This is a genomic window from Leptothrix ochracea, from assembly GCF_041083635.1.
In the GTDB taxonomy this organism is placed as follows: domain Bacteria; phylum Pseudomonadota; class Gammaproteobacteria; order Burkholderiales; family Burkholderiaceae_C; genus Sphaerotilus; species Sphaerotilus ochraceus.
Genome location: NZ_JBFPHB010000007.1, coordinates 1 through 57,671, shown reverse-complemented (window position 1 = coordinate 57,671; position 57,671 = coordinate 1). Strand labels below are relative to the sequence as shown.

Annotated in this window: 47 protein-coding genes and 1 pseudogene (1 of these 48 running past the window's edge); 32 read left to right on the top strand and 16 right to left on the bottom strand. The window is 61.9% G+C overall.

Annotation, left to right across the window (positions count from 1 at the left end):
• Positions 1-903, bottom strand: the 5' portion of a protein-coding gene (locus AB3X39_RS03290; protein WP_369415930.1) for a TIGR03862 family flavoprotein. 384 nt of this gene lie to the left of the window's left edge; only the first 903 of its 1,287 coding nucleotides appear in the window; its start codon is at positions 901-903; its stop codon lies off the left edge, out of view.
• 63 nt (positions 904-966) lie between these two features.
• Here AB3X39_RS03290 and AB3X39_RS03285 point away from each other — a divergent pair, with 63 nt between their 5' ends.
• Positions 967-3,321, top strand: coding sequence for an AsmA family protein (locus AB3X39_RS03285; protein WP_369415929.1), 2,355 nt, complete (start codon positions 967-969; stop codon positions 3,319-3,321).
• Positions 3,322-3,431: 110 nt separating this feature from the next.
• On the opposite strand, the gene ppa is transcribed toward AB3X39_RS03285, so the two are convergent.
• The gene (ppa, locus tag AB3X39_RS03280; RefSeq protein ID WP_369415928.1) at positions 3,432-3,974 is read right to left on the bottom strand and encodes an inorganic diphosphatase; all 543 of its coding nucleotides are present in this window, start codon (positions 3,972-3,974) and stop codon (positions 3,432-3,434) included.
• Positions 3,975-4,107: 133 nt separating this feature from the next.
• On the opposite strand from ppa, the gene AB3X39_RS03275 reads away from it, so the two are divergent.
• From AB3X39_RS03275 to AB3X39_RS03265, 3 genes are all read left to right on the top strand, one after another.
• Positions 4,108-6,162, top strand: a complete 2,055-nt coding sequence (locus AB3X39_RS03275) for a sodium-translocating pyrophosphatase (RefSeq protein WP_369415927.1) — start codon at positions 4,108-4,110, stop codon at positions 6,160-6,162.
• Between the two features lie 138 nt (positions 6,163-6,300).
• Entirely contained in the window at positions 6,301-7,542 is a 1,242-nt protein-coding gene (locus AB3X39_RS03270; RefSeq protein WP_369415926.1) for a polyhydroxyalkanoate depolymerase, read from the top strand.
• A 33-nt stretch (positions 7,543-7,575) separates the two neighbouring features.
• Positions 7,576-8,268, top strand: coding sequence for an RnfABCDGE type electron transport complex subunit B (locus AB3X39_RS03265; RefSeq protein WP_369415925.1), 693 nt, complete (start codon positions 7,576-7,578; stop codon positions 8,266-8,268).
• On the opposite strand, the gene AB3X39_RS03260 is transcribed toward AB3X39_RS03265, so the two are convergent.
• Both AB3X39_RS03260 and AB3X39_RS03255 read right to left on the bottom strand, forming a co-directional pair.
• Positions 8,269-13,743 carry a two-partner secretion domain-containing protein gene (locus tag AB3X39_RS03260; protein WP_369415924.1) on the bottom strand — a complete coding sequence of 1,825 codons (5,475 nt, stop codon included), beginning with the start codon at positions 13,741-13,743 and terminating at the stop codon, positions 8,269-8,271.
• Positions 13,744-13,787: 44 nt separating this feature from the next.
• The gene (locus tag AB3X39_RS03255) at positions 13,788-15,452 is read right to left on the bottom strand and encodes a ShlB/FhaC/HecB family hemolysin secretion/activation protein (protein WP_369415923.1); all 1,665 of its coding nucleotides are present in this window, start codon (positions 15,450-15,452) and stop codon (positions 13,788-13,790) included.
• A gap of 208 nt (positions 15,453-15,660) precedes the next feature.
• Here AB3X39_RS03255 and AB3X39_RS03250 point away from each other — a divergent pair, with 208 nt between their 5' ends.
• The 6 genes from AB3X39_RS03250 to AB3X39_RS03225 all read left to right on the top strand — a co-directional run bounded on the left by AB3X39_RS03250 (position 15,661) and on the right by AB3X39_RS03225 (position 20,604).
• On the top strand, positions 15,661-17,412 hold the full coding sequence (locus tag AB3X39_RS03250; RefSeq protein WP_369415922.1) for a type I restriction-modification system subunit M: 1,752 nt from the start codon (positions 15,661-15,663) through the stop codon (positions 17,410-17,412).
• Between the two features lie 130 nt (positions 17,413-17,542).
• Positions 17,543-18,523, top strand: coding sequence for an Abi family protein (locus AB3X39_RS03245; protein ID WP_369415921.1), 981 nt, complete (start codon positions 17,543-17,545; stop codon positions 18,521-18,523).
• 113 nt (positions 18,524-18,636) lie between these two features.
• Positions 18,637-18,738, top strand: a complete 102-nt coding sequence (locus tag AB3X39_RS03240; RefSeq protein WP_369415920.1) for a DUF4160 domain-containing protein — start codon at positions 18,637-18,639, stop codon at positions 18,736-18,738.
• Between the two features lie 8 nt (positions 18,739-18,746).
• Entirely contained in the window at positions 18,747-19,001 is a 255-nt protein-coding gene (locus AB3X39_RS03235; RefSeq protein WP_369415919.1) for a DUF2442 domain-containing protein, read from the top strand.
• Positions 19,001-20,305 carry a restriction endonuclease subunit S gene (locus tag AB3X39_RS03230; RefSeq protein WP_369415918.1) on the top strand — a complete coding sequence of 435 codons (1,305 nt, stop codon included), beginning with the start codon at positions 19,001-19,003 and terminating at the stop codon, positions 20,303-20,305. The genes AB3X39_RS03235 and AB3X39_RS03230 overlap by 1 nt, the downstream gene beginning before the upstream one ends.
• Positions 20,302-20,604: an addiction module antidote protein gene (locus tag AB3X39_RS03225; RefSeq protein ID WP_369415917.1), complete on the top strand. Its 303-nt coding sequence runs from the start codon at positions 20,302-20,304 to the stop codon at positions 20,602-20,604. Before AB3X39_RS03230 ends, AB3X39_RS03225 begins: the two co-directional genes overlap by 4 nt.
• Here the strand turns inward: AB3X39_RS03225 and AB3X39_RS03220 are convergent.
• Positions 20,546-20,800 carry an ATP-binding protein gene (locus AB3X39_RS03220; RefSeq protein ID WP_369415916.1) on the bottom strand — a complete coding sequence of 85 codons (255 nt, stop codon included), beginning with the start codon at positions 20,798-20,800 and terminating at the stop codon, positions 20,546-20,548. The genes AB3X39_RS03225 and AB3X39_RS03220 overlap by 59 nt on opposite strands.
• 78 nt (positions 20,801-20,878) lie before the next feature.
• On the opposite strand from AB3X39_RS03220, the pseudogene AB3X39_RS03215 reads away from it, so the two are divergent.
• Positions 20,879-24,010: pseudogene (locus tag AB3X39_RS03215) on the top strand (type I restriction endonuclease subunit R).
• On the opposite strand, the gene AB3X39_RS03210 reads toward AB3X39_RS03215, so the two are convergent.
• A complete protein-coding gene (locus AB3X39_RS03210) occupies positions 24,007-26,469 on the bottom strand; it encodes a response regulator (RefSeq protein ID WP_369416164.1) in 2,463 nt (820 codons plus the stop codon). The pseudogene AB3X39_RS03215 and the gene AB3X39_RS03210 overlap by 4 nt on opposite strands.
• Positions 26,470-26,474: 5 nt before the next feature.
• Positions 26,475-27,428 (bottom strand): phosphate/phosphite/phosphonate ABC transporter substrate-binding protein, encoded by a 954-nt coding sequence (locus AB3X39_RS03205; RefSeq protein ID WP_369415915.1) that lies wholly within the window; start codon positions 27,426-27,428, stop codon positions 26,475-26,477.
• A 92-nt stretch (positions 27,429-27,520) separates the two neighbouring features.
• Between AB3X39_RS03205 and AB3X39_RS03200 the strand changes: the two genes are divergently transcribed.
• The 5 genes from AB3X39_RS03200 to AB3X39_RS03180 are packed head-to-tail and all read left to right on the top strand — an operon-like array spanning position 27,521 to position 33,073.
• Positions 27,521-29,245 (top strand): ABC transporter transmembrane domain-containing protein, encoded by a 1,725-nt coding sequence (locus AB3X39_RS03200; protein WP_369415914.1) that lies wholly within the window; start codon positions 27,521-27,523, stop codon positions 29,243-29,245.
• Positions 29,246-29,253: 8 nt separating this feature from the next.
• Entirely contained in the window at positions 29,254-31,068 is a 1,815-nt protein-coding gene (locus AB3X39_RS03195; protein WP_369415913.1) for an ABC transporter transmembrane domain-containing protein, read from the top strand.
• Between the two features lie 18 nt (positions 31,069-31,086).
• Positions 31,087-31,890, top strand: a complete 804-nt coding sequence (locus AB3X39_RS03190) for a thymidylate synthase (protein WP_369415912.1) — start codon at positions 31,087-31,089, stop codon at positions 31,888-31,890.
• 23 nt (positions 31,891-31,913) lie between these two features.
• A complete protein-coding gene (locus tag AB3X39_RS03185; protein ID WP_369415911.1) occupies positions 31,914-32,468 on the top strand; it encodes a dihydrofolate reductase in 555 nt (184 codons plus the stop codon).
• Positions 32,469-32,482: 14 nt separating this feature from the next.
• A complete protein-coding gene (locus AB3X39_RS03180) occupies positions 32,483-33,073 on the top strand; it encodes a DUF4337 domain-containing protein (RefSeq protein ID WP_369415910.1) in 591 nt (196 codons plus the stop codon).
• Positions 33,074-33,090: 17 nt separating this feature from the next.
• Here the strand turns inward: AB3X39_RS03180 and AB3X39_RS03175 are convergent, their stop codons facing one another.
• The gene (locus tag AB3X39_RS03175; RefSeq protein ID WP_369415909.1) at positions 33,091-33,672 is read right to left on the bottom strand and encodes an NnrU family protein; all 582 of its coding nucleotides are present in this window, start codon (positions 33,670-33,672) and stop codon (positions 33,091-33,093) included.
• 66 nt (positions 33,673-33,738) lie between these two features.
• Here AB3X39_RS03175 and xth point away from each other — a divergent pair, with 66 nt between their 5' ends.
• From xth to AB3X39_RS03145, 6 genes are all read left to right on the top strand, one after another.
• On the top strand, positions 33,739-34,518 hold the full coding sequence (xth, locus tag AB3X39_RS03170) for an exodeoxyribonuclease III (RefSeq protein WP_369415908.1): 780 nt from the start codon (positions 33,739-33,741) through the stop codon (positions 34,516-34,518).
• An 83-nt stretch (positions 34,519-34,601) separates the two neighbouring features.
• A complete protein-coding gene (locus AB3X39_RS03165; RefSeq protein ID WP_369415907.1) occupies positions 34,602-34,949 on the top strand; it encodes a carboxymuconolactone decarboxylase family protein in 348 nt (115 codons plus the stop codon).
• Positions 34,950-35,012: 63 nt separating this feature from the next.
• Positions 35,013-36,623, top strand: coding sequence for a conjugal transfer protein TraF (gene traF / locus AB3X39_RS03160; RefSeq protein WP_369415906.1), 1,611 nt, complete (start codon positions 35,013-35,015; stop codon positions 36,621-36,623).
• Between the two features lie 28 nt (positions 36,624-36,651).
• Entirely contained in the window at positions 36,652-36,969 is a 318-nt protein-coding gene (locus tag AB3X39_RS03155) for a Bor family protein (RefSeq protein ID WP_369415905.1), read from the top strand.
• The gene (locus AB3X39_RS03150) at positions 36,966-37,298 is read left to right on the top strand and encodes a Bor/Iss family lipoprotein (RefSeq protein WP_369415904.1); all 333 of its coding nucleotides are present in this window, start codon (positions 36,966-36,968) and stop codon (positions 37,296-37,298) included. Before AB3X39_RS03155 ends, AB3X39_RS03150 begins: the two co-directional genes overlap by 4 nt.
• A 7-nt stretch (positions 37,299-37,305) precedes the next feature.
• Entirely contained in the window at positions 37,306-37,875 is a 570-nt protein-coding gene (locus AB3X39_RS03145) for a septal ring lytic transglycosylase RlpA family protein (RefSeq protein ID WP_369415903.1), read from the top strand.
• Here AB3X39_RS03145 and murB read toward each other — a convergent pair.
• Complete coding sequence (gene murB, locus AB3X39_RS03140) at positions 37,862-38,881, bottom strand: UDP-N-acetylmuramate dehydrogenase (RefSeq protein WP_369415902.1); 1,020 nt, start codon at positions 38,879-38,881, stop codon at positions 37,862-37,864. The genes AB3X39_RS03145 and murB overlap by 14 nt on opposite strands.
• Before the next feature lie 69 nt (positions 38,882-38,950).
• Between murB and AB3X39_RS03135 the strand changes: the two genes are divergently transcribed.
• The 5 genes from AB3X39_RS03135 (at position 38,951) to AB3X39_RS03115 (ending at position 41,567) form a co-directional block, all read left to right on the top strand.
• Complete coding sequence (locus AB3X39_RS03135; protein ID WP_369415901.1) at positions 38,951-39,439, top strand: YajQ family cyclic di-GMP-binding protein; 489 nt, start codon at positions 38,951-38,953, stop codon at positions 39,437-39,439.
• Positions 39,440-39,473: 34 nt separating this feature from the next.
• Entirely contained in the window at positions 39,474-39,731 is a 258-nt protein-coding gene (locus AB3X39_RS03130; RefSeq protein WP_369415900.1) for a DUF2281 domain-containing protein, read from the top strand.
• A 2-nt stretch (positions 39,732-39,733) separates the two neighbouring features.
• Positions 39,734-40,132: a type II toxin-antitoxin system VapC family toxin gene (locus tag AB3X39_RS03125; protein ID WP_369415899.1), complete on the top strand. Its 399-nt coding sequence runs from the start codon at positions 39,734-39,736 to the stop codon at positions 40,130-40,132.
• A 10-nt stretch (positions 40,133-40,142) separates the two neighbouring features.
• Positions 40,143-40,787 carry a retropepsin-like aspartic protease family protein gene (locus tag AB3X39_RS03120; protein ID WP_369415898.1) on the top strand — a complete coding sequence of 215 codons (645 nt, stop codon included), beginning with the start codon at positions 40,143-40,145 and terminating at the stop codon, positions 40,785-40,787.
• A 78-nt stretch (positions 40,788-40,865) separates the two neighbouring features.
• On the top strand, positions 40,866-41,567 hold the full coding sequence (locus tag AB3X39_RS03115; RefSeq protein ID WP_369415897.1) for a pseudouridine synthase: 702 nt from the start codon (positions 40,866-40,868) through the stop codon (positions 41,565-41,567).
• Between the two features lie 2 nt (positions 41,568-41,569).
• Here AB3X39_RS03115 and AB3X39_RS03110 read toward each other — a convergent pair whose 3' ends face one another.
• Positions 41,570-43,267, bottom strand: a complete 1,698-nt coding sequence (locus AB3X39_RS03110) for a GGDEF domain-containing protein (protein WP_369415896.1) — start codon at positions 43,265-43,267, stop codon at positions 41,570-41,572.
• A 143-nt stretch (positions 43,268-43,410) separates the two neighbouring features.
• Here AB3X39_RS03110 and AB3X39_RS03105 point away from each other — a divergent pair, with 143 nt between their 5' ends.
• Positions 43,411-44,166 (top strand): YoaK family protein, encoded by a 756-nt coding sequence (locus tag AB3X39_RS03105; RefSeq protein ID WP_369415895.1) that lies wholly within the window; start codon positions 43,411-43,413, stop codon positions 44,164-44,166.
• A 10-nt stretch (positions 44,167-44,176) separates the two neighbouring features.
• Positions 44,177-45,025, top strand: a complete 849-nt coding sequence (locus AB3X39_RS03100) for a fused MFS/spermidine synthase (RefSeq protein WP_369415894.1) — start codon at positions 44,177-44,179, stop codon at positions 45,023-45,025.
• Here the strand turns inward: AB3X39_RS03100 and chrA are convergent.
• Together chrA and AB3X39_RS03090 are read right to left on the bottom strand one after the other, a co-directional pair.
• On the bottom strand, positions 44,985-46,355 hold the full coding sequence (gene chrA / locus AB3X39_RS03095; RefSeq protein ID WP_369415893.1) for a chromate efflux transporter: 1,371 nt from the start codon (positions 46,353-46,355) through the stop codon (positions 44,985-44,987). The two genes, AB3X39_RS03100 and chrA, sit on opposite strands and share 41 nt — an antisense overlap.
• The gene (locus tag AB3X39_RS03090; RefSeq protein ID WP_369415892.1) at positions 46,352-47,224 is read right to left on the bottom strand and encodes a chromate resistance protein ChrB domain-containing protein; all 873 of its coding nucleotides are present in this window, start codon (positions 47,222-47,224) and stop codon (positions 46,352-46,354) included. Before AB3X39_RS03090 ends, chrA begins: the two co-directional genes overlap by 4 nt.
• Before the next feature lie 112 nt (positions 47,225-47,336).
• Between AB3X39_RS03090 and AB3X39_RS03085 the strand changes: the two genes are divergently transcribed.
• The 3 genes from AB3X39_RS03085 to lspA are packed head-to-tail and all read left to right on the top strand — an operon-like array spanning position 47,337 to position 51,819.
• Positions 47,337-48,353 (top strand): bifunctional riboflavin kinase/FAD synthetase, encoded by a 1,017-nt coding sequence (locus AB3X39_RS03085; RefSeq protein ID WP_369415891.1) that lies wholly within the window; start codon positions 47,337-47,339, stop codon positions 48,351-48,353.
• Complete coding sequence (ileS, locus tag AB3X39_RS03080) at positions 48,346-51,294, top strand: isoleucine--tRNA ligase (RefSeq protein ID WP_369415890.1); 2,949 nt, start codon at positions 48,346-48,348, stop codon at positions 51,292-51,294. The genes AB3X39_RS03085 and ileS overlap by 8 nt, the downstream gene beginning before the upstream one ends.
• Before the next feature lie 24 nt (positions 51,295-51,318).
• Positions 51,319-51,819: a signal peptidase II gene (lspA, locus tag AB3X39_RS03075; protein WP_369415889.1), complete on the top strand. Its 501-nt coding sequence runs from the start codon at positions 51,319-51,321 to the stop codon at positions 51,817-51,819.
• Positions 51,820-51,822: 3 nt separating this feature from the next.
• Here the strand turns inward: lspA and AB3X39_RS03070 are convergent, their stop codons facing one another.
• The 4 genes from AB3X39_RS03070 to AB3X39_RS03055 form a co-directional block, all read right to left on the bottom strand.
• Positions 51,823-54,945 (bottom strand): efflux RND transporter permease subunit, encoded by a 3,123-nt coding sequence (locus AB3X39_RS03070; protein ID WP_369415888.1) that lies wholly within the window; start codon positions 54,943-54,945, stop codon positions 51,823-51,825.
• Positions 54,942-56,120: an efflux RND transporter periplasmic adaptor subunit gene (locus AB3X39_RS03065; RefSeq protein ID WP_369415887.1), complete on the bottom strand. Its 1,179-nt coding sequence runs from the start codon at positions 56,118-56,120 to the stop codon at positions 54,942-54,944. The genes AB3X39_RS03070 and AB3X39_RS03065 overlap by 4 nt, the downstream gene beginning before the upstream one ends.
• 312 nt (positions 56,121-56,432) lie before the next feature.
• Positions 56,433-56,909 carry a DUF6174 domain-containing protein gene (locus AB3X39_RS03060; protein ID WP_369415886.1) on the bottom strand — a complete coding sequence of 159 codons (477 nt, stop codon included), beginning with the start codon at positions 56,907-56,909 and terminating at the stop codon, positions 56,433-56,435.
• A gap of 51 nt (positions 56,910-56,960) precedes the next feature.
• Complete coding sequence (locus AB3X39_RS03055; protein ID WP_009453188.1) at positions 56,961-57,323, bottom strand: roadblock/LC7 domain-containing protein; 363 nt, start codon at positions 57,321-57,323, stop codon at positions 56,961-56,963.
• Positions 57,324-57,671: the final 348 nt, after the last annotated feature.

The following is a 57,671-nucleotide window of genomic DNA, read 5'->3' as shown; positions in this document are numbered from 1 at the left end:
CAGCGCCAGCGCCAGCTCAGCCTCATCGCGGGCGGGCAACAGATCCAAGGTGATCGCGGCGGAACCTGTGGCCTCGATCTCATCACGCAACAAGCCCGATGCGGCGTACATCAAGTTGCCCTCCAAACCATGGGCCGTGAGCACCGCTTCGCCCAGCCGATCAAAACGTTGGCCCAAACGATCCGTGACTTTCAAGCGGACGTTCTTCAGCGGTGCCCCCGCATGACGCTCGCGCAGGTAAGCGCTCCAAGCGACCTCAAAGCCGCAGTTGTGCGGTTTGAGCGGTGACACAGCCACACCGTGTTGCGCCAGCCACGGCTGCCAAGCACCGTCAGAACCCAAACGGGCCCAACTGCCGCCGCCCAAGGCCAAAATCACACTCGCCGCTTGGACACGCTGCTCGCCCGTTGGGGTGTCAAAAGCCAAGGTCCAGCCTGTGCCCTGATCACCTTGCTCCACTGGCTCCACTTGCTTTACTTGCTTTACTTGCTCCAGCAAGCCGTTCCAGCGATGACGCATATGGAAGCGCACGCCACTGACCCGCAAGCGATGCAACCAAGCCCGCAGCAGCGGGGCCGCTTTCATCTCGGCCGGGAAGACCTTGCCGGAGCTACCGACAAAGGTGTCGATGCCCAAGCCTTGGGCCCAATCCCGCAGCGCCTGCGGCCCGAAAGCATCAAGCCACGAACCCACTTCAGCGGCATGTGCACCGTAACGGCCCACAAAATTCGCCAGCGGCTCGGTGTGGGTCAAATTCAAGCCGCCCTTGCCTGCCAGCAAGAACTTGCGCCCCACCGAGGGCATGGCGTCATACAGATCCACCGGCACGCCCGCTTGCACCAGCACCTCGGCCGCCATCAACCCCGCCGGGCCGCCGCCAATCACCACACATCGGGCTTGCACGGCTTGCTCTACATTCTTAACAGTTTGCACATCTTCTCCACATCAGTCTTGGGACAATAGCGCATGAGCCTGACCAAAAAACTTTTACTCGCTGCGGCGGGTCTGCTGGTAGTGGTGCTGATCGGGGTGACCTGGTTGGTGCTGAGTTTCGATCCGAACCGCTACAAAGGTGTGGCCATCGACTGGGTGCGCGAACACAAGCAGCGCACCTTGAGTCTGGAAGGCCCCATTCGGCTGAGCGTCTTCCCCCGCTTGGCCGTGCGCCTTGACCAAGTCGCCCTGAGCGAATTCCAAAAGGCCGAGCCCTTCGTCAAGCTGGAATCCGCCAGTCTCTCGATCCAGCTCATGCCCTTGCTGCACCAGCAACTGGTGGTCCATGAGATTCACGCCAGCGGCTTGAATCTGCACTACAAGCGTGATGCCGAAGGCCACAGCAACATCGACGACCTGCTGCAACCTTCCGCCAAACCGGCAGAGCCCAAGGCGGCGGCACAACCGCTCAACTTCGATGTCAGCGGCATCACGCTGGAAAATCTCCAAGCGCGCATCGATGACGACCAAGGCCATCTGCACGGCGACATCACGCTGGAAAACCTCACGACCGGCCGGCTCAGCCCCGACGTGTTGACCCCCATCCGCATCGCCGCTTTGGCCAAACTGAGTGAGCCCGCTGCTTCAGCGCATGTGCAAGCCACACTGAAGCTGCAACTCGACCCCGGCAGCCCCGCCACCGAACAAGCCGCGCTGCGCCCCTTCAAGCTCGATGTGCAGGACTTGGACCTGAAGCTGGACGCCGCCACCGGCGCCATCGCCCTGCAAGACACCCATCTGGGTCTGGGCCGACTGCAACTTGAACCGGCCCACCAAAAAATCAGCCTCGACAAGCTCTTGGTACAACTGCGTGGTCAGTTGACCGACGCCCAAGGCAGCCACCCGATGAGTGTGGAGCTGAACTGGCCGCAGCTGGCCGTGAACGGCAAGTCGCTGCAGGGCTCGCCACTTTCGGGCAACTTCTCGCTCCAAGGCCCTGCCGCCGTGCAAGGCCGAATCGAGTCGGGCGCCCCCACCGGCAGCTTTGACGCCCTCGACATCCCCGGCTTCAAGCTGGTGCTGGGCGGCGGCACGGGGCCGACGCGCCTGCAAGGCACCATCCAAACCCACATCAAGGTTCAGCCGCCCACGTCGCAGGTGCAACTGGCGGCGCTGAGCATCGACGCTCAAGTGCAAGACCCGAACCTGAAACCGCTCACGGTCCAAGCCAAGGGCGACGTGGCGGCGTCACCGCAAACCACCCGCTGGGCCTTGGCCGGGCAACTCAACGGTCAAGCGTTCGACCTTGACGGCCAGATCAGCATGAGCAAGGGTGCCCCGCCGCGCCTGGTGGCCAAGGCGCAGTTTGGCGAGCTTGACCTTGATGCCTTGCTGCCACCGCGCGCCCCGGCACCGCCACCGGCAGCATCCGCTGCCGACATCCCGGTGAACCTGGCGGGTCTACGCGCCATCAACGCCGATGTCAGCCTCAAGGCCGCGAGCCTGAAATACAAGCCTTTCGTCATCCGCGATCTGCTGGCCCAAGCCAAGCTCGAAGGCGGGCATCTGGTGTTGGCACCGCTGTCGCTCAAAGCGTGGGATGGCGGTTTGGACGCCCAAGTGGTGGCTGACGCCGCTCAGCAGCTCGTCGCCGTCAAAACCAAAGCCACCGGCATCAACATCCAAGGCGCGCTCAAAGACGTGGCTAACTTGGATCTGGTCGAAGGCAAGGGCCATGTTCAAGCCGACGTCAGCACCCACGGCGCGACCGTCAACGCCATGAAGGCGGCCTTGAACGGCACGGCTGCGGTGCAGTTGCGTGACGGCGCGCTGCACGGCATCAACTTGGCGCGTTCGCTGCGCGAGTTCAAAGCCAAGCTGACGCTGCAAAAAGATGCCATCCAAGAAGCGCAAAAGACCGAAAAGACCGACTTCTCCGAGCTCTCGGCCTCCTTCCAAATCCTCGACGGGGTGGCCAACAACCGCGACTTGGACATGAAGAGTCCGTTCTTGCGCTTGGCGGGCAGTGGCTTTGTGAATCTGCCCCAAAGTTCACTCGACTACACCGCACGCACCACCGTCACCTCGGTGGCCAAGGGTCAAGACGGGATGGACCCTGCACTGCAAGGTTTGACCGTGCCGGTGCGCCTGAGCGGCCCCTTCAGCGCCATGGCTTGGAAGATCCAGTGGAGCGACATCTCGATGGGCAGCGCCAACGCCGGTGCCGCCCTCAAGCAAGCCTTGGACAACAGCGGTGCCGCCGCCAAGCTCAAGGCCCCACTGGCCGCAGCAGCAGCGTCGCTACCGAGCGAGACCCAAGTCAAGCAGCAGCTTGAACAGCAAGCCCGCGATCAGGTGCAAAACAAGCTCAAGGGCTTGTTCAAGTGATCTGATCAAGACATCCGGTCCCGTCATGGGGCCAAGAAAAAGCCCGCCCGAGTCACCCCGGGCGGGCTTTTTTGATGCGCTCAATCGTTGGGCTTTAGGCTTTTAAGCTTTTAGGCCGGCTGATTGGCCTTGTTGTAGCTGGCGATACCGCTCAGGATCTCTTGCTTGGCCGCTTCCGGGCCTTCCCAGCCCTTGACCTTGACCCACTTGCCCTTTTCGAGATCCTTGTAGTGCTCGAAGAAGTGCTGAATGCGGTTCAGATGCAGCTCGTGCAGGTCTTCCGGCTTTTGCCAATCTTTGTAGATCGGCAAGATCTTGTCGGTCGGCACGGCCAACAGCTTGGCGTCGCCACCGGCTTCGTCGTCCATCATCAGCACGCCAATGGGGCGGCAAGGCACCACGACGCCGGGCACCAGCGGGAACGGCGTGATGACCAACACGTCCACCGGATCTCCGTCGTCCGACAGGGTTTGGGGGATATAGCCGTAGTTGCACGGATAGTGCATGGCGGTGCTCATGAAACGGTCCACGAACAGCGCGCCGCTTTCCTTGTCCACTTCGTACTTGATCGGATCAGCGTTCATCGGGATTTCAATGATCACGTTGAACTGTTCAGGGGCTTTGCTACCGGGGGTGACGTTGTGCAGGCTCATATCCATCGGATTGAAAAAGGGTGGATGGTGATTCTACGGACTGCGCTTGCGGACACCTTGCGCAACGCACCTTGCTGCCTCGGATTGTTGCGCCTAGGATGAGGCCGAACACCCTTTTGCCGAGGAGATCTTGATGAACGCCACCACCGCGCTTGTTTTAGCGTTGCTCTGCGGGGCAGCCGCCGTCGTGCATGGCCTCCTCACCCGGGGCTGGATCTTGCGCCAAGACCCGGGCAACGAGCGCATGCAAGCCATTGCCAGCGCCATTCAACAAGGGGCTTCGGCTTATCTGGCGCGGCAGTACCGCAGCATCGCTTGGGTCGGACTGGGCTTGGCCGTGCTGCTCGGCGTCTTTATCGGCCCCCTCACCGCCCTGACCTTCGTGATCGGCGCCCTGCTCTCGGGGGCTTGCGGCTTCATCGGCATGAACGTGTCGGTGCGCGCCAACGTTCGCACCGCTCAGGCCGCCACACGCGGCATGGGTCCAGCACTGGATGTGGCCTTTCGGGGCGGCAGCCTCACCGGCATGTTGGTGGTGGGGCTGGGGCTGCTGGGCGTGGGCGGCGTGTTTGGGGTGCTGAGCCACGGTGGTACCTTGGACGGCCCTGCGCTGAACGCGGCCCTGCAACCCCTGATGGGTCTGGCCTTTGGAGCCAGCTTGATCTCGATCTTTGCCCGTTTGGGCGGCGGTATTTTCACCAAAGGGGCCGATGTCGGCGCCGATTTGGTCGGCAAGGTCGAAGCCGGCATCCCCGAAGACGACCCGCGCAACCCCGCCGTGATCGCCGACAACGTGGGCGACAACGTCGGGGACTGCGCCGGCATGGCCGCCGACTTGTTTGAAACCTACGCCGTGACCTTGATCGCCACCATGGTGCTCGGTGCCCTGCTGATCACCAGCGCCCCCATGGCTGCGGTGCTCTACCCACTGCTGCTGGGGGGCGTGTCGATCCTGACCTCGATCGTCGGCAGCAGCTTTGTCAAAGCCAGCCCGGGGATGAAAAACGTCATGCCCGCGCTCTACAAGGGCTTGATCGTGGCCGGCGGGCTTTCGTTGATCGCCTTCTGGTTCGTCACTCAAACTGTGATGCCTGACGATGCCTTGGGCCCTCACACCCATACCCAACTGCGGCTGTTCGGTGCCTGCGCGGTCGGTTTGCTCTTGACCGCTGCGATGGTCTGGATCACCGAGTACTACACCGGCACCGACTACGCGCCCGTGCAGCACGTGGCCCAAGCCTCTACCACCGGCCACGGCACCAACATCATTGCGGGTCTGGGCGTTTCGATGAAATCCACCGCTTGGCCGGTGCTGTTTGTCTGTGCCGCCATCCTGAGCGCCTTTCAACTGGCCGGTTTGTACGGCGTCGCCATCGCAGCCACCGCGATGCTGAGCATGGCGGGCATCGTCGTGGCTTTGGATGCTTACGGACCGATCACCGACAACGCCGGGGGCATCGCTGAAATGGCCGGCATGCCCGAGAGCGTGCGCGACATCACCGATCCGCTCGACGCTGTGGGCAACACCACCAAAGCCGTGACCAAGGGCTATGCCATTGGCTCGGCCGGCTTGGCGGCCTTGGTGCTCTTTGCCGATTACACCCATGCCCTAGAAACACGTGGACTGCACGTCCACTTTGAGCTGGCCGACCCCCAAGTGATCGTGGGCCTGTTCATGGGTGGCTTGATCCCCTACCTCTTTGGCGCCATGGCCATGGAAGCGGTCGGCCGCGCTGCGGGTGCGGTGGTCGAAGAGGTGCGCCGGCAATTTCGGGAGATCCCCGGGCTCATGGCCGGCACAGCCAAGCCCGATTACAGCCGCGCCGTCGATCTACTCACCGCTTCGGCCATCAAGGAGATGATCCTGCCCAGCTTGTTGCCCGTGGCCGCACCGATTTTGGTGGGCTTGCTGCTGGGGCCCGTGGCTTTAGGGGGCCTTTTGATGGGCACCATCGTCACGGGGCTCTTTGTGGCGATCTCGATGTGCACCGGCGGCGGTGCTTGGGACAACGCCAAAAAGTACATCGAAGAGGGCCACTTTGGTGGCAAAGGCAGCGAAGCCCACAAGGCTGCCGTGACCGGCGACACCGTGGGCGACCCGTACAAAGACACCGCCGGCCCGGCGATCAACCCGCTCATCAAGATCATCAACATCGTGGCGCTGTTGATCGTGCCCCTTTTGGCCTGAAAATTCTGCGCAAAGCACCCCTTGAGTTGCCCTCTATAGGGAATTGCCCTAGAATTGCTGCGCTGCAACAAATTTACGCTGAAGCACGCTGGCGATTCTTCCGCCGATCCGTTGCCACCTACGCCCAAGGACACCACGATGCTCTACCAGCTCTACGAAAGCCAACGCGCCCTGCTCAGCCCCTTTGCTGAGTTCGCCAGCGCCACGTCCAAGCTCTACAGCCACCCGCTGTCGCCGTTCAACCATGCCCCGGGCTCGCAACGACTCTCGGCAGGGTTTGATCTGCTGCATCGCCTGACCAAAGAGTACGAAAAGCCCCAATTCGGCATCACCTCGATCCAAGTCGGTGAAACCGACGTGGCGGTGCAAGAACAGGTCATCAAGACCCAACCCTTCTGCCGCTTGCTGCGTTTCAAGCGCTACACCGACAACAGCCAAGTGCTCGACACCATGCGCGCCCAACCGGCCGTGCTGGTGGTGGCGCCGCTGTCAGGTCACCACTCGACGTTGCTGCGCGACACCGTGCGCACGCTGCTCAAAGACCACAAGGTCTACATCACCGACTGGGTCGATGCCCGCATGGTGTCGATGGCGCACGGTGATTTCCACTTGGACGACTACATCGCTTACGTCCAAGATTTCATCCGTTTGATTGGCCCGGACGTCAACGTGATCTCGGTGTGCCAGCCCACCGTGCCCGTGCTGGCCGCCATCTCCTTGATGGCCAGCGCCGGTGAAGCCACGCCGCGCACCATGGTCATGATGGGCGGCCCGATCGACGCTCGCAAGAGCCCGACGGCCGTCAATAACTTGGCCATGAACCGTCCCTTGGACTGGTTCGAGCAAAACGTGATCTACCGCGTGCCGCAAAATTTTGAAGGCGCCGGCCGCCGGGTCTATCCGGGCTTCATGCAGCACACCGGCTTCGTGGCCATGAACCCGGACCGCCACGCCAGTTCGCATTGGGATTACTTCCTGGACTTGGTGCGCGGCGATGACGACAGCGCCGACGCCCATCGCCAGTTCTATGACGAGTACAACGCCGTGCTCGATATGGACGCTCACTACTACCTTGAAACCATCCAAACCGTCTTCCAAGACTTCTCCTTGGTCAACGGTACGTGGAACGTCAAGGGCCAACTGGTGCGGCCGCAAGACATCACCACCACCGCCTTGCTGACGGTTGAAGGTGAGCTTGACGACATCTCAGGCGCCGGCCAAACCCGTGCCGCGCATGATCTGTGCACCGGCATTCCGGCCAACCGCCGCGAACACTACGACGTGATCGGCGCCGGTCACTACGGCATCTTCTCGGGCCGTCGCTGGCGCGAAATGGCCTACCCGGAAATCCGCAAGTTCATCGTCACGCACCAGAAGTAAGCCCAGAAGCGGCGGCGCCCTAAAATCGGCCGGATGAATGTCGTTGTCATCCAGTCGCTTCCATCGGCCCCGTCGGTTCAGCAGATTCACGCGCTGCTCCCCCAAACCCAATGCACCCGCTGCGGGTACCCGGATTGCCTGAGCTACGCTCAAGCCATCCACCGGGGTGAAGCGGCCATCAACCGCTGCCCCCCGGGAGGGGCGCAAGGTATGCAGCGCTTGGCCCAGCTCACGGGCCAAGCTGAACAGCCCCTTGATCCCGACTGTGGCGGCGAAGGTCCACGCCACGTCGCGGCAGTGAACGAAGCGTGGTGCATCGGCTGCACGCTGTGCATCAAGGCTTGCCCGGTGGATTGCATCCTCGGCTCGAACAAGCACATGCACACCGTCATCGAAGCCGACTGCACCGGCTGTGGTCTGTGCATCCCCGTTTGCCCGGTGGATTGCATCGACTGGATCGACATCACCCCCGGCCAAGTCGGCTGGGCGGCATGGAGCCCTGCTGAAGCAGCTTCAGCCCTGAAGCGCTACACCGAGCGCAACGTCCGTCAGGCGCGGGCGCAGGCTGAACATGCGCAGCGGCTCGAAGCCAAAGCGCACGACAAACTGGCGCACCTCGACACGCTCACCAAAGCCAACGACGAGGCCGAGTTGGCCCGCAAGCGGGCCGTGGTCGAAGCCGCCTTGACCCGCGCGCGCCAAGCACGCGAGGCCATGGGACGCTGATCACTGGATGCGGATTTCGACCCGACGGTTCTTCATCCGGCCCTCGGCCGTGGTGTTGGGCGCAACCGGCACCGTTTCAGCCCGGCCCACCGTGCTGATGCGATCGCGTGCAACACCCTTCGACACCAAGTACTCCCGCACCGCATTGGCCCGACGCTCGGAGAGCCTCACGTTATGGGCGTGTGATGCCGTGCTGTCGGTGTGACCGGCGATGTTGATCTTCTGCTGACCCGTCATGCGCGGCACCAAATCCGCCAAGCCCTGCTTGGCTTCGGGACGGATGACCGACTGATCCACGTCGAACAGCACATCGCCAGAAATCACAATCGGCGGCGGTTCTTTGGCGACTTCCTTGTTCGGCAACGGATCCTTCGCTACCGGCTTCACCTCCGGTGCGCAGGCCGGCACTTCGACCTTGGGTGCAGGGGCACAGACCGGCGCAACTGCCGGCTCAGCCTTGTAGGTTGGGGCAGCCATGACCTGATCTTCAGCCGCGCTGCGGCTCACCAACATCTTCGGGTGGCCAAAACGAGCCGCTGCCGCGTCAGCCTTGATGGCCGGCACCGCCTGAGCCACCGGCACCGCACCACTGGCCAAAGCCAAGATGTTGGCGTTGCTGGCCACCGTGTCCGCAAAGGTGTAGTTCAGCGCGTCCGTTCCGCCCAAGGCGCGGGCAATGGTGGCGTTCTTGCCCGTGCCGACCAGCGGATCGACAAAGGTACCGCTCTGCACCAAGCTGACCTGATCCGTACCGATCACACCCACCAACGTCGCGGTCGAAGCCACGGGAGCCACAGTGTTGCCGTTGAAGAACTTGTCTTGCGCAGCCGAAGTTCCCGTCACAGTCAGCGCCTTGGGCGTGATGTCCGCCGTGGTCGTGCTGGGTTGAACCGCGTAGTTGGCCGCCCCAGCACCATTGATGACGTTGGTGATGTTGACCGTCTTGGCCACGCCGGCGTTCTTATTCGCAAACACCGCTGTTTGCGGCGTGACCAAGGCCACCGCCGCAGCATCGGCCGGGAACACGCCTTGCAAGGTACCGGCCGTGGTGATGGTGGTGGCGGTGGTTGCGTCGTAGACCTTGGAAGCGACCGTCGTGCCCGTCACAGTCAGCGGCGCCGGGGTGATCACCCCCACATTGGCGGTGATGGTGCCGCCGCTCACGCTGGCCGGATCGACTTGGTAGCCGTACACCGGCTTGGCCGCTGCACCCACCCCACCGTTGGTCGCGCTCGCCACGGTCACACCTGTAGCGGTCACCGGAATGGCTGTACCCACATTGGGCGAAGCGTAAGTGGCCGAAGTCAGCCCCAGATTCACGACATCCCCATCCACCACACCCACGCCCACCATGCTCGGTGTGGCCGGTGTCGCAGGCACGGTCGGTGCAGCCGTCGGCGCCACCGGACCAGCGATCAAGGTCAAGCCGTTGGGGGTCAAGACGGTGTTGGTCGTGTCATAGACCTTTTGCGCCGCGCCGCCCAAGGTCGGCGTGATCAGGGGTGCCAAAACATACAACACGCCGTTGCCGGTGCCCAGCGGCGTGGTGGTGCCGTAGACCGCGTTGTATTGCTTGTAGTCATAGGCCAGATTGCCGCGCACATCCGAGCGCGGATCGACCGACCAAAGCTGCCACGTGCTGTTGGGTGCGGTCAACGCCGACGCCGTACCCGCCACTTGGTTGGAGAAGTTCGTATGCGTCACCAAGGTCATCGCCACCGGGGCCGTGCTTGACGTCGCAGCGGTGGAGCTCAAGCCCTGGTTGAGGGTCAAGCTTTGACCCGCTTCCATCAGCAAGGTGCCCGCCAGCGTGGCTTGCACGTTGTTGGTGATGCTCTTGGGCGTGCTCACTTGCAAAGCCGTGCCGGCAGGGGCCAGCTTGGGCAGCAACATGGCTTGCGCCGGCTGCGTCGAGGCCAACCAGACCGCCCCCACCTGCGTCATGCCGTTGGCGCTCCAGTTCGGGCTGCTCAGCACAAAGTCACCGTTGCTGAGTGCTTTGATGCTCGATCCGCCCAAATCGTTGGTGGTGCTACCGACCAACGAATTGCCGGTCGCGCCCGAGGTGACTAACCCCACGCCCGGTCCGGTGCCGTTGGTGGCCACCGTGATCGCGCCAACCATCGGCGCCGCACTGCTGTTCCACAGCGGACTGCTGACCACGTAATTGCCCGCACTCAGCGCCGTCACGCCGCCCGAGCCCACTTGGTCATTGACCACCGAGCCGGTCAAGGAGTTGGTCGCGGCCACCACGCTGGCGGTGCTGGCCGTGCCCGAAGCCCACGTCACGGCACCCACGTTGGGCGCGGCACCGTCCCACAAGGGGCTGCTGATGACGTAGTTGCCATTGCTCAAAGCGGTCACGCCGCCTGAGCCCACTTGATCCAACGCTGTCCGACCGACCACCGAGTTAGCTGTGCTCACACTACCTGCCGCAGCCGCCGCCCCGTTGGCCCATGTCACCGCCCCGAGTTGCGGCACGGTCGCACTGGACCAAAACGGGCTAGCCACCACGTAGTTGCCGTTGTTCAGTGCGGTTACACCGCCCGAGCCAATGCGGTCATTGGTCGTGCCGCCCACCATCGAATTGGCGGCACTCACCGCGCCACTCACCCCCGTGGCACCCGTGCCCCAAGTCACAGCACCGACGTTAGACATGGCCGAGGTGGCATCCCACATCGGACTAGCCACCACGTAGTTGCCGTTGCTCAGCGCCGTCACGCCACCCGAACCCACTTGGTCGTTATCGAGACTGCCGACCAACGAATTGGTGCGGCTTACCGTACCAGCCAGACCTGCGCCACCGTCAGCCCATGTGACGGCCCCCACTTGGGTCTTGGTCGAACCCAAGCCAGCCCACATGGGGCTATCAACCACATAGTTGCCGTTGCTCAAGGCCGTCACACCTTGGGAGCCCACCTGATCAAAAGCAGCCGTGCCAACCAGCGAATTCGCCGGATTCACTGCGCCGGCCACGCCAGATGCCCCCGAGCCCCACGTCACCGTGCCGGCCGAAGTGGCACTGCCGTTGCTCCACGCTGGGCTGCTGACCACGTAGTTGCCGTTGCTCAAGGCGGTGATGCCACCTGAGCTGACTGCGTCCCCCACCGTGCTGCCGACCAAGGAGTTGGTGGCGTCCACCGCCGCCGCCCCCTGCCCAAGCCCGCTACGCCATGTGGCGGCCCCTAAAGCACCGCCCCAGTTCGGACTGCTGACGACGTAATTGCCGCTGGGCCCTTGCAAGGCCTTGACACCGCCCGAACCCACGCGGTCACCAAAGACACTGCCGGTGAGCGAATTGGCGCCCGACACCACGCCGGTGCTGCCCGCCAAACCATCGCCCCACGTCACCGCCCCCATCTGTGAGCCCCACATCGGGCTGGCCACCACGTAGTGCCCATTGCTCAAGGCGGTCACACCACCGGAGCCCACGGCATCCAAGGCGGCACCGCCCACCAGCGAGTTGGTCGCTGACACCGAACCGTTGACGCCTGCACTGGCGCTGACCCACGTCACCGCCCCGGCCTCCGCTTGGGCCAGGTTGCTCCAAGCTGGGCTGCTGATCACCGCGTTGCCGTTGCTCAGCTTGGTCACGCCGCCCGAACTCACGTGGTCACCCGCGCGCGCGCCGTAAACGGCCGAGATCAGGCTGCCCGTGCTACCGCTATAGAGGTACGCCGCACCGGCGCCCGGCCCGCCAAAGTTGTCATTGGGCGAAGCCACCAAAATGTTGCCGCCGCCCACTTCGACCACACCACCCGAGCCGTGCATATCACCCGTGGCTGGATTGGGATCGACCAGCGGGGTGTAGCTCTGCTTGGCCGGTGTGGCGTCGATGATGATCGGATCGTTCGAGCTCACCCGCACCACGCCCCCAGTCCCCGCATTGGCCGAGCCGCGCATGGCAAAGGGCTGCGTCACCAGCACCGCCGGGGGCGGGGTGGTTTGCAGCAACTGCGGGGCCTTGTTGCTGTAGAGATCAATGTGACCATTCGGGCCGGTGACAGCGGAGCCGTCGTAGGTGCCCAAACCGTCGGCTGAGACGACGATCTTGCCGCCCGCGCCCAAAGCACTCAGCGTGCTGGAGGCATTGACGCTCACGTCCGTGGCCTTGGTCAAGGTGCCCGGTGCGGTGGCGGTCCAGCCTGCCGTGGCACTGCCCGTCGGCGCATCACCCCCGACCAACACCGTGCCCCCGGTCGTGACCCCATCCGCGTTCAATGCAGCACCCGCCAAGGTCAAGGTGGTGGCACTCACCACCACTTGACCGCCGACGTCCCCCTTGGCTTGGGCTTGACCCGAAAGGAAAGCACTCGACGAAGCCGTCGATCCGCCATCAAGCACCACCTGCCCCCCCGCCATGCCCGCACCTGTGGCGTTGGCAGTGATCAGCCCTGATTGGGTTTGCAGCAGGGTTTGCGTGGCATGGAGACCCACTTGCCCCCCGGGGCCGCCGCTACCATCGGCATGGATGGCCCCGCTTTGCAACACGCTGCGACCCGCCATCTGCACTTGACCCCCTTGGATCCCAGACGCATCCAGCGTGCCCGCTTGGGACACCACGTCGCCGGTAAGCTCAATCACCCCGCCCTTGAGCGCGATGCCTTGGGCAAGCACCGAGCCGGTGTTGTTGACCACCGCGCTGATGAGCGCGTTGGTCGCTGCGGCCGCGCTCAGTTGCACATGGCCGTCATCGGCCTGAATCTGCCCGGCGTTGGTCACCGAAGCTTGCAAGGCACCCGTGTTGATCACGGCCTTGAGCAAGCCGTTGGCCCCCACGTTCAGCACCACATCGCTGCCAGCGGCCAGCACCACATTGCCCTGCGGGGCGGTGATCTGCCCACTGTTGACCACTTGGTTGCCGATGAGGGCCACCGTGCCGCCGGTGTCGGTGGTGATGTGGCCGTCGTTGCGCACCGCCGCCGTGCTGGGGCCGGCAAACTTCAGCGTCCCCGCCATGAAGTCGCTGTCCAAGGTCTCCAAGGTTGAAGCCAAGAAACCGTGCAGGTTGACGCTTGCGCCCTGGCCGACCAACACCCCGTTGGGGTTGATCAAGTAGACCTGCCCGTTGGCATTGATCTGACCCATGATCTGGCTGGGGGTGGATCCCACCACCCGGTTGAGCGTCACACCACCCGCTGGCTGCGCGTAAGTCACCACCGAGCTGCTACCCACGTCATAGGTGCCCCAGTTGATCACCGCCCGCGTGGTGGACTGGGTGATGGTCAGGCTGGTGGGTGTGGGGTTGGCGATCACCGCTGTGCCCCCAGGCTGCACCACCCCCCCGGTGGGCAAGGCGTTCGGCGCCAAAGCCAAGCTGCCCATGGATAGGCCGAGCAGCCCCACACCAAGGCCCAAGCTCACGACCGCTTGACGGCCCTTGCGCCCACCTTTGCCACGGCCCCGAGCGCACTCCGGCGCGGGCACATGACGTTGAACTTCTTCGTTCCAAACCAAGCGATATGAATGATTCATGACAAAACTCCTTGAATTTTTTGCACGTACGGTTTGGACCGAACTCAGAAACTCTTCGACACCAGCAACCAGAAACGCGGACGGCGATCCACATCGGCGTTCACCACGCCGGTCGAGCGCATCGCCACGGCGGTCTGCAACAAGATCCGCTCGGGGATCCACTTCTTATCCAGACCCAAACCCACCCCAGCCATCTTCAAAGGGTTGTTCAGATCGGTCGGCAGGGGGTTGTGAGCCACACGGCCCGAGCCGCTGTCAAAAAACAGCTTGGCGTTCAAGTCATCGCCCCACGCTTGGGCCAGTTCAGCGCTGACAAGCGTGGCGTCGTCGGCCGCGCCCTCACCCGTGGCGTAGGCCCGAACCGCTTGTGGGCCGCCAAGGCTGAACTTCTCGGAGGTATCGAGGTTCTTGCCCGCCATCTGAGCGGCGGCGCGCAAGCCCAACGACAGGCCGCCCGACCACGCCATGCGGTACTCGGCGTTGAAGCCGAACTTCAGGTAGTAGCCCTCGGTGTTCAAAGCGTCGGTGGCCGAACCGAGGGCGTCCAACACCAAATGCCCCAGATTCATGCTCAGCAAGCCTTGGGCGGTATCGCCGCCTGCCGGTGTCCACGCCCCCAACAGCCCCAGCGACAAGACTTGGGCGTGCTTGGAGATGGGCGCCGTGTTGGCCACGTCATCAAAGCTCTTCAAATCAAAAGCGCCTTGAGCCAGCACGTTGCGCGTGGTGCTGCGCAGCAGCGGCTTGGCGCCGAACACCGTCAAATCGGTCGCCAGCCCATGGCCGTCGAGCCACGAGAAGTTGGAGCCCAGCTTGTAGGTCATCAACGCACCCGCCACCCCCACTTGGGTGCCGTCATGGCCATACGGGGTTTGCCAAGAGGCACGGCCAAAATTGAAACCCGCACCCGTGGTCATGGCCACCAGATCAAGCTGGTCGCCAAAGCGCCAGGGGCTGGTCATGCTCAAGTAACCACTGAGGCGGTATTCGCCGGTGTAGTGGTTGCCGTAGTTATCCAGTTGCACCCGGCGCGCCAAGATGTGTTCGTTCTTCACCTTGACGTCGAGGTCGGTGGTGCCCACCACCGCGCCCGGCTTGAGCAGCGACTGCACCTGCACGCCCGGCACATCGCTCAGGATCAGCAAGTCGTGCTGCAACGGCTCACCTTGCAACAAGTCACCGGGGTGGAAAGCGCTCAAGTAAGGCCGAACGCTGTCGGTCTCGTTGCTTGGCTCGACCGCCAAATTGAGCTGCCCCAAGCGCCCTTCACGCACCGTGATCTCCACGATCCCGTCGGTGATCTTTTGCGCCGGCAAGAAAGCGCGGGCCAAAAAGTAGTCGCGCGCACGGTAGTACGTGCTGATGCGCTCGGGCAGCGCTTGCAGTTCCTTGAAGCTCAACTGCTTGCCGCGTGCGTCAGCCACCAAGGCCTGAATCTCACTGTCAGGAAAGGCCGAGACCCCGTTGATCTTGAAGCCCTTGACGGGGACTTTCAGCTCAACCACCACCCGAAATTCCTCGGTCTGCGTCATCTGCCGTGACTCGGCTTCCGTGCGGGGCAGCACTTCAATTTCTGGGCGCGGGGTCGGTACGATCACCGTTCCGGGCACGGCCCGCATCAAATCACCGGCATTGGGTGCCGCCGCAAAAACGATGGAAGGAAAGAGGCTCAGAACGAGTGCACGGCGCGTTGATAGATAAGGAAACATCAAGTTTTCTCCCTTGACAATTTGAATCGCGACGTTATAGCCGAGTTACAAACTTTTTTTTACATCACTTGACCGAATATAAACCCCTGAATAAGGGGGGCGATTTGATCTAAACGTGTGAACTTATCTCTACTTAAGCTTGGAACCTCTCCCTGAAGGCTTACAACCCCCAGTCTTCACCGCTAACATCTTGTCCCCCAAAAATTCCATGAACCAACCCAGTCTTTCCGCCTTCATCTGGTCGGTGGCCGATCTGCTGCGCGGCGACTACAAGCAAAGCGACTACGGCAAGATCATCCTGCCCTTCACGGTGCTGCGCCGGCTCGACTGCGTGCTGGCCCCGACCAAAGAGGCTGTGTTGGCCGAGTGGGCGAGCAAGGCCGCCGTGGACATCAACCCCGAGCCGTTTGTGTTGCGCAAGGCCGGGCACACCTTCTACAACCGCCATGCGCTTGATCTGAGCAAACTGCTGGGCGACCCGGATCACATCGCTCAGAACTTGGACAGCTACGTGCATGGCTTTTCAGCCGAAGTGCGCGATGTCTTTGAGCGCTTCGAGTTCCAAAGCCACGTAGAGCGTCTGGCCAAGGCGGGCTTGCTCTATCCGGTGACGGAGAAATTCGCCCAAATCGACTTGCACCCCGACCGGGTCAGCAACATGCAGATGGGGCTGGTGTTTGAGGAGCTGATCCGCAAGTTCGCTGAAATCAGCAACGAGACCGCTGGCGAGCACTTCACCCCGCGTGAGGTGATCCGGCTGATGGTGAACCTGATCTTCATCGAAGACGACGCCATCCTGAGCAAGCCCGGCGTGGTGCGCACCCTCTATGACCCCACCGCCGGCACCGGCGGCATGCTCAGCGTGGCGGGTGAATATCTGCTTGAACACAACCCGCAGGCCCGCCTGAGCGTGTTCGGCCAAGAGCTGAACCCCGAGTCCTACGCGATTTGCAAGGCAGACATGCTCATCAAGGGCCAGAACGTCGCCAACATCGCCTTCGGCAACACCTTGAGCGACGACGGCCACGCGCATCAACATTTCGACTACATGCTCTCAAACCCGCCCTTCGGCGTGGAATGGAAGAAGGTCGAAAAAGACGTGCGCCGCGAGCACGAGCAGCAAGGCTTCGACGGCCGCTTCGGCCCCGGTCTGCCGCGTGTGTCCGACGGTTCGATGCTGTTTTTGCTGCACCTGATTGCCAAGATGCGGCCCGCCGATCAAGGCGGCTGCCGCTTTGGCATCGTGCTCAACGGCTCACCGCTGTTCACCGGCGGCGCCGGCTCCGGCGAGAGCGAGATTCGCCGTTTTGTGATTGAGAACGATCTGCTCGAAGCCATCGTGGGCCTGCCGACCGACATGTTCTACAACACCGGCATCAGCACCTACGTCTGGATCCTCAGCAACCGCAAGCCCGAAGCGCGCCGGGGCAAAGTGCAGCTGATCGACGCCAGCGGCTGGTGGCAAAAGATGCGCAAGAGCTTGGGCTCAAAGCGCAAGGAGCTGGGCGAGGCCCACATCGAGCGCATCACGCAGCTTTTTGGCGACTTTGTGGCGGCCGAGGACGACGACGGCAAGCCCGTGAGCCGCATCTTTGACAACGAAGCCTTCGGCTATCACAGCATCACCGTCGAGCGCCCCTTGCGCCACGGCGACGAGCACGGCCAGCCGGTGCTGGGCACCAAAGGTAAGCAAAAAGGCAAACCCCAACCCGACCCCGCCCTGCGCGACACCGAAAACGTGCCGCTGTCTGAATCGGTCGCCGACTACTTCACCCGCGAAGTCCTGCCCCACGCCCCCGACGCTTGGATCGACCCCGAAAAAACCAAAGTCGGCTACGAGATCCCCTTCAACCGCCACTTCTACGTCTTCAAACCGCCGCGCCCGCTTGAACAGATCGACGCCGAACTCAAGGCCAGCACCGATCGGATTCTGGAGATGATTCGGGGGCTGTCGGCGTGAGCCACGTGCTGTTTTCTGCCTGCATCCGCCCTGCTGAGGTAGCGCAATGCGCTAGAATCTTCCGCAACACACCCGCCATGCCTCTCAACGATGCACACTCTGGCGGGTTTTTTACGTTCGGGAGCGACCTGTGACGGTCTTCGACAAGCCGGCGCTCGACATTGATGGGCAGCTGACAACCCTGCGTGACCGTGGCTTGCTGATCACTGACGAAGCCTATACCCGGCACGTCCTGACCCATATCGGCTACTACCGCCTGTCGGCCTACACCCGGCCGTTCTATCTGAGTCCCGAGACCGAACATCACTTCTTGGCGGGAACGACGATTGATGACGTGCTGGCCGTATACGCCTTCGATCGGGAACTGCGGCTGCTGCTGCTGGATGCCATCGAGCGGCTGGAAGTCGCCTTGCGCGCCCAGCTCGCCAACACTCTGGCGGTGCATCACGGGCCACACGGCTATCTGGATCCCGCCGTGTTCGACAGCCGCTACCGGCACAGCTGGCTGCTCGACAAGCTAGAACAGGCGTCCCGGGAACGCGAGGTCGAGGCTTTCTTGGCGCATTACCGCAGCAAGTACACCGCCGCGCCGACCCAGCCGCCGATCTGGATGGCCGTCGAACTGCTGACCTTCAAGGAAGTCTCGACCCTGTTTGCGAACCTGCGTTTGGCTACAGACACCCAGCGCATCGAAACCCATTTCGGCCTGCGGTTTCCATTGCTGAAATCGTGGTTTCGCAGCCTCTCGGACCTGCGCAACCTGTGCGCCCACCATGCCCGCGTCTGGAACCGGGAATTCGGCAGCCGCCCGGAGATCCCGAAACGCCTGCCACCGAACTGGCCCGACCTTCCGGCCGCGATTCCGACCGGTTCACAGCGCACGCCCGGCCAAACGCTCGACCCACGCCGCCGCCTTTACATGCAACTCGTCGCCATTCAATCGTTGATGAACACCGTCAGCCCCGGGAGCCACTGGGCCTCACGCCTGATCCAGCTGCTGGATCGCCACCCCCGCATGTCTCGCCCGCACATGGGTTTCGTGCCGGGATGGGAGTCGGAACCACTTTGGCGCCCTGCCGTCGCGCAAGCCCGGGCAGGGAGCATCGCATGAGTTTCCCCAAATATCCCGCCTACAAACCCAGCGGCGTCGAATGGCGGAGGGATACCTCCGTTCTCATCGGCGATATCTACTTTTAAGCGTTATCCCAACAAAGCAGGTGTCCTATGCCCACTATCAGCATGTTCTACGGCATCTTGGTCTTGATGTTCTCCCGTGACAATCGGCGCCACAATTTGCCTCACATCCACGTCCGCTCGCTGCAATGAGGTGAATCATGTTGCTGGACTTGAAAACCGTCTCGCCTCTGCCGAACTTTCAGCTCGATCTTGAATTTGAAAACGGCGAACAACGCCGCTTTGATATGCGTCCGCTGTTGGTGATGAAACCCTGGAACCGCATCGCCACGCCTGCGCTGTTTGAACGCGTTCGGGTGGACTACGGCACCGCCGTCTGGCCCGGCGAAATCGATATCGCTCCAGAAACCCTGTACGACGATTCCGTGCCTCTGCCCCAACCCGAGTCCAACTGATGAGTTTCCCCAAATATCCCGCCTACAAACCCAGCGGCGTCCCTTGGCTCGGCGACGTGCCGGAGCATTGGGAGGTGAAGCGACTCAAATACAACTTGTGTTTACTCACCGAGAAAACAAACAGCAGAAATAATCCTGTCGCGCTTGAAAATATAGAAAGTTGGTCAGGTCGTTTTATTTCCACTGAAACAGAATTTGAAGGTGACGGCATAGCATTTGAGCGCGGTGATATTTTATTTGGCAAACTGCGACCTTATTTAGCAAAAGCACTTCTTGCTGATAAAGCAGGCGAAGCTGTCGGTGATTTTCATGTTATGCGCCCGCAGGCACAAATTGAACCGAGGTTCGCACAGTACGCCATACTTAATCGAAGCTTTATTGATATGGTGGATGGTTCAACCTTCGGGTCGAAAATGCCACGCGTGAGCTGGGAATTCTTGGGAAATATGTTGACCCCAACACCCCCACTCTCCGAACAATCCGCCATCGCCACCTTCCTCACCCGCGAAACCTCCAAAATCGACGCCTTGGTCGCCGAGCAGCAAAAGCTCATCGCGTTGCTGAAGGAAAAGCGCCAAGCCGTCATCTCGCACGCCGTGACCAAAGGGCTGGACCCATCGGTGCCGATGAAGGATTCAGGGGTGGAGTGGCTGGGGGAGGTGCCGGAGCATTGGGATGTTGTGCCCATGAAAAGAGCATGCGGCCTTTTAAAGGATGGCACACATCTGCCACCGCCAAGAGTTGATGATGGCATTCCGCTGTTAAGCGTTCGAAATCTTCAAGAAGGCATCTTCGGCTTACTTGATGATGATTCATTCATATCAGAACAAAGCTACAATGAACTCTGTCGCGGGTTTATTCCGCAAGCAAATGATGTTCTGTTAGCGATTGTTGGCGCAACACTTGGCAAAACCGCAGTCATTCCAAATAATCTCGGCAAATTTCATATCCAGCGCAGTCTGGCAATTTTTCGTACACTTGGCATATTACATCCACATTGGCTCTGGTATTTATTCCAATCCAAAGGATTTCAAGCGTTACTTTGGGAGTACGTAGGTTACTCTGCCCAGCCAGGTATTTATCTAGGAACTTTGTCTGAATTTAAAATCCCACTTCCACACTTGCAAGAGCAAGAAAACTTGCTGGCGTACCTGTCAAATGAGACTACTAAATTTGACACCCTGATCGCCGAAGCCCAATCCGCCATCGCCTTGCTGCAAGAACGCCGCACGGCGCTGATTTCGGCGGCGGTGACGGGGAAGATGGATGTGCGGGGGATCATCGCCAAGGAGATCGATCTGTGAGCACCATCAAGATTCAGCCATTTGACATGGCCAACTACCTCGGTAGCGAAGAAGAAATCACCGAGTACCTGCGCCAAGTGCTGGAAGACGGTGATCCGGCCGAGCTGGGCGCGGCGCTGGGCAACATTGCTCGCGCACGGGGCATGAGCCAACTGGCCCGCGATACCGGCCTGTCACGCGAGAGCCTGTACAAAAGCCTGTCCGGCGAACGTGCGCCCAGCTCGGAAACGCTCTTCAAGGTCATGCGGGCCTTGGGCTTCCAATTGACGATTCAGCCGAGCGTGCATCGCCCATCGTGATCACCCCGAAGGGGCATTTGGCGGCGCATTTGCGGCAGCCGGTGCAGGTGTCGGCGTCGTGCAGCACCGAAGTTTTGCGCCCGTGCTCCACCTCCAGCGACAGCAAGTGCAGGTGACAGCTCGGCACGCACCAGCCGCAGCCGGTGCAGCGGGCGGTGTTGATGATGGGGATGAGGCGCGGGTGGGCGGGCTTCATGGTGCTCAAGCATAGAGCGGGCTCGGGTCATACTCCCATCCCTCCATACATTGCGCACTTCAGGGACATGACGCCGCGATGAGCTTGCACCACGAAATCGAGTTCGAGAACGACATCTGCCGCCACCTCGGCGCGCACGGCTGGCTTTATGCGGCGCCGGGCACGGAGGGCGATGCGCGGGGGTATGACACGCTGCGGGCGCTCTACCCGGCCGATGTGTTGGGCTGGATCCAAGACACCCAGCCGCAAGCGTGGGCGGCGCTTGAAAAGATGCATGGCCCGGCTGCGGGGGCGATGGTGTTGGAGCGGCTGCGCAAGGCGCTCGACGCGCAAGGCACCTTGGCGGTGCTGCGCGTGGGCTTTGAGATCACCGGGGCCAAAGGGCCGCTGAAGTTGGCGCAGTTTCGCCCCGCCTTGGCCATGAACCCCGAACTGCAAGCGCGCTACCAAGCCAACCGGCTGCGGGTGGTGCGCCAAGTGCGGACGAATCATGACGACATCATCGATTTGGTGCTGTTTTTGAACGGCCTGCCCGTGGCCACCGCTGAGCTCAAGAGCGACTTCACGCAAGACGTGCAAGCGGCGGTCGATCAGTACCGCTTTGACCGCCAGCCGCGCCCCAAGGGCAAAAACAGCACCGAGCCGCTGCTCGACTTTCCACGCGGCGCGCTGGTGCACTTTGCGCTCAGCAACCGGCTGGTGATGATGACGACCCGCTTGCAAGGGCTGAACACGCACTTCTTGCCTTTCAACATGGGCGACGGGGGCGCGGCGGGCAACCCACCCAACCCCCAAGGCCACCGCACGGCCTACGTGTGGGAGCAGGTTTGGCAGCGCGACTCGTGGCTGGAGATCATCGGCCGCTATCTGGTCATGCAACTCGACGCCAAAAAGCAGCCGCGCGCCATCCTCTTCCCGCGCTTTCACCAACTCGACGCCACCCGCGCCTTGGTGCAAGCCGTCTTGGCCGAGGGGCCGGGCGGCAAGTACTTGATCCAGCACAGCGCAGGCTCGGGCAAAACCAATTCGATCGCTTGGAGCGCGCACTTTTTGGCCGAACTGCACGACGCCCACCAGCGCAAGGTGTTTGACAGCGTCCTGGTGGTCAGCGACCGCACGGTGCTGGACAAGCAGTTGCAGGCGGCGATCTTTGATTTCGAGCGCACCGCCGGGGTGGTTGCCACCATCAGGGGCGAGGGTCACAGCAAGAGCGCCGAGCTGGCCGAGGCGCTTTCGGGTCGCAAAAAGATCGTGGTTTGCACCATCCAGACCTTTCCGTTCGCGCTCCAAACGGTGCAAGAACTGGCCGCCACCCAAGGCAAACGCTTTGCCGTCATCGCCGACGAAGCGCACAGCAGCCAAACCGGCGAAGCGGCCTCGAAGCTCAAACAAGTGCTCAGCGCCGAAGAACGCCAAGAGTTGGCCGACGGCGGCGAGTTCAGCCATGAAGACGTGCTTGCCATGCAGATGGTGGGACGCGCCCATCACGCCGGCATCACTTACATCGCCTTCACCGCCACGCCCAAGGCCAAAACCTTGGAGCTCTTTGGCCGCCGCCCCAACCTCGACGCACCGGCCGGACCGGGGAACCTGCCCGCAGCGTTTCACGTCTACACCATGCGCCAAGCCATCGAAGAAGGCTTCATCCTTGACGTGCTGAAGAACTACACGCCCTACAAGCTGGCGTTCAAGTTGGCGCATGGCGCCCATGAAGTCAGCGAGGAGGAGGTCGAACGCCGCGCAGCGATGAAGGGCTTGATGCGCTGAGTGCGGCTGCATCCGTACAACATCAGCCAAAAAGTGGCGGTGGTGGTCGAGCACTTCCAAGCCAACGTGCAGCCGCTGCTCCAAGGCCACGCCAAGGCGATGGTGGTGCTCGGCAGCCGGGTAGAAGCGCTGCGCTGGAAGCTGGCGATGGACGCCTACATCCGTGACAGCGGCTACGCGCTGGGCACGCTGGTGGCTTTTTCTGGTGACGTTCACGACACCGACTCGCTGCCCGAAGCGGTGAGCGAGCACAGCACCGCGCTCAATCGGGGCCTGAAAGGCCGCCCGATCCCCGAAGCGCTGGCCACGGATGAGTTTCAGATCCTGCTGGTGGCCAACAAGTACCAAACCGGCTTTGATCAACCCTTGCTCTGCGGCATGTACGTGGACAAACGCTTGGGCGGCATCCAAGCGGTGCAAACCCTTTCGCGCCTGAACCGGGCTTACAGCGGAGCGCACGGCGTCAAAGACACCACCTACGTGCTCGACTTCGTCAACGATCCCGACGAGGTGCTGGCGGCCTTCAAAACCTATCACGACACCGCCGAACTGGCCGGGGTCACCGACCCGGACCTGATCTATGACCTGCGCGCCAAGCTCGACGCTAAGGGTCACTATGACGACGTGGAGGTGGAACGGGTCGCCTTGGTCGAACTGAACCCCAAGGCCACACAGAAGCAGCTCATCGCCGCCATCGAGCCGGTGGCCGAGCGACTGCTGCAGCGCTACAAGGCGGCGGCCCACCATCCCCACCCCCAAGACGAACGCGAGGCGCTGCTGCTGTTCAAGCGCGACCTCGGCACCTTTGTGCGGGTCTACGCCTTCTTGGGCCAGTTGTTCGACTACGGCAACACCGCGCTCGAAAAGCGCGCCCTGTTCTTCAAGCGCCTGCTGCCGCTGCTCGACTTTGGCCGCGAGCGCAGCGGCATCGATCTCTCTAAAGTGGTGATGACCCATCACCGCCTCCAAGACCAAGGCCAGCGCGCCTTGGCGCTGGGCGAGGTGCGGAAAAAAGCGGCGGACTACCGGGACGATCACCGGGACGATCACCGGCTCCAGCCCCTCAGCGAGCCCGGCAGCGGTGCCGTCCACGACCCCGAAAAGGCGCAACTGGCCGAGATTTTGGCCCAGCTCAACGGGCTGTTTGAGGGCGAACTGAGCGAGGACGATCAGCTGGTGTACGTCCACCGCGTGCTGCGCGGCAAGCTGCTGGCGTCAGCGGTGTTGGTGCAGCAAGCGGCGAACAACACCAAGGAGCAGTTCGCCAACTCACCCGATCTTTCAGGGGAGTTGCTCAACGCCATCATGGACGCGCTGAGCGCCCACACCTTGATGAGCAAGCAAGCACTCAACTCCGAGCGCGTGCGCAGCGGGCTCAAAAGTCTCTTGCTCGGTCCAGGGAACCTTTACGAAACGCTGCGCCAGCGCACCACGGCCCATTAACGCGGCCTCAACCAATACAGCAGCTGGGCGAACAGCTCGTCAGGGTCCACGGGCTTGGCGACAAAGTCGTTCATGCCAGCGTCAAAGCACGCTTGACGGTCTTCAGCAAAGGCATTGGCGGTCATGGCAAGGATCGGCACCGTGGTCAAACCGGGCACGGTATGGATCGCCCGGATGGCCCGAGTGGCGCTCAGGCCGTCCATCGCCGGCATTTGGATGTCCATCAAAATCAGGTCATAGCCCCCCGATTCCGATCGAGCCTTGTCAACCGCCATCGCCAAGGCAACTTGGCCATCCTCCGCCACATCGACCCCCAGACCGGCACTGTCGAGCAGATCCAACACCACTTCGCGGTTGATGGGGTTGTCTTCGGCAAGCAAGATCTTGGCGCCCTGGTGATCTTGCCGAAGCAACGTCTCGGGGTCGGTGCACATGGACGGCAACACCGACTGCACGGGGGCGATCTCCGGTTCAGAGGAGCGCATGAGGTCGAGATCGGCCAAGGTTTCAGCGCGCCACCGAACCTGCGCGGTGAACCAGAAGGTACTGCCTCGGCCCAGCTCGCTGCTGACCCCCGTTTCCCCGCCCATCAGCGTCACCAACCGGCGGGTGATGGCCAGCCCCAACCCCGTGCCGCCGTATTTACGCGTGATGGACGTGTCGGCCTGTTCGAAATCAGAAAACAGGCGCGACTGCTGCTCTTGGCTCAAACCGATGCCGGTGTCTTGAACCTCAAAACGCAGCCGCAGCATCACCGGGGCATCGCTTTGCTGCGGATCCACCTTGGGCGGATCCCCTTCGACAAAGACGCGCATCTGCACGCCACCGCCTTCGGTGAATTTGATGGCGTTGCTGACGTAATTGAGCAAGGCTTGACGCAAGCGTGTCACGTCACCACACAGCACCCAGTCGTGTGGGACGGTGTTGACGGTGTTGATGCTCAAGCCCTTGGTGCTGGCGGACTCTTCGACCAGCGCCAGCACTTGGCCCAGCAAAAAAGGCACCGAAAAAGCGCCACATTCGAGTTGAACCCGCCCAGCCTCGATCTTGGAAAGCTCAAGGATGTCGTCCAAGATGGCCTTGAGGTGATTGGACGCCGCAGCGATCTTGTCCAGTCGCTGCGCCTGACCAAACTGCATCGGGGTTTTTTGCAGCAAGTACGTCAGCCCGATCACCGCGTTCATCGGCGTGCGAATCTCGTGGCTCATGTTGGCCAGAAACGCACTCTTGGCCCGGTTGGCCACCTCGGCTTGCTCGCGGGCCAGCTCAAGTTCAGCCGTGCGCGCCATCACCCGCTCTTCCAAACCGTGCCGATAGTGATCCAGCTCCAAGGCAATGCGCTTGCGCTCGCTGACATCGCGCACCACCGAGAAGTAAAACCGCTGCCCCCCCATCAAGATCTTGCTGCTGCTGACTTCAACCTCCAAGGTTGAGCCGTCTTTGCCCCGATGGCGGGTCTCAAAATGCCCGCCTTTGGGCGCAAAGCTCCCGGAGGCATCCAGCAGATCTTCGCGCTGCCAGCGATCCTCCCAATCCCAGACATGGAGATCGAGCATCTCGGCGGGGGTGTAGCCCAGCATGTCGGCAAAACGGCGGTTCACTTCGAACACCGCGCCTTGTTCATTCAACACCACGATGCCGTCGTTGGACTCTTCCACCATGGTGCGTCGCCGGGTCGATTCTTCGGCCAAGGCCAATTGCGAAGCCACCAACTCTTGGCGCTGCGACTCCAGGGTGCGCAGCATGCGCTGGAAGTCATGCGCCAGCAGCGCCACTTCATCACCGCCATCCAGCTCGACCTCCGGCACGGCCTCGCCCGAGCGCACCCGATGCGTCATGCTCTGAATCAAGGCCAAACGCCGGGTCAACCGCGTTCCGAGCCACCACGCCATCAATGAGCCCAACACCACCGCGACCAAGGCGTAAAACATGCCATCACGGATGACTTGCTCCAAGCGCGCGCGGGTGACTTTTTGCCCGATGCCCACCCGCACCCAGCCAATCGTGTTGCCTGCCAGCATCACCGGGGCCACGGTATCGACCAACTCAGGGGAGCGGCTGACCACCCGAGACGGCAGCACCGAGGACGACGCCGAGGGCTCGTGGGTCGCAGCGTCTTGGTCGGCCATATCGACGTAGCGGCCCACATGCTGCCGATCGGTGTGTGCCACCACCAAACCCTCCCGGGTCAGCACCATGGCAAACACCAGCTCGGGGTAGCGTCGCTGCGATTCGATGATTTCTTGCAACCCCGAGATATCCATCGCGCCCAACCAGCCCGCAGACGAGGTCGCCACACTCTGTGCCAAGGCCAAACCATGCGCAGCTTGTTGCTCAAGCAACATGTTTTTCTGCCGCCAAGACAAATCAGCAATGAACAGACTCATCAGCAAGGCATGCACCAAGGCCACCGTCACGATGAGCTGCGCTCGCACGGTCCCTAAGCGCCCCCCCAACATCTTTTTCACAGCGCCTCCACCGGCCGAATCTCGCGCTCAAAGCGGGCCACATAGTCCCGCACCACCTCGTACGTGCTGTCTTGGGCCGGATGAAAGCGATCCATGTCCAGCCCAACCAACATTGCAGCGCCCTCCGGGGCATCGGCCAAACTCAACAAAGCCCGACGGGTGGCGTCACGCACCGCCGGGCTCACGTCGTCACGCACCATCACCGAGGTATTGAGCAGCGACGGCGTCTCCCACGCCAGCATCAACTCGGCAGCCTCCTTGGGGTGCTCGTTTTGAAACACTTTCCACGGCGGCGGCCACGTTCCGCCAGCCGCCGAGTTGCCCAAGTACACATTCATGAGGGTCGATTCATGCGAGCCCACGAACATGCTGCGGGTCTCGCGCATCACATTCAGTCCTTGGGAACGCAACCACAGCTGCGGCATCATGCATGCGGCCAACGCGGTGGGGGCCGGATAGCTGATGGTGCGCCCCTTCAGGTCCAGCGGTGACTTGAACTGGCTGTCCCGGCGCACGATCAAAATACCCTTGAACTGTTTGGGATCGCCGGCCATGGCGATCACGTGGTAGCCAAATTTGATGGCGTCCAAGGTCTGCCACGGGTTGGGCAAGATGAACTCAAAGGCGCGGGCGCGGTATTTGCGTTCGTACTCGGGATAGTCTCTGGAGGCTTCCAGCACCCAGCGCACTTCGGGCACTTTCAAGTTGAGCCACTCGATCAGTGGCTGATAGCGCTCAAACAATTTGCGGGGGTTATGCAGCGGATGCACCGCCCAGCGACACACCGGACGACCCGTGGCATCGGGCTGATCCCGGTACACAGGACCTTGGTGACGTGTCTCAGAAGGACCACACCCAGCCACGCCCAAAGCCAGACCGGCCCCTAAACAACCGAGAGAATCAAGGCAACGCCGACGCGATAACAGCACATTCGCAGGATAAGAGGCCATGTCGGCCAATATACAATCGCCCGTCCCCATGCTGTGGGGTTGTGCAGACCGACACCCCGCCGCAGCGGTATTCCCTCCGGCCCCAGCCGCTCATGACACATCCAGCCACCGCTTCTCGCCTCCTTCGCTACATCAAGCCCTACAAGTGGGGCGGCCTTCTCGGGGTGCTGTTCTTCTTCCTCTCCGCTGCGGTTGAACCGGCTGTCCCTGCGCTCTTCAAACAACTGCTCGATACCGGCTTCAAAGGCAAGCTGCCCTACCCCTTGTGGGTGGTTCCGGTGGTGGTGATCAGCCTGTTTGCCGTTCGGGGTTTGCTGGCATTTTTGGGCACCTACTTGCTCAATTGGTCCACCTCGCAAGCCGTGATGGCCATCCGGATTGACTTGATCGCAGCGATTTTGCGGGCTGATGCCAGCCTCTACACCCGCCTCAGCCCCGGTGTGGCAGCCAGCAAAGTCATCAACGACCCGCAATCGGCCGCCAGCTCCTTGTCCAGCGCCGTCACCACCTTGCTGCGTGACGGCACCACCTTGGTGGCCTTGATGGGCTACTTGTTCTACGTCAACTGGCAGCTCACGCTGCTGTCGCTCATCACGCTGCCGCTGCTGGCTGTGGTGGTGCGCTTGGTGCATAAACGCGTCAACGCGGTAGGCACGCTCTGGTATGAATCGCAGGTTCGCTTGGTGGGCATCGTCGATGACGTGACCCGCGCATGGCGCGTGGTGCGGACCTTCGACGCCGCTGACTTTGAAAAGCAGCGCTTCCAACACGAAGCCGAGCAACTGCACCGCCTGACGCTGAAAAACGTGGCCGCGAGCTCGACCATGACGCCGTTGACTCAAATCATCGCCAGCGCCGGCGTGGCCTTGATCCTGACCTTGGCGCTGGTGGAGTCGGCCCAACAAGGCACCTCGGTGGGTGATTTCGTCGCCTTCCTCACCGCTTTGCTGATGACGATCTCGCCCATGCGGCACCTCACCGACATCTCGCAGCCGATCCTGAACGGCCTGATCGTGGCCAAGGCCTCGTTTGAACTGATGGACACCCCGCCTGAGCCCGATCAAGGCACCAAGGATCTGCCCGGCTTTACCGGCCAGATTCACTTTGATCAAGTGGCCATCCAGTACGAAGGCACCGACAAGCCGGCCTTGCAAGGCTTGAACTTGGACATCCCGGCTGGCAAGACCATCGCTTTGGTCGGTCCTTCCGGCGCAGGCAAAACCACCATCATCAGCACCGTGCTGGGCTTTATCGCCCCCACCAGCGGCACGGTCCGCCTCGATGGGGTGGATCTCACGGAAGTGCGCAAGGCCGATCTGCGCCGCCAGTTCGCGGTGGTCTCGCAAGACATCGTGCTGTTTGAGGGCTCGATTGCCGCCAACGTGGCCTACGCCCAACCGATTGATCCAGCACGCATCGAAGAGTGCTTGCGCTCGGCCAATCTGTGGGATTTCGTCGTCTCGCTGCCCGAGAGCATCCACACCTCGGTCGGCACCAACGGCAGCCGGCTCTCCGGCGGTCAGCGCCAGCGTTTGGCCATCGCGCGGGCGCTCTACAAAGACGCGCCGGTGTGGTTGTTCGACGAGGCCACGTCGGCCCTCGATACCGAATCGGAGCGCACGGTGCAGCAATCCATCGAGCAGTGGCACGGCAAAAAAACCTTGATCCTGATTGCCCATCGCTTGAGCACCGTGCGCAACGCCGACCGCATCGTCGTCATGCTGGACGGTCGGGTGGCGGAATCAGGCTCACACAACGAACTCATCGCCCACAACGGGCTCTACACCAACATGGTGCGGGCCCAGGCCATGCACTGAAAAACACCATGACTCAAGCATCCACCCCAGCGATGCCATCGACGCCCGCCACCGCGCCGGTGCGCTCCTTGAGCGGACTGCTGCCGTTCCTGCGACCGTACCGTGGCCGCATCGCCTTGGCGCTGCTTTTCTTGGTCGGTGCCGCCTTGGCAACCTTGGCCGTGCCCATGGCCTTACGCACCCTGATCGATCAAGGCCTGCCTCAAGGGAGTGCGCCCGACCCCGCAGCCACCGGCCAACGCTTGGTGGCCTTGCGTGAACACTTTCTGGCCCTTTTCGGCTTGGGTGTCGCTTTGGGTGTGTTCTCAGCGGCACGCTTTTACATGGTCACGTGGCTGGGTGAGCGCGTCACGGCCGATCTGCGTAGCGCCGTCTACGCCCACGTGGTGCGCCAAAGCCCCGGCTTCTTCGAAACCACCGCCACCGGCGAAGTCCTTTCCCGCCTGACCACCGACACCACCTTGGTGCAAACCGTCGTCGGCTCCTCCTTGAGCTTGGGTCTGCGCAACGCCGTGATGGGTCTGGGTGCGCTGGGCATGCTGATCGTCACCAACCCTTATGTGATGACGCAGGTGCTGGGCATCTTGGTGCTGGTGGTGTTGCCCTCGATCTACTTTGGCCGCCGGGTGCGCCGCCTGTCACGCGCCAGCCAAGACCGCATCGCCGACACCAGCGCCATCGCCGCTGAGGTGCTCAACGCGATTCCGGTGGTGCAAAGCTACGCCCAAGAAAGCCGCGAAGCCGGGCGCTATCTGGTCGCGGCCGAAGGTGCTTTTGACACCGCCAAACGGCGCACACGGGTGCGCGCGGCCTTGGTCGGTTTCATCATCAGCGCCACCTTTGGCGCGCTGCTTTGGGGCCTGTACCAAGGCACCCAAGCGGTGATGGACGGCAAGATCAGCGCCGGTCACCTCGGTCAGACGGTGGTGTTTGTGATGCTTTTGGTGGGCTCGGTGGCGGTGCTGTCGGAAGTCTGGGGCGACATGCTGCGCGCCGCCGGTGCCACCGAGCGCTTGATGGAGTTGCTCGCCACGCGCTCGTCGGTGCAAGAACCCAGCCAACCGCAGGCCTTGCCGCCAACCACGCATGGCTCGACGGTGCGCTTCGAGGGCGTGCAGTTCAACTACCCCTCGCGCCCCGATCAAGCCGCGCTCAGCCAGTTCGTGCTCGATATCCGCGCCGGTGAAACCGTGGCCCTCGTGGGGCCCAGTGGGGCCGGCAAGAGCACTGTTTTTCAGTTGCTACTGCGTTTTTATGACGCTCAGCAGGGACGCATCTTGCTCGACGGCGTGCCCATCGACCAAGCCTCGCTGGCGGACTTGCGCCAACGCATGGCCATCGTGCCGCAAGACAGCACGGTGTTTTCCACCAGCGCGCTGGAAAACATCCGCTACGGTCGGCCCGAAGCCAGCATCGCTGACGTGGAAGCCGCAGCCAAGGCCGCGCACGCTCACGACTTCATCATGGCGCTGCCCGAGGGCTACGGCAGTTATCTGGGCGAGCGCGGCGTGCGCTTGTCGGGCGGTCAGCGCCAACGCTTGGCCATTGCACGCGCCATCCTGAAAAACCCGCCGCTGCTGCTGCTCGACGAAGCCACCAGCGCGCTCGACGCTGAAAGCGAACGCGTGGTGCAGTCCGCCCTAGAAGCCGCCATGCAAGACCGCACCACCTTGGTCATCGCGCACCGCTTGGCCACCGTGCAACGCGCCGACCGCATCGTGGTGCTCGACGCCGGCCGGATCATCGACCAAGGCACGCACACCGAGCTGGTGGCCCGGGGCGGCCTTTACGCCCGCTTGGCCGCCATGCAGTTCAGCGCCTGAACCCTTTGTTTTTTGCCCATGACCGCACACCATCCCTTTGAAGAGCTGCTGCGCCACGTGCGCGACCACGGCACCCCCAAGACCGACCGCACCGGCACCGGCACCAAGAGCATCTTCGGCCACCAGATGCGCTTCAATCTGGCCGAAGGCTTCCCGCTCATCACGACCAAACGGGTGCATCTCAAATCGGTGATTCTGGAGTTGCTCTGGTTCCTGCGTGGCGAGCGCAATGTGCGCTGGCTGCAAGAACGCGGCTGCTCGATCTGGAACGAGTGGGCCAAGGAAGACGGTGATTTGGGCCCGGTCTACGGCGTGCAGTGGCGCTCTTGGCCGACCGCCGACGGCCGTCACATCGACCAGATCAGCCAAGTGATCGAGCAAATCCGCCGCAGCCCCGACTCGCGCCGCATGATCGTCAGTGCGTGGAATGTGGCCGACTTGGACGCCATGGCGCTGATGCCGTGTCACGCGCTGTTCCAGTTCTACGTCGCCGACGGCCGGCTCTCTTGCCAGCTCTATCAACGCAGCGCCGACTTGTTCTTGGGCGTGCCCTTCAACATCGCCAGCTACGCGCTGCTGACCCACATGGTGGCGCAGCAATGCGATTTGGCGGTGGGCGACTTCATCTGGACGGGCGGCGACTGCCACATCTACAGCAACCATGCTGCGCAAGTCGATCTGCAACTGAGCCGCGAACCTTTGCCGCTGCCAAAGCTGGAGATCCTGCGCCGGCCAGCGTCGATCTTCGATCACGACTTGGCCGATTTTGTGGTGCACAACTACCAGCATCACCCAGCCATCTCAGCCCCGGTGGCGGTATAAAGACGCTGCCAAATTTTGACGCCATGAAGACCTGCCCCCCACGCATCACGTTGGTCGCCGCCGTGGCGCGCAACGGCACCATCGGCCGCGACAACCAACTGCTGTGGCGCTTGCCCGAAGACATGGTGCATTTCCGCCAAGTCACCCAAGGCTGCCCGGTGATCATGGGCCGCAAGACGTGGGACTCGCTGCCGGAGCGTTTCCGGCCGCTGCCAGGCCGGCACAACATCGTGCTGACGCGCCAAAGCAGCTGGCAAGCCGTGGGCGCCACGCGCACCGACTCTTTGGCTGAGGCGCTGCGCTTGGCCGAACAGTGCCTCGCAAGCACGCCGGCCGAGACCCGTCCACCCCGCATTTGCATCATCGGTGGCGCGCAAATCTACGCCCAAGCCATCGGCATGGCCGATGAATTGATCCTCACCGAGGTGGACCGCGACGAAGACGGTGATGCGGTCTTTCCGAGTTGGAATCGGCGCGCTTTCCGCGTCAGTGATCGCCGCTTGATCCATTCGGCCGCGCTGCCCCACACCGACATCGCGTTTGTCACCTACACCCGTTTATCCATCCCCACAAACTAAGCAGAGACTCATCCATGTCTGACCACGGTTTTCACGTTCACGGCCCCCACGATCACGCTGTTGAGCACGCGGCCCACGGCGGTGCTCACGGCGGTAGCGATGACAGTTTTGCCGGTCAAGTCGCCGTCATGACCGCCATCTTGGCCACCATCGGGGCGCTGTTTTCCTACATGGGCGGGGCGACCCAAGCCAACGCCAGCTTGTTCAAGAACAACGCGGCCATCAAAAAGACCGAAGCGTCCAACCAGTGGAACTTCTATCAGTCCAAGAGCAGCAAGCAAAACATGGCGGAACTGGCCATGGTGCTGGTGGCCGAGGACAAGAAGGAACCCTACCGCGCTGAAGTGGACCGCTACAAGAAGGAAAAAGCCGACATCAAGGTGGCGGCTGAAAAGCTTGAAACCGAGTCCACCGATTGGGACAAGAAGTCCGATGAGCAGTTGCACCTGCATCACCGCTGGGCGCAGGCCACCACCGTGCTTCAGATCGCCATCGCCTTGGCCGCGATCGCTTTGCTGACGCGGCGCAAGTGGCTGGAATGGGGCATGTTTGGCACCGCTGCTGCCGGCGTGATCGTCGGCATTGCAGCGATGCTGCACATCTAAAAATCAGCATCAACCGATCAGGCTCCCCCGAAAGGCCGCACCCCAATCAAGAGGGGGTGCAACCAGAAGGCAAACGCCACCCAAGCGACCAAACCACTGAGGGCTGAGATGGCATTGCGCCCGGCTCGGCCTTCACGAATCACCCCGTCACGGCTGTCGCGGCGGCGGGCCGCGCGGAACGCCAGCGCTGACCACAGGGCAAAGCTGCCAAAGAGCAGCAGATCGGCCACACGGGCATTGGCCAACAGGTGCGCCACAGCCCATAACAAGGTCCCCAACAACATCGGATGACCGATTTGGGCTTTCATGCGTGAGCCAGGCACATGGGCTGCGGCCAAAAGCACAAAGGCCGGCAAGGTCAACAAAGCGGCCAAATGACGGGTCCACACCGGAGGAACCCAGAGGTCTGTCGTTTCAAGTCGAACCGCGCCATAACCCCAGCCGATCAGCACCAGTCCGAGCAACGACAACAAAGAAAACACCGCTTTCCATGGTTTCTCGCCCCAACGGGCGATCTGTTGGCTGCGCCATTCATCGGCCACGATACGCACAGCATGCGGACCTAGAAAAAGCACCAGGCCCAAAATCAAAGTTTTCATATCGGATCTCGGTCTTTACGCCACTGAGTCGTCAGTATGACGCAAGAAAATTGAAGGAAAGCAGCCATGAAGCTCGCCACTTGGAACGTCAACTCCTTGGGAGTGCGTTTACCGCAATTGATCGATTGGCTCGCCCAAGCACAACCCGATGCCGTGGTGCTGCAAGAAACCAAGCTGACCGACGACCGTTTCCCCGTTGAAGCCTTGGCTGAAGCTGGCTGGCAAGCGGCGTGGTTTGGTCAGAAAACGTACAACGGTGTGGCCCTCATCACCCGTCAACCGATCTTGGACGTGGTGAAAAACATCCCGGGCTTGGAAGACGACCAAGCCCGCGTCATCGCCGGCACGCTGCCCAACCCAAGCGGTCCCCTACGGGTGATCGGCGTCTACATCCCCAACGGCCAAGCGCCGGACAGCGACAAGTTTGTCTATAAAAAGCGCTGGCTTGCCGCCTTGATCGCTTGGCTGCGCACCGAACTGCGCCAGCACCCACGCTTGGTGCTGATGGGCGACTTCAACATCGCCCCCGAAGACCGTGACGTCTTTGATCCCGTGGCTTGGGCGGGGCAAATTCACTGCACGCCCGAAGAACGCCAAGCCTTCCAAGACCTGCTGGGTCTGGGGCTGGTGGATGCGTTCCGGCTCTTCGAGCAAGCACCGCGCAGTTGGAGCTGGTGGGATTACCGCAACTTGGCTTTTCGCAAAAACCAAGGCCTGCGCATCGACCACATCTTGGTCAGCACCGCCCTGCACGCGGGTGTCAGCAGCTGCACGATCGACAAAGCGCCGCGCCGCAACGAGCGCCCCAGCGATCACGCACCGGTGGTTGTGAGCCTTGAGCCGTAACCCGTGCGTCTTGATGCAAATCAGGGTAATTACTTAGTTTTTCGCATACCCTGTAGGGTGTACTGACTTTTGATGCCCTTTCCATGTCCGCCACGAACTATCCCGAACTCACCCAACAGATCAACCGCCAACTCAGCAGCCTGCGCCAGTCCCAAAAGCCCACGATGCAAGGCTTCTCTGCCATGGCACAAGGGGCGATGGCCGCTGGGGTGTTGTCGGAAAAACACAAAGAACTGATGGCCTTGGCCATCGGCGTGAGTCAGCGCTGTGCGGGTTGCATCGGTTTTCACATCAAGGCCCTCAAACGCCTTGAGGCCACGCGTGCCGAGCTCGATGAAACCTTGGCCGTGGCCGTTTACATGGGAGGGGGTCCGTCCCTGATGTACGCCGCCGAGGCCCTTCAAGCATGGGATCAATTCGAGGCTTGTTGACACGCCTCAGCTCATGGCGCCTGATGGCTCCTCTACACTCGAAAAAACTGTGGAGTCATCGACATGAACAGCATCACCGTCTTACGTCCGTTGCACGCCCGTCGCCCTCTGGCTCTCGCGCTTGCGCCTGTCTTGCTGCTGTGGGCCCAAGCGGCCAGCGCCAATCAGTCCTTGGCCAGCCCCGGCTACAGCATGACGGTGGGCCCTGGCTTCAACCGCTCCAATCTCGGCTCCTCCGTCTTTAACCCCGCCAACGCTGAGCGCTTGATCGATCAAGACAGCCACGTGCGTTTTGGGCTGTTGGACTTTGGCTTTCAGGCTGAAATGGGGCAAATCGATAACCTCAAGCAGGAAACCGACGCCCTCAAAGCCAAGATTGATGCGGCGCAAGCGGCCAACAGCGCCGCCTCGGCGCAAACCACCGTCAACGAGATCAATGCTCGTTTCCTGCCCTTGCTTGAGCGCGGTCTGCACGTCAACGTGCAGGGATACACCTCGCTGCTGTCACCGATCATCGTGCGCAGCAAGGATTGGCTGCCGGGAGTCTGGACCTTCAACATGAGCGCGCAGATGCAAGGCGGGGGTGCTTTACGGACCTCGGACGCTGCCGTGCTGGTCAAGTTCGCCAGTACGGACCCCAGCGTCAACCATCTGCAACTCAATGTGCCCACCAATCAACTGGTCGCGCAGTTGACCAACCTGCAAAGCGCCAACACCCCAGCCGCGCAAAGCAGTGCCCTTCAAGCGATTCAAGGCATGTTGAGCCCAGCCGATCAGGCCACGGCTCAGACCTTGATCACCAAGTTCAACTCGGCCACACCGCCCACCGCCACCACCAGCTATGCGGTGACCACCGCTTCCGGGCTCGATATCAAGGGCGCAGTGGTGCAGCAAGTCAGCTTGGGCTATGCCGCCAAGATCTCGCAGGTCATCCCTGCGGGCTACAAGGACCGCATCCCCACCGAGCTGGCCTCGCAGTTGGATGTGGGTATGCGGCTCAGTAACTACAACGCCCAGCTCTACCGGCAACTCGCTGCGGTGGTGGACGCCAACGGCAATGCCACCACCTTCAACGGCAATGGCAACGATCCAGCCCTGCGCAGCCAAGCCAACGCCATCGGCTTGGACGTGGGGGTGGCTTGGCACCACGAAAACTACCAACTCGGGGCCACGCTTTACAACCTGAACAATCCGTCGCTGCGCTACCCCGATCTGCGCAGCGACCCCAACCCGGCCAACAATCTGGCAGCCCAGACTTTGGCCGCCATGGGCAAAGTCAAGCTGGATGACTCGGTCTCGCTCAAACCGCACGTGGTGGTCGAAGGGGCGGTGCGTAGCAGCAACCAGCGTTGGTTACTCCAAGGCAGCATGGCCTTGAATGAGACCACCGACTTTGTGGGTGAAGCCCATCAAGTCGTGACGTTGGGGGCCAGCTACAACGCCGAACGCTATGACGTGCCCTATGTCGGGGCCCTCCTGAGCCACATCGTGCCCAGTCTGCGCGTGGGCTATCGTCAAGACTTGGTCGGCACCAAGCTCACCAGCTACGGTTTGGGCATGAGCTGGGGCATTTTCAACTTCGACGCGCATGTCAGCAGCGCCACCAACAGCACCGACACTGGCTCCGTGCCGCGCTCGGCGGGGGTGGCGATCTCGATAGCCCAAAAGTTCTGACGCCCAATCGTCAACAAACCTCTTTTCCATGACGCATAAAACTTTATTTCTGACCGCCTTGATCGTGGTTCTTGGGGGCTTGGGCGGCTGCGCCACACAGGGCTACACCCTGCGTGGTGGCGGTGCCCCTGAACCGGATCTGAGCACCAGCCAAGCCTTTTTCTTCTCGGGCATCGGCCAAAGTCGTGAGATAGATGCGGTCGAGGTCTGTCACGGGGCCAAGAACATCGCTCGCCTTGAAACCGTACAAACCGGTCTCGACATCCTTCTGACCGGCCTGACCTTGGGGATCTACACCCCAAGAACCGCGCAGGTCTATTGCATCCATGCCGGGGCCAAACCATGAAAAAGCGCATGACCGTACTCGCCTTGGTGGTGGCGCTCAGCAGTGGCTGCGCCACCCAATCGTTCCGGGTTTCAGACTCCCCGGCCATGTCGGCCCCCCGGGTGGACCGGATGCAGCCGTTCTTTCTGAGTGGCATCGGCCAAACACAGGAAGTCGATGCAGCAGCAGCTTGTGCTCATGAAGCCAACCAAGTCGCTCGTGTCGAATCCTCACTGGCCTTCACCGACGTGTTGCTCAACACGCTGACCTCGATCTTTATCCCGATCCCTTTCATCAACCCCTTCACGCCGCGCACCGCTCAGGTGTACTGCGTGGCACCAGGAACCTGAGAGGGTGGTGGATCGTCGTCGCCTTGGTCACCTTCTAGGGCGCAGTGTCGTCATCGCCTTGGCGCTACTGGCCGGTTGCGCCAGTCGGCCGGCGGTGCCAGATGGGCCACCGCTGGGGCTCTCAGCGCAGCAACTTGAGCGGCTGCTGCAAACCCCGGATGCCCAACCCCGGCCGGAACCCATCCGGGCTGGGGGGCCGAACAAGGCTTACGGGCTCAACGGCCGGCTCTACGTCCCTTTGGCGGCAGACGCGCCCTTGCGAGAACAAGGCCTGGCCTCTTGGTATGGCCGCGCTTATCACGGCCAACCCACCGCCAGCGGTGAGCGCTACGACATGTTCGCCATGAGCGCCGCACACCCCACCTTGCCACTGCCCAGCTATGTGCGGGTGCGCAATCCCGCCAATCAACGCTCAGTCGTGGTGCGCATCAACGATCGGGGGCCGTTTGTGGACGGCAGGATCATTGATTTGTCCTACACCGCTGCGCTGCGTCTGGGCGTGTTGAACGGCGTGCGCGAGGTCGAGATCGAGCGGGTCTTTCCGGAGCCTTCCTCGCTAGGCCTCACGCCACGATGATCGGCTCGGGCTCCAGACGGATACCAAAGCGGCCGTAGACGCTCACCTGGATGGCGTTGGCCAGCGTGATGATCTCCGCCCCACGCGCCCCGCCCCGGTTCACCAGCACCAAGGCTTGTCGGTCGTGGACCGCTGCGTGGCCAATGGCTTTGCCCTTCCAGCCACAGGCGTCGATCAACCAACCCGCCGCCAGCTTGAAGTGACCGTCGTCCATCGGGTAATGCACCAGATGCGGGTCGCGAGCAATGATGTCGCGGCACTGCTCAGCCGTGACCACTGGGTTTTTGAAAAAGCTGCCTACGTTGCCGATCAGGGCCGGATCGGGCAGCTTGGCGCGGCGGATCTCGCACACCCACGCGGCAATTTGATCGGGGCTGGGTGCCACACCAGGGTTTTCTTCGAGCTTGCGCTGCAAGTCCAAATAACCCAGCACCGGCTGCCACGGCTTGGGCAGCCGCAGCCGCACCCGCGTGATCACGCTCTTGCCCGCCAACGCTTGCTTGAAGACGCTGTCGCGGTAGCCAAAGCGGCATTGGCGTGCATCCAACTCCACCGTGCGGCCGGTGATCAGATCGACCGCAATCACCGACTCCAGCCGATCCGCCAGCTCTAGGCCGTAGGCGCCGATGTTTTGCACCGGCGCAGCACCCACCGTGCCGGGGATCAGGGCGAGGTTTTCCAGGCCCGGCCAACCTTGCGCCAAGGTCCACATCACCAAGTCATGCCAAGGCTCGCCAGCGCCGGCTTCGATGATCCAAGCATCCTCGCGCTCTTCGAGCAAGCGCCGGCCCGCAATCTCGATTTTCAGCACACAGGCCGAGAGATCGCGCGCCAACACCACGTTGCTGCCGCCACCCAGAATGAACTTCGGCGCCCTGCCGTACACCGGGTGATTGACCACGCTGCGCACGCCCCGTTCGGTCTCGATATGGATCAACGTCTCGGCCATGGCAGGCAGGCCGAGGGTGTTGTGGGGCTGGAGATTGACGCCGGTTTCAATACGCATGGCAGAATTTTCCTTCATACCCGCTTGCTCAGCGGCTTTTGCATCGCTTCAACCCAGAAAAGAGACCCCATGCCCAGCTTCGATACCGTGCTCGAACCCAACCTCGTCGAGGTCAAAAACGCCATTGAACAGAGCAACAAAGAGATCGGCACGCGCTTCGATTTCAAGGGCTCGGACGCTCGCATCGAACAAAAGGAAAAAGAGCTGACGCTGTTTGCCGACAGCGACTTCCAGCTCGGCCAAGTCACCGATGTGCTGCTGAACAAAATGAGCAAGCGCGGCGTGGACAGCCGCTTTCTCGACAGCAGCGCCAAGCCCGAAAAAATGAGCCACGACAAGCTCAAGCAAAAGATCATCGTCAAGGCGGGCATTGAAGGCGACTTGGGCAAAAAAATCCAAAAAACCATCAAAGAAAGCAAGATCAAGGTCCAAGCCAGCATCCAAGGCGACACCGTGCGCGTCACCGGCACCAAACGCGACGACCTCCAAGCCGTGATGGCCCTGCTCAAAAAAGAAATCACCGAAGCCCCGCTGAGCTTCAACAACTTTCGGGATTGATCTCACCCTCACCCTATTACTTGGGAGCCATGCCATGAACTATGCCCAGACCATCTATCAACGCAGCCTCACACTTCCTGAGGCTGCCGCACGTGAGGCCTTGGATTTCATCGAGTTTCTTGCTCGACGCTATGGCTCCCCAACAACATCATCGGAATGGGTTCAGCCCCCTCACGCCGCCCCCAGTACCGAGCACTTTCTGGCGGCCATTGCCGGTGGCCTGAGTGCCGACTTTCCCGATGACATCCCCGAGTCCTCGCCCACGATGGATGTCCCTCGGGATGCATTCTGATCATGGCCGACCTACTCGACACCAACGTCGTGATCGCCATCCTCAAAGAGCACCCCACCGTTCTTGGCCAAGTTCACCGCGCCGGACATGAGGCCTTGCGTCTTTGTGCGCCGGTAGAGGCCGAACTCTGGTTTGGGGTCGCCAAAAGTGAGCGTCCCACCGAAAACGGCCGCCGTGTTCAGACCCTGCTCTCTTGGCTCACCTCTCTACCCTTCGCGGGGGAGGCCACGCAACATTGCGGCGAAATCCGCGCCCATCTGGCAAAACTCGGCACCCCCATTGGCCCCTATGACGCCCAAATTGCTGCTATTGCTCGGGCGCACGGACTCGTACTTGTCACACGCAACGTGCGTGAATTCGCCAGAGTTCCGGGTTTGATGATCGAAAACTGGCAGGACTGAGATGACAACCATGCGCAGCCTCATCACCCTGCTCTGCACCCTCCTCCATGCCCTGCCCGCCCTCAGTCAAAGCCTGAGCTACAGCGGGCGGATGGGCGAGCGGGCGTTGTTGGTGGTGGATGGTCAAACGCGCATGCTGGGCGTGGGTCAAGAAAACCAAGGCTTGCGGCTGCTGGCCTTGAGCGACGACCGCGCTCAAGTTAGCTTGAACGGTCGCAGCCTGTGGCTCAACCTCGGCAGCCCCACGGCCTTGGGCGGCAGCGGTGACGGCGGCCGAGAATCAAGCAGCGGTGGGCGCATCGTGCTGATGGCCAGCTCGGGCGGACACTTTCAAGTCCCCGGCAGCATCAACAATCAGTCGGTCAACTTTCTGATCGATACCGGGGCCACCATGGTCACGATGTCGGCCAAGGTGGCCGAGCGCTTGGGCCTCGACTACCGCAAAGGCACACCGCTTGTCACCCAAACCGCCAACGGTCAAGCCCCTGCTTGGCGCCTCAGCCTAAGCAGCCTGCGAGTACGTGACGTCGAACTGCACCAGATCGACGCCATCGTCGTCGAACACGACATGCCCGTCGTCTTGCTCGGCAACAGCTTCCTCAGCCGCTTTGCCATGCAACGCGAAGGCAGCCAGATGGTGCTGATCAAGCGCTGATCAGCGGGCCTGTCGCGTTGGTCGGCACTTGCCTCAGAATCTCGCCTAACTTTTCAAGACAAGGCTGGATGGGCTGTGATGCGTTTATCGGATGTGATGTTTTCTCAAGGCTTCGGCACACGCCGGATTTGTGCCGGTCTGATTGAGCAAGGCCATGTGGCTGTGGGTGGGCAGGTGATCGAAGACCCGAGCACCGAGTTCGACACCGAAGGGCTGGTGTTGACGGTGGACGACATCGCGTGGCCGTTTTTTGACAAGGCCGTGGTGATGCTCAACAAGCCGGTCGATTACGAGTGCTCGCAAAAACCCAAGCACCACCCCAGCGTGCTGACCTTGTTACCGCCGCCGCTACGCAACCGGGGCGTGCAGCCCATCGGTCGGCTGGATCAAGACACCACCGGCATGCTGCTGCTGACTGAAGACGGTGCGCTGATCCATCGCCTCACGCACCCCAAGCGCCATGTGCCCAAGGTCTACCAAGCCCAATGCGCCCGCCCCGTCACCCCGGAGCAAATTGCCAAACTCTTGGCCGGGGTGGTCTTGCTGGACGACCCCAAGCCGGTGGCAGCCATCGCTTGCCAAGCCACGGGCGAATGCTCCCTGTCGCTGACCTTGGGCGAAGGCAAATACCACCAAGTGCGCCGCATGGTCGCAGCGGTCGGCAACCATGTGGAGAGCTTGCATCGCAGCCAAATGGGCAACTTGGTCCTGCCCGCCGATCTGCCCATGGGTCAGTGGCGCTGGGTCGGCCCAGCCGAGCGGGCCTTGCTGGGCGCTTGATCTCAGGCACTGCAATAGCAGTTGCGCCCGGCCGCCTTGGCGCGATACAGGGCTTGGTCGGCGCAGTGCAGGAAAGTCGCCATGGTTTCGCCGGGTTGCAAGATGTGCCCGCCCACGCTGAGGTGCAACTGCACCGGCTGACCCTTTGCATCCAACAGGCTTTCATGGGCCGCCACGGCGCTGCGGATGCGCTCTGCCACTTGCTCAAGCTGCTCGGCATCCACCCATGACAGGATGGCGACGAATTCATCGCCACCCCAGCGCGCGACCTCATCGTGCGGCCGTAGATGGGCTCTGATCAGGGCCGCGATGATCTTCAGAGCTTCATCACCCACCGCATGACTGTGCTGATCGTTGATGAGTTTGAAATCATCCACATCCAGCCACAGGATGCCCAAACTCTGGCCTTGACCGAGCAGGGAACGACTGATGGCTGCGGCCATGTGTTCACTCATGCCGCGCCGATTCAAGATGCCTGTCATGGGATCGACTTGGGCCAAATGCTCAAGGGCAGCCGTGCGTTCACGCACTTTTTCCTCCAACTCGCGCCGGGATGCCAACACCACGCCAGCCATGTGGCTGAAGTGGCGCATCACATCGCGCATCTCGCCCGAGCCCTCTCGGACCAGCTCCGGCGGTACCGGCTGACCGGCCAAAACCCGCGCCATGGCGTCATTGAGCCGTGCCAAGGGACGCAACACCAACCGACTTAACGACCACGCCAGCAAACTCATGGCCACCAAAAGCGTCACCAAATAAACCAAGCCCATGGCTCCAAAGCGACTGAGCGGCAACATCACCGAAAGATCCATCAACGTGATCTGATACCAGCCGATTTCTGGCAAGGCCACCATGCCGAGCAAGTGAGTACGCTCGCCAAGCTGAACTCGCTGGGTGATGAAGGCTCGCTCACCGACGCGCAGCGTCTCCAAAGCATGTTTCACCGCCGACTGATCAGCGGCACTTTCCAGCAAAGCGAAGAAGGTTTTGTGTTCAGTGGCTGCTTTGGTGATGGAGGCGTAATCGATCAGTGCCCGGTTGGGATGGAGCTGGATGGCGCCTTGATCATCGATGTACAGACTCGTCACCCCCGGCTCATCGCTTTGCACCACGTCGTGCAAGAAATTCTGCAAATTGAGCCCCGTGCCCGTCACCCCCAGCACCTGATCGCCCTCACGCACCAAGACGTTGATCCAGACGTTGGCGGTCTCTTGCGACATGTCTTGCTCGACATTGACTTGGATATCGCGCTTTTGCCGCAGCAACTCAAAAAACCAGCGGCTGTTGGGATGATCAGGATCCAAGGTGTAACGCCACTCATGACCGGCAAAGGCGTTGTCGGCGTTGTTCATGTAGTAGTGCCGATTGCCCGCCAAGGCCAGAAAGTAGCTGTGCTCGTGAAAATTCTGCCGATAGGCTTCCAGCTCCCGCAGGCCTTCCCGGCGCAGTTCAGGGTCCTCAGGGTGATGCGCCCACGCCAAGATCGGCGCGGCATGCGCCAGATTTCTGGCCAGATCCATCTCGCGCAGGATCGGCTGCAACATGTGGCTCTTTTGATAGAGCACCTGCCTGATGGCATAACGCTGGGCCCAATCCTCGATCATGTCTTCCGCCAGCGCACGCGCCACCATGAAAGCCGCACCCGCAGACCCCACGACGATCAACGCGGTCAGCAGCAAAAGGCGAGGTTTGAGCTTCATGCCGTCAAGAAAGACCAAAACCGGGCATCTTGCCTGAATCCTCATCCGCACGACCCTGAACGTGACATTTGTCAGGGTCTGAACCTTCACCCTGAAACACGGGTTTGCACGCAGAGGGTGTTTACCTACAATGCGCCGCTCTCATGGCCGCCCAACTTCTACACCGCCTCACCGCCCCGGAGCGCACCCAGCGTGCCAACCGGCAGCTTGGGGGCGTGCTGGCCTTCGTGGCTGGCGCCATCAACGCCGGTGGTTTTCTGGCGGTGCAGCGCTACACCTCACACATGAGCGGCATCGTCTCGTCGATTGCCGACAACCTTGTCATCGGCGAGATGCTGCTGGCCATGGCTGGGCTGGCTTGTTTGCTGGCCTTTGTGCTGGGGGCCATCACCTCGGCCGTGCTGGTGAATTGGGGCCGACGCCGACATCTGCGCGGTGAATTTGCCCTGCCCTTGATGGTTGAGGCCGCCTTGCTGCTGCTCTTTGGCCTGATGGGGGCCAACTTGCATCTCTACGTCGATCTGTTCGTGCCTTCGACCGTGGCGCTGCTGTGTTTCATCATGGGCCTGCAAAACGCCATGGTGACCAAAATCTCGAAGGCTGAGATCCGCACCACCCACATGACCGGCGTGATCACCGATCTCGGCATTGAACTGGGCCGACTGCTTTACTGGAACCGGCTGGCTGAAGCCGATGAAGCGCACCGCGTGGTCGCCAATCGCGACAAAATCCGCATCCATTTGATCATCTTGGGGCTGTTTTTCAGCGGCGGCCTGATCGGTGCCATGGCCTTCAAGACCTTGGGTTTCAGCGCCACCCTGCCCTTTGCCATGCTGCTGACCGGCATGGCCGTGCTGCCCTTGCTCAGCGACCTGCGTGGCAAACTCGGCCATGTCTGAGCCCAAGACCATGGACCTCCCCGCCACACCGTTCGACGGCTTCGAGGGTTTTTATCCCTTTGAAGATGAAGCCACCGTCGAAACCGAGCCGACGCTGGAGATCACCCTCGACACCCCCTTTGTCTACGCCTCCGACGAGGTGGTATCCCTGCATTTCGACATCATGGCGATCCAAAGCGCCATGCGTTTAGAGGCCCCCGACGCACTGGATCTGGATTACACGCGGGTGATGATGGGTTTTCTGCTGCTGGCGGACACGCCCCCAACACGCATCTTGATGATCGGCCTCGGCGGCGGCTCGCTGGTGAAATATTGCTACCGCCACCTGCCCCAAGCCTGCATCACGGTGGTTGAAATCAATCCGCAAGTCATCGCCGTGCGCGACGACTTTTTCATCCCAGCGGACGACGAGCGCCTGCGGGTGGTGTGCGGCGACGGGGCGGCTTTTGTGCGCGACGAAGACGAAACCCACGACTGGGATCTGATCTTGGTCGATGGCTTCACCCGTGAAGGCCAGCCCGAGGCGCTGTGTTCGGCCAGCTTCTACGCCCACTGCCACGCGGCCCTTGCGCCCGAAGGGTTGATGGTGGTGAACATGCAAGCCGACGACAGCGCGGTGCTTGAAACCCGCATCGACGCCACCTTCGACAGCCGCAGCCTCTCGGTGCCTTCTGAGCGCGACACCAACCGCATCCTTTTTGCCAGCCGCGCCGCGCCATGGCAGCCCAACCCCGCCCGCATCCAAGCGCGCTGGCACAAGCTCGACCCCGTGCACCAAACCACGCTGGCCGCCACCCGCACGCGCTTGCGCCGGGTGCTTAAGCAAACCATGGTGCCAGCAGTGTCGGCCACGTCTTGAGCAGCCAACCGGCCAGCGCACAAGCGGCAATGACGTGCATCACGTTGCGCTTGTAGCGCAGCAAGGCCACAGCCGCAGCCACGGCGATCAGGGCGGAAGGCGCATTGAACGCGCCCTGCCAGCCTTCGGGCCAGAGCACGTGGTAGCCAAAGAAGAGCGCCAGATTGAGGATCACACCCACCACCGCTGCCGTGATAGCGGTCAGTGGTGCAGTGACGTGCAGCGCGTCATGCGTGGCCTCGACCAAGGGTCCGCCAGCCAAGATAAAGATGAACGACGGCAAGAAGGTGAACCACGTCACCAAGCAAGCAGCCACCGTCCCAGCCAGCCAGCGATGCTCCGGCCCGAACCACAGCGCCAGCTCTGAGCTTTGCCAGCCGCCCAAAAAACCGACAAAGGTCACCACCATGATCAGCGGTCCGGGCGTGGTCTCACCCAGCGCCAAGCCGTCGATCATCTGCGCGCCACTCAGCCAACCCTGCTCGACCACGGCCCCTTGCCAGACGTAGGGCAACACCGCATAGGCCCCGCCAAAGGTCAGCAACGCGGCTTTGGTGAAAAACCAGCCCATCTGCGCCAAGGTGCCTGCGCTTCCTTGCCAAACCATCACCGCCACCATCGGCGCCGACCACAACAGCGCGCCACTGGCCAGCACCGCGATCAGCCGCCAAACGCTAAAACGGGTATGCGCCAGCAGGGGCCCGTGGTCGTCGATCAGAGCGGGGGCGACAGGAGCATGCGCATGCGTCTTTGCATGGGCCGCACCCAGCGTGAAAAAGGCCGGTTTGAAGCGTCCGCCCAGATAACCCAGCACGGCGGCGGCGAGCACGATGAGGGGGAAAGGCACGTTGGCGGCAAAGATCGCCACAAACGCCGCCGCAGCTATGGCCCAAAGCCAGGCATTTTTCAGCGTGCGGGTGCCGATGCGATAAGCCGCTTGCACCACGATGGCCGTGACAGCGGGCTTGATGCCATCAAACACCCCCGTCACCCACGGCACGTGTCCCCAAGCCATGTAGACCCAGCTCAGACCGATCAACATGAAAAGTGAGGGCAGGACAAACAGCACCCCGGCCGCCACCCCGCCCCAGGTGCGATGCATCAACCAGCCCAAATAAGTCGCCAGCTGCTGCGCCTCCGGGCCCGGCAGCACCATGCAGTAGTTGAGTGCATGCAAAAAACGCTTCTCGCTGATCCAGCGCCGCCGCTCGACCAACTCAGCATGCATCAACGCAATCTGCCCAGCCGGGCCGCCAAAGCTGATGAAACCCAGCTTGAGCCAGAAAAGCAGCGCCTCACGCAGGCTCACGGCAGGTTGAGGGGTGTTCATGGCAAGAGTTCCTTTTCAAAGGCAAGCAGCAACGCCTCAAAAATGGGGGTGGCGCGGGCCAACAGCTGATCGTCGCTGTCACTCACCGCACGCAAGCCCGCGAGAATTTGCTCGATGCCGGGGGCTTCCGTCGGACAAATGCCACCGACGTCAAGGTAGTGCACGATGGCCCCCAAACGCGACAAGGCCGGTGTGGTCAGCCCGAAACGGGTCACAAGAACCTCAAAAGTCACCTTGGCGCCCACATGGGAGAAGGCCCCGCCATCGATATCGAATCCCAACGCTCCGGGGGGGGCCTGTTCAAGCGCATCAAGCCACAAGATCCGAGCCTTGGGATCAATGGCCCGCCGGATCAACCAAGCACTGGCCAGACGATCCACCCAAGGATGAGAACGTGTGAACCAGACCCGGCCCTCATGGTCGCTGCGTTGCAACAGCGAGAGGGCACCCAGCCCCGATGTTGGTTCGCCAAGCCCCAAAAGCTGCTCAGCAACGAGCTCCAAATCCTGCATCGCCGCACAAGCTTGCACCTGAGCCGGCCCAGGAAAGTGATCAATCTCGATCAGTTGCGCCAAAGATTTACGCAGCTTGCGGACAGCTTTGGACGCATTCGACATCGTTAAATGCGTCTGCGTTTGCCGGATTTCCTCGACCAACTGCCCAAACTCAACGCTGCGATCGAACAGGTCTTCAAAGCTCTCACCTTCAGGCGCTGCGGTACAGAGCAGATGGGCCGAGCCGCCGTGATGGCGCACATCCTCGGCCACGGCCAGCAATCGGGACGTTCCATCTTCGCTCAGCGGCAGCAAGTACACGCCATCGCGCAAAACAGCCGCACCCACAGCTTTCAAGGCCCGCCAAGCACGCATCCGCGATGTGGCACTTTCAGTCGGCAATGAAAGAATAAGTAGTGAATATTTCATATTTGTAGATATTACTACTAAATTTCTAAGGAGCCGGAGACGCGGATAATCGGCCCCCATGCAAGTTTTTCGAGGTTTTCACCATCCCGGCGTAGCACCCGCCTGTGCGTTGACGATTGGCAATTTCGACGGGGTGCATCGCGGCCATCAGGCCATGTTGGCGCTGCTCAAAAACGAGGCTCGCCACCGGGGCTTGCCCAGCTGTGTGCTGAGCTTCGAGCCCCATCCGCGCGACTTCTTCGCCCGGCGGGCCGGTCTGCCGGAAAAAGCGCCCGCACGCATCGCCAGCCTGCGCGACAAATTGCAAGAGCTTGAAGGCTGCGGCATCGATCAAGTGGTGCTGTTGCGCTTTGATCAGCGCTTGGCCGATCTGAGCCCGAACGCCTTCACGCAAGACGTGCTTTGCAAGGGTTTGCACGCCCGCTACGTGCTGGTGGGTGACGACTTCCGCTTTGGGGCCAAACGCGCTGGCGATTACGCCATGCTGGACGCGGCGGGTGATCGCTGCGGCTTTGATGTGGCCCGCATGATGAGCTACGAAGTTCACGGGCTGCGGGTATCGAGCTCGGCCGTGCGCGAGGCCTTGGCCGCTGGCGACATGGCCCACGTGGGCGTGCTGCTCGGGCGGCCCTACAGCATCAGCGGTCGGGTGGTGCACGGCCAAAAGCTTGGGCGCGGCCTGGGGGCTTCCGGCAGCGGCGCTGATGACGGCTTTCGGACCCTCAATCTGCGCTTCCCTTACGACAAATCCGCCGCCACGGGCATCTTTGTCGTGCGGGTCTTCGGGCTGGGGCCGGAGCCCTTGAACGGCGTGGCCAGTCTGGGGGTGCGGCCAACGGTGGAAGACGCCGGGCGCATCCTGCTGGAAACCCACGTGTTCGACTGGCCGGCTGAGCTGGGCCGCGAGGGGGGCTACGGTAAACTGGTGCATGTGGAGCTGCTGCACAAACTGCGTGATGAAGCCCGTTTTGCAGGGCTTGACGCCCTGACAGCGGCGATCCGCCAAGATGTCCGGCAAGCTCAGGCCTGGTTTGCCAGCCACCCCCGAACATCCGCGCCCCGAGCCCATGACTGACACCGCTGCAACCCCTGCGACCCCCGCAACACCCGCCCCCGTGGACTATCGCGCCACGCTGAATTTGCCCGACACCCCCTTCCCGATGCGCGGCGACTTGCCCAAGCGCGAGCCCGCGTGGGTAAAAGACTGGAACAGCACCGACACGGCGGATAACGCTGCGAATAGCGCTTCGGATAGCGCGGCCACGCTCTACCGCCGCCTGCGCGCAGCGCGCAAGGGCGCGCCGCTTTTCGTGCTGCACGACGGCCCGCCCTACGCCAACGGCAAGCTGCACATCGGTCACGCGCTCAACAAAGTCTTGAAGGACATGATCGTCAAGAGCAAGCAGTTGCAAGGGTTCGATGCGCAATACATCCCCGGCTGGGATTGCCACGGCTTGCCGATCGAGAACGCGATTGAAAAGCTCCACGGCCGCAAGCTCTCACGCGCCGACATGCAAGCCAAGAGCCGCGCCTACGCCAGCGAGCAAGTGGCACAGCAGCGCGAAGACTTCAAGCGCTTGGGCGTGCTCGGCGACTGGGAACGGCCCTACCGCACGATGGACTTTGCCAACGAGGCCGGTCAGATCCGTGCCTTCAAGCGCGTCGTGGAACGCGGCTTTGTCTATCGCGGTCTGAAGCCGGTCTACTGGTGCTTTGACTGCGGCTCCAGCTTGGCTGAGTTTGAGATCGAGTACGCCGACAAAAAGAGCGAAACGCTCGATGTCGCCTTCGAGGCCGACGACAGCGCCGCGCTGGTCGCCGCCTTTGGCTTGTCGGCCCTGCCTGAGGGCAAAACCGGCTTTGCAGTGATCTGGACCACCACCGCCTGGACGATCCCTGCCAACCAAGCCCTGAACGCCCACCCGGAGCTGAGCTACGCCTTGGTCGAGACCCCCAAGGGCTGCTTGGTGCTGGCCGAATCGCTGGTCGAGGCCTGCTTGCAACGCTTTGGCCTAGAAGGCACGGTGCTGGCCACCGCGCCCGGCAAGGCTTTGGGCGGCTTGAACTTCCGCCATCCGCTCTATGACGTGGACGCCGGCTATCGCCGCCTCTCGCCGGTGTACTTGGCCGAGTACGTCAGCGCCAGCGACGGCACCGGCATCGTGCACGCCGCGCCCGCTTACGGTGTGGACGACTTCAACTCTTGCATGGCCAACGGTCTGCGCTACGACCAGATCTTGAACCCCGTGCAAGGCAACGGCGCTTATGCCGACGACTTCGCGCTCTTTGGCGGCTTGCACATCTGGAAAGCCGTGCCGGTCATCTTGGACGCACTCAGCAACGCCGGGCGCCTGCTGGCCACCAAAACCATCACCCACAGCTATCCGCATTGCTGGCGCCACAAGACCCCGGTGATCTACCGCGCTGCGGCGCAGTGGTTCATCCGCATGGACGAAGGCGACGGTGTTTTCACCACCGACAAAGCGCCCAAGACCCTGCGCCAGATGGCGCTGGACGCCATCGACCACACGCGCTTTTATCCCGACAACGGCAAGGCCCGGCTGCGCGACATGATCGCCAACCGACCCGACTGGTGCATCTCGCGCCAACGCTCTTGGGGCGTGCCGGTGCCGTTCTTCTTGCACAAGGACTCGGGCGAGCTGCATCCGCGCACGTTGGAGATCTTGGATCGGGCGGCGGAGATCGTGGAGCAAGGCGGTATCGAAGCTTGGAGCGCCGTCACGCCCGAAGCGATGCTGGGCACCGAGGGCCCGGACGGTGCCGCCCACTACACCAAGAGCACCGACATCTTGGAAGTTTGGTTCGACTCGGGCTCAACCTTCTGGCACGTGCTGCGCGGCTCCCATGCCCACGCCTACCCCAACGGCGCTTTTCATGCCGAAGGCCCTGAAGCCGATCTGTACCTCGAAGGCCACGATCAGCACCGGGGCTGGTTCCACAGCTCGCTCTTGCTGGGCTGTGCGCTGTTTGATCGTGCGCCCTACAAGGGCCTGCTGACCCACGGTTTTGCCACCGACGGCCAAGGCCGCAAGATGAGCAAGAGCTTGGGCAACACCGTCGAGCCGCAGACCATCACCAACAAGCTCGGCGCTGAGATCGTGCGTCTGTGGGTCGCCAGCACCGACTATTCGGGCGACCTGAACATCGACGACAAGATCTTGGCCCGCGTGGTCGATGCCTATCGCCGCATCCGCAACACCCTGCGCTTCCTGCTGGCCAACACCAGCGACTTCGACCCGGCCGTCGATACGGTGGCTGACGCCGAACTGCTGGAGATCGACCGCTGGGCCTTGTCACGCTCTGCCGAGTTGCAAGCCGAGATCCTGCGCCACTTCGACGCCTACGAATTCCACCCGGTGGTGGCCAAGCTGCAAGTGTTCTGCTCGGAAGACTTGGGCGCCTTCTACCTCGACATCCTCAAAGACCGGCTCTACACCACCGCGCCCAAGAGCTTGGCGCGCCGCTCGGCCCAGACCGCGCTGTGGCAGATCACCCACGCCATGCTGCGCTGGATGGCACCGTTCCTCAGCTTCACCGCTGAGGAGGCTTGGACGCACTTCGCCGGGGCCAAGCACCAAGGCTCAATCTACTTCGAGACCTTCTGGCCCTTCACCACGCCCAACGAGGCGCTGCTGGCCAAGTGGGCGCGCATCCGCGCGATCCGCGAACTGGCCAACAAAGAAATCGAAGCCGTGCGCACCACCGGGCAAGTGGGTGCCTCGCTGCAAGCCACACTCACCATCACGGCGGGTGCGGATGACGCGGCGCTGCTGCGCAGCTTGGGGGCAGACTTGAAGTTCGTCACCATCACCTCCACCGCCACCGTGGTGGACGGCGAAGCCCTGCAAGTGCTCGTCACCCCGAGCACCGCCACCAAGTGCGAACGCTGCTGGCATTACACCGACGACATCGGCTCCGACCCCGCCCACCCCACCCTGTGCGGCCGCTGCGCCAGTAATCTGGACGGTGCAGGCGAAGTGCGCGCGGTGGCTTAAGCCAGATCGAGACCCACAACCACCATGGCAAGCAGCCCGTCTTTATCCCGCTGGCTCAGCATCGCTTTCGGCCTGATCGTGCTTGATCAGGCCACCAAGCTGCTGGTGATCAGTCATTTCTCGTATGGCGACAGCGTGACGCTGACGAGCTACTTCAATCTGGTGCGGGTGCACAACACCGGGGCGGCGTTCTCGTTTCTGGCCCAGGCTGACGGCTGGCAGCGCTGGTTTTTCATCGGCTTGGGCTGCACCGCCGCTGGCGTGATCGCTTGGATGCTGCGCCAGCACGGCCATCAGCGCCTCTTTGCATGGGCGCTGACGTTGATCCTCAGCGGCGCGCTGGGCAACGTCATCGACCGGATCTGGCTGGGCTACGTGGTGGACTTTCTCCAGTTCCACTGGAGCTTTCTGACGCCGCTGTTCCACGGCGGCTATTTCCCCGCCTTCAACGTGGCCGACTGCGCCATCAGCGCCGGCGCCGCCGGCCTGATCCTTGATGAGCTGCTGCGGGTGAGGAAGAGCTGAGGCTCAGGGCGAACGGAGATCGGGCGTCGTGGTGATCGGCCCCCGGCCGCTCCAGCGGTCAAGGGCCAGATAGATCACCGGGGTGATGTAGAGGGTGACGAACTGCGACAGCAGCAAGCCCCCCACCACCGCCACACCCAGGGGCTGACGCAGTTCAGCGCCAGCACCCAAGCCCAAAGCGATCGGCAAAGCCCCCATCAAGGCGGCCAAGGTGGTCATCATGATCGGGCGCAGGCGCAGCAAACAGGCTTGGCGGATGGCCTCCGCCGGACTTAGGCCTTGGTTGCGCTGAGCGTGCAAGGCGAAGTCGATCATCATGATGGCGTTTTTCTTGACGATGCCGATCAGCATCAAGATGCCGATGGTGGCGATCAAGGTCAGGTCCATGCCGAAGATCGTCAGTCCCAGCAAAGCCCCCACCACCGCCGAAGGCAAGCCCGCAAGGATGGTGATCGGGTGGATGTAGCTCTCGTAAAGCACGCCCAAGAGCAGGTAGATCACCAGCAACGCCACCCCCAAGAGCACCAGCTGACCCGATTGGCTGTCTTGGAACACCGCCGCGTCGCCGCCGTAGGTACCGATCAAGGTGGAGGGCATCTTCAGCTCGCGCACATAGCCGTCGAGATGCTCGGTGGCGGTGCCCAGCGACACATCGGGCCCAAGGTTAAAACTGATGGTGATGGCTTGCAGCTGCCCTTGGTGGTTCACCGCCGTCGGGCCCACCGTGCGCTGCACCGTGGCAAAAGCGCTCAGGGGCACCAAGCCGCCCGCTTTGCTGCGGATATAGATCTTGTTGAAGGCGTCTTCGAACTCGCGGTCAGCATCGGCCGCTTCCATGATCACCTGATAGGTGTTGCTCGGGTTGTAGATGGTCGAGACTTGGCGCTCACCAAAGGCGCTGTAGAGCGCGCTGCGCAGATCGGCCATCGACACGCCCAACAGCCCGGCTTTGTCACGGTCGATGCTGAGGCTGGCTTGCAGGCCGCGCAGTTGCGAGTCGCTGGTGATGTCACGGAACAGCACGTCCTCACGCAGTTTGGCTTGCAGCTTGCCAGCCCACTCGTTCAAGGCGTCGGCGCTCACGCTTTGCAAGGTGTACTGATAGCGGCTCTTGCTGGCGCGCCCACCGAGCTGCAAGTTCTGCACCGGACGCATGTAGACCGCGATGCCAGCAATGGCGGCGAACTTCTTGCGCAAACCTTCAACCACCTTGGCCATCGAAGGTCGCTCACTGCGCGCTTTCAAGGTGATAAAAAGTCGCCCGGTGTTCTGTGTCGAAGAACTCGGACCACCCGCGCCCATGAAGGAGCCCACCGCTTGGACGGCAGGGTCTTGTTCAAAGATGGTGGCCACCCGCGCTTGCAAGGCTTGCATGGCCGGAAAAGCAATGTCATCGGCCGCTTCGGTCGTGACCTGAATCAGGCCCATGTCTTCTTCGGGGAAGAAGCCTTTGGGGCTTTCAATGAACAGCAGCACCGTGAGCGCGAATGTGCCCAAAGCACCGAGCAACACCCAGCGCCGATGCCTCAAGGCCCCATCCAACGTGCGGCCGTAGCCACGCAACAAAGTGGCAAAACCGCGTTCAAACCAGCGACCCAGTGCGGACTCGTCCGAGACAGCACCGTGATCAGCGTGACCGGATGCGGTGTGCGCCGAGAGAAAACGGCTGGCCAGCATCGGCACCAAGGTGAGCGACACCAAGGCCGAAACCAGAATGGACAAGCCGACCACCACGGCAAATTCATGAAACAGCAGGCCGATCACCCCCGGCATGAAGAAGATCGGGATCAGCACCGCCACCAGCGAGATCGAGATCGACAGGATGGTGAACGCCATCTCACGCGCGCCCTTGATGGCGGCTTCGAAAGGAGCCATGCCGTCTTCGACGTGGCGCACGATGTTTTCCAGCATGACGATGGCGTCATCGACCACCAAGCCCACCGCCAAGGTCAGACCCAGCAGCGAGACGTTGTCCAAGCTGTAGCCCAGTGGATACAGCAGCGATAGCGCACCAATCAGCGACACCGGCAACGACAGCGCCGGGATCAGGGTGGCCACCATGCGGCGCAGGAAGAGAAAGATCACCAACACCACCAGCACGATGGTCAGCGCCAGTGTGAGGTTGACGTCGTGCAAGGCGTCGCGGATCGAGATGGAGCGGTCGTTGAAGGGCGTGATCACCACTGAGCCCGGCAACTGCGCCGCAAAGCGCGGCAGCAAGGCTCGCACCCGGTCCACCACTTGCACGGTGTTGGCGTCGGGCTGGCGCAGCACGGCCAAGTTGATGGAGAGCTCGCCGTTGTAGCGCGAGGCGCTCTTGATGATTTCGACGCTGTCTTGCACATCCGCCACATCGCGCAGCCGCACCACCGCACCGTTGCGGCTGGCCACAATCAATTGACCGAACTCACGCGCGCTCGCCAAGGGGCGGTTCGCTTGGACGGTCAAGGTTTGGCGCGGGCCTTCGAGCACGCCCACCGGCGTGTTGGCGTTGGCGTTGCCGAGGATGGCGCGCAACTCGTCCAAGCTCAGATTGCGCTCGGCCAAGGCATCGGGATGGACCTTGATGCGCACCGCGTAGCGCTTCTGGCCAAAGATCGCCACCTGCGCCACGCCGTCGATGGTCGAAAGGCTCGGGGCGATCAGGTTCTCAGCAAATTCATTCAGCTCCGACAAGGCCATCGACGGCGAGGTCAAGGCCAAAATCAGCACCGGCGCATCGGCCGGATTGACCTTGCGATAGGACGGCGGCGTGGTCATGTCGGTGGGCAAGGTGCGCTGAGCGCGAAACAGCGCCGCCTGCACGTCCACCGCCGCTGCATCAATGTCTCGGCTCGACTCAAACTCCAACACCACCGAGGTCTGACCCAGGGTGTTGGTCGAGCTGATGGTCGCCAGCCCCGGAATGGTCGAGAACTGCTTTTCCAGCGGCAGCGCCACCGAGCTGGCCATGGTGTCCGGGCTGGCCCCAGGCAGCGCGGCACTGACTTGAATCACCGGCGTGTTGTAGCTGGGCAAAGCAGCAACCGGGATCTTGCCCAGCGCCACCAAACCGGCCAGCACGATGGCCAGATTGAGCAGCACCGTCATCACCGGACGGCGGATGAAATGCTCGGTGAAATTCATCGTGATGCTCCGGAAGCTGGGGCACCCGGAGCCGTCGGCAAGTCTTTGATCGCTTGGCCGGGGCGCAAGTTCTGCTTGCCCTCGACCACCACCCGCTCACCCGCCTGAACCCCTTCGACCGCGACCAAGTCGCCCAAGGGCTGAAGCACCTTGATGCTGCGCAGCTGCGCTGTGCCATCTTGGGCCATGACGTAGATCTGGCGTTCCTGACCCCGCTGAATGATGGCGGCCTGCGCGATGACCACCGCATCTTTGAGAATGCGCAAGCTCAGCCGCACCGGCACCGACTGGCCCGGCAGCATCCCTTGGCCCGGATTGGGCACCGTGGCCTTGATCCGTACCGTGCCGGTCGCTGCATCGACCGCGTTGTCGATGAAAGTCACGGGACCGGCGGGCAGTGTCACCCCAGAAGCCGCCGCCATCCCCACCACGCTCACGCTCGGCGGCTTGGGGCCACTCAACAAGGTTTGCAAACCGGCCAGATAACGCTCCGGCACGGCCAAACTCAAGGCCACCGGCTCCATCTGATTCAAGGTCACCATCACCACCCCAGTGGGCTGCACCAAGCTGCCCACCGTGACATGCAGCGCACCCAAACGACCGGCCAAAGGGGCACGCAAAACGGTGTCCGTCAAAGCGATGTCGCTGGCGCGTAGCGCCGCTTCACTGCCTTGAACAGCGGCTTGCTGGGCATCAAGCTGGGTCTGAACACTGTCGAGCGCACTCTGAGCGATGAATTGCTTGGCCAACAAGTCTTGCGACCGTTTGAGCTGCCGCTCCAAATCGTGCAAGGTGGCTCGGTCACGCGCCAGTTGCGCGCGCGCCTTATCGAGGTTGGCGCGCTCGGTACGATCCTCCAAGACGAACAGCACGTCACCCTTGCGCACCACTTGGCCCTCACGCACCGCCACGCGCTGCACCACCCCGGTGGTCTGCGGACGGATATCGACGCTGTTGAGCGCTTCCACCACGGCCATGGCATCGACCATCACCGGCACATCGCGCTGCTGGGCCACGCCCATGCCGACGCCTTGGGGGGGTTTGACTGTGGCAGCAGATGGTGCCTGATGAGAGCCCGAAGAAGAGAGCCCGAGCGACGCCCGGAAAAACCACAGTCCCGCGGCCATGACAAGGCCGAGGAGCACAAACAAGGTGAGGAGCTTTTTGGTTTTCATGGTGGGCGGACAATTTACCACCCGAGTGTAAAGACCACATGTCAACCCCAACCGTGCGAATCCACCCTCAACAACCTCAGTGCCTCATTCAAGAGCACTCTAGTAAAAAACCTTTCAAGACAGCGCTTTAGAGCATCTATCCCAAGCTTATGCACAGGTTTACCCACAAATCCTGTGGAGATTCACGGCTTTTTCACACAAGTCCGATTCAGCCTGTGGATAACTCAACTGGGCCTGACCGGGTCCCGATGCTGTTCAGCAAAGACCACACCCCGATGTTGGGCCTGGTCACCGGCACCGCCTTTGCATGGATCAAAGCATCGTCAGGTTCACCACTGTGTAGCCGAACTCGTCATCGGCCATGTTCTGCACCCAGTCGATATACATCGATTGGGGATAGCCCAGGCTGGGGTGATAGGTCACGTTCAACACGGCGGCAGGACGAGCAGCGGCGCTGTCGATGAGTGCGAGCAAACCCTCGACCGAGGTCGCGACCAAGGTACTCACTCGGGAAGCTGGCACCGCCTGACCACTGAGCGCATAGATGGCGGAGACCATGCTCCCAGATTGCACAGTGATCACGATGTCTTCCTCTGGAAGACAAAAACAGGTCGTGTGAAGGGTGAACCGATAGCTGCGTATGCCCAGTGCGGCCCAACGCGCACCGGCACTGGCACGATCGGTCACGGCAGGCCAAGTGGTTGGGGGCACAGCCGGCGCGGCGCTCCCACCACAACTTGTCAGCAAAAACAACAACGTGCTAAAGGCCCAACCATGTATCGGTTTCATGGCCAAGCATGCTACGCCACAAAACGTGACATCAGCCTTGGGTCAGAGGCCTCAGATGATCTTGCTGATGCTGTCAGCTGCGCGCTTGACGTCCAAGAAAATCAGGCCCAAACGAGCATTGGACTTCAACAAAGCCGTGATCACCGCATCCGGACCCGCGTGAGCCATCAGCACATAACCACGCTGACCTTTGACCAGCACTTGTTCGAGTTCGCCACGGGCCAGTTCACGGGCGGTGCGATCACCCAAAGACAGCATGGCCGCGCTCATCGCACCCACCCGGTCTTCGTCCATGCTCGCCGGCAGCAGCGAGGCCATCATCAAACCGTCGGTAGAAAGCACAGCCGAGGCTTCAATGTCGGCCGTCGAGCCGTTGAGTTCGCTGAGAATCGAGTTGAGAACGTCTGCACGCATGGCAAAGCTCTTTCAAATAAAAGGAATCACGGAAATAAGGGTGGGACGTTGCCGCATGGGACAGAGCGTTAGCGGAGATATCGTCAGCGCACACTTGAACATACGAATGCGCCTCATGAAACATCCCATCCGCACCCAGATCCCGTTTCTGGGCAATAAGCCAGAGAACGCCCCACCGCGAGCCTTGAAGTGTGGCCCGAATGTCACAAGCCCTTGATCAAATGATCTTGCTGATGCTGTCAGCTGCGCGCTTGACGTCCAAGAAAATCAGGCCCAAACGAGCATTGGACTTCAACAAAGCCGTGATCACCGCATCCGGACCCGCGTGAGCCATCAGCACATAACCAC

Coding starts and splice junctions, on each gene's coding strand:
- AB3X39_RS03185 (WP_369415911.1), top strand. CDS start 31,914: ATGAAGACCTGCCCCCCACGCATCACGTTGGTCGCCGCCGTGGCGCGC.
- AB3X39_RS03125 (WP_369415899.1), top strand. CDS start 39,734: ATGGCCGACCTACTCGACACCAACGTCGTGATCGCCATCCTCAAAGAG.
- AB3X39_RS03190 (WP_369415912.1), top strand. CDS start 31,087: ATGACCGCACACCATCCCTTTGAAGAGCTGCTGCGCCACGTGCGCGAC.
- AB3X39_RS03230 (WP_369415918.1), top strand. CDS start 19,001: ATGAGTTTCCCCAAATATCCCGCCTACAAACCCAGCGGCGTCCCTTGG.
- AB3X39_RS03200 (WP_369415914.1), top strand. CDS start 27,521: ATGACACATCCAGCCACCGCTTCTCGCCTCCTTCGCTACATCAAGCCC.
- AB3X39_RS03150 (WP_369415904.1), top strand. CDS start 36,966: ATGAAAAAGCGCATGACCGTACTCGCCTTGGTGGTGGCGCTCAGCAGT.
- AB3X39_RS03195 (WP_369415913.1), top strand. CDS start 29,254: ATGACTCAAGCATCCACCCCAGCGATGCCATCGACGCCCGCCACCGCG.
- xth (WP_369415908.1), top strand. CDS start 33,739: ATGAAGCTCGCCACTTGGAACGTCAACTCCTTGGGAGTGCGTTTACCG.
- AB3X39_RS03235 (WP_369415919.1), top strand. CDS start 18,747: ATGTTGCTGGACTTGAAAACCGTCTCGCCTCTGCCGAACTTTCAGCTC.
- AB3X39_RS03155 (WP_369415905.1), top strand. CDS start 36,652: ATGACGCATAAAACTTTATTTCTGACCGCCTTGATCGTGGTTCTTGGG.
- AB3X39_RS03165 (WP_369415907.1), top strand. CDS start 34,602: ATGTCCGCCACGAACTATCCCGAACTCACCCAACAGATCAACCGCCAA.
- AB3X39_RS03120 (WP_369415898.1), top strand. CDS start 40,143: ATGCGCAGCCTCATCACCCTGCTCTGCACCCTCCTCCATGCCCTGCCC.
- AB3X39_RS03250 (WP_369415922.1), top strand. CDS start 15,661: ATGAACCAACCCAGTCTTTCCGCCTTCATCTGGTCGGTGGCCGATCTG.
- AB3X39_RS03090 (WP_369415892.1), bottom strand. CDS start 47,224: ATGCGTGCTTGGCGGGCCTTGAAAGCTGTGGGTGCGGCTGTTTTGCGC.
- AB3X39_RS03070 (WP_369415888.1), bottom strand. CDS start 54,945: ATGAATTTCACCGAGCATTTCATCCGCCGTCCGGTGATGACGGTGCTG.
- AB3X39_RS03275 (WP_369415927.1), top strand. CDS start 4,108: ATGAACGCCACCACCGCGCTTGTTTTAGCGTTGCTCTGCGGGGCAGCC.
- AB3X39_RS03205 (WP_369415915.1), bottom strand. CDS start 27,428: ATGGCCTCTTATCCTGCGAATGTGCTGTTATCGCGTCGGCGTTGCCTT.
- AB3X39_RS03285 (WP_369415929.1), top strand. CDS start 967: ATGAGCCTGACCAAAAAACTTTTACTCGCTGCGGCGGGTCTGCTGGTA.
- ppa (WP_369415928.1), bottom strand. CDS start 3,974: ATGAGCCTGCACAACGTCACCCCCGGTAGCAAAGCCCCTGAACAGTTC.
- AB3X39_RS03260 (WP_369415924.1), bottom strand. CDS start 13,743: ATGAATCATTCATATCGCTTGGTTTGGAACGAAGAAGTTCAACGTCAT.
- AB3X39_RS03220 (WP_369415916.1), bottom strand. CDS start 20,800: ATGAAGCCCGCCCACCCGCGCCTCATCCCCATCATCAACACCGCCCGC.
- traF (WP_369415906.1), top strand. CDS start 35,013: ATGAACAGCATCACCGTCTTACGTCCGTTGCACGCCCGTCGCCCTCTG.
- AB3X39_RS03240 (WP_369415920.1), top strand. CDS start 18,637: ATGCCCACTATCAGCATGTTCTACGGCATCTTGGTCTTGATGTTCTCC.
- AB3X39_RS03270 (WP_369415926.1), top strand. CDS start 6,301: ATGCTCTACCAGCTCTACGAAAGCCAACGCGCCCTGCTCAGCCCCTTT.
- AB3X39_RS03180 (WP_369415910.1), top strand. CDS start 32,483: ATGTCTGACCACGGTTTTCACGTTCACGGCCCCCACGATCACGCTGTT.
- AB3X39_RS03085 (WP_369415891.1), top strand. CDS start 47,337: ATGCAAGTTTTTCGAGGTTTTCACCATCCCGGCGTAGCACCCGCCTGT.
- AB3X39_RS03060 (WP_369415886.1), bottom strand. CDS start 56,909: ATGAAACCGATACATGGTTGGGCCTTTAGCACGTTGTTGTTTTTGCTG.
- murB (WP_369415902.1), bottom strand. CDS start 38,881: ATGCGTATTGAAACCGGCGTCAATCTCCAGCCCCACAACACCCTCGGC.
- AB3X39_RS03110 (WP_369415896.1), bottom strand. CDS start 43,267: ATGAAGCTCAAACCTCGCCTTTTGCTGCTGACCGCGTTGATCGTCGTG.
- AB3X39_RS03055 (WP_009453188.1), bottom strand. CDS start 57,323: ATGCGTGCAGACGTTCTCAACTCGATTCTCAGCGAACTCAACGGCTCG.
- AB3X39_RS03065 (WP_369415887.1), bottom strand. CDS start 56,120: ATGAAAACCAAAAAGCTCCTCACCTTGTTTGTGCTCCTCGGCCTTGTC.
- ileS (WP_369415890.1), top strand. CDS start 48,346: ATGACTGACACCGCTGCAACCCCTGCGACCCCCGCAACACCCGCCCCC.
- AB3X39_RS03265 (WP_369415925.1), top strand. CDS start 7,576: ATGAATGTCGTTGTCATCCAGTCGCTTCCATCGGCCCCGTCGGTTCAG.
- AB3X39_RS03100 (WP_369415894.1), top strand. CDS start 44,177: ATGGACCTCCCCGCCACACCGTTCGACGGCTTCGAGGGTTTTTATCCC.
- lspA (WP_369415889.1), top strand. CDS start 51,319: ATGGCAAGCAGCCCGTCTTTATCCCGCTGGCTCAGCATCGCTTTCGGC.
- AB3X39_RS03175 (WP_369415909.1), bottom strand. CDS start 33,672: ATGAAAACTTTGATTTTGGGCCTGGTGCTTTTTCTAGGTCCGCATGCT.
- AB3X39_RS03135 (WP_369415901.1), top strand. CDS start 38,951: ATGCCCAGCTTCGATACCGTGCTCGAACCCAACCTCGTCGAGGTCAAA.
- AB3X39_RS03115 (WP_369415897.1), top strand. CDS start 40,866: ATGCGTTTATCGGATGTGATGTTTTCTCAAGGCTTCGGCACACGCCGG.
- AB3X39_RS03130 (WP_369415900.1), top strand. CDS start 39,474: ATGAACTATGCCCAGACCATCTATCAACGCAGCCTCACACTTCCTGAG.
- AB3X39_RS03255 (WP_369415923.1), bottom strand. CDS start 15,452: ATGTTTCCTTATCTATCAACGCGCCGTGCACTCGTTCTGAGCCTCTTT.
- AB3X39_RS03210 (WP_369416164.1), bottom strand. CDS start 26,469: ATGTTGGGGGGGCGCTTAGGGACCGTGCGAGCGCAGCTCATCGTGACG.
- chrA (WP_369415893.1), bottom strand. CDS start 46,355: ATGAACACCCCTCAACCTGCCGTGAGCCTGCGTGAGGCGCTGCTTTTC.
- AB3X39_RS03105 (WP_369415895.1), top strand. CDS start 43,411: ATGGCCGCCCAACTTCTACACCGCCTCACCGCCCCGGAGCGCACCCAG.